This is a genomic window from Kitasatospora sp. NPDC042419 (assembly GCF_056437345.1).
This window is the reverse complement of sequence record NZ_JBWKAW010000009.1, coordinates 1-57,671: the sequence shown is the minus strand read 5'-3', so window position 1 is coordinate 57,671 and position 57,671 is coordinate 1. Positions and strand designations below refer to the sequence as shown.

The following is a 57,671-nucleotide window of genomic DNA, read 5'->3' as shown; positions in this document are numbered from 1 at the left end:
ACGTCGCCGCGCTGGCCAGTCGGGCGGTGGCCGAGGGCGCGGACCTGCTCGGGGTCGCGGGCGGGGACGGCACCCAGGCCAGGGTCGCCGAGGTGGCCGCCGAGCACGACCTGCCGTTCCTGGTGGTCTCGGCGGGGACGCGGAACCACTTCGCGATGGACCTCGGCCTGGACCGCACGGACCCGTCCCGCTGCCTGGACGCGCTGACCGACGGGGAGGAACTCCGCGTCGACCTGGGCACGGTGGGCGGCCGCGCCTTCGTCAACACCGCCTCCTTCGGCGTGTACGCGCAGATCGTGCAGCGCCCCGAGTACCGCGACGCCAAGGCGGGCGCGGCCCTGGACGCGCTGCCCGACCTGCTGCTCGGCTACGGCGGACACCTCGTCGACGCCCGGACGGAGGAGGACGTCCGGCTGGACGCCCAGCAGGCGCTCCTGGTCAGCAACAACCCCTACACCGGCACCGAACCGGTCTCCGGGGGCGGCCGCCGACCCCGGCTGGACCTCGGCGTGCTGGGTGTCGTCGGGATCCGGGTGACCAGCGCGGCCCAGGCGACCCGACTCGCGCTCAGCAGCGGCAGGGCGGCGGGCCTGCAGGTGCTGACCTGCCGCCGGGTCGTGGTCGGGTCGGACACGGACCGCATCCCGGTCGCCGTGGACGGGGAGGCCCTGCTCATGCCCGCGCCCGTCGTCTGCGGCATCCGCCCCGGAGCCCTGCGCGTCCTGGTGCCGAGGCACCGGCCCGGTCCTCCGCCCGCCCGGCCGACCCCGGGCTGGCGCGAGATCCTCGCCCTGGCCTTCGCCCGCTCCGGGGCACCGGAGCCGGGCGCGGGAACGGAGCCGGGAACAGGAGCAGGAACGGGAACGGGAACGGGGCCGGGAACGGGCACGGGGCCGGAGGACCGGACCGGGTGACCCGGGGCCGGGAGCGGAGCCGGCCCCGGCGGTCGGCGGTCGGGGGTCGGGGGTCGGGGGTCGGCGGGCCGCCCGAGGTGGCACGGGCCGCCCGAGGCGCGCAGGCTGGAAGCAGGAGGTGCCTCCCCGGACACCGCGACCGGCGCCCGCCGCCGGTCCGGCGGCCGCGGGACCCCGACCCGGCGGCCGCCCGGCGCCTCCGGTCCGTCACCCCGGATGGGAGAGACCCGTGAAGGACCTCAAGTTCGAGCAGAAGCGTTCGCTGTCCCGCCTGGAGGCCGCCGACCTGCTCTCCGCACTCGCGGCCGCACTGCGGCACGGCGGCAACGCCGAGCTCGAACTCGGCCCCGGGACGATGACCCTGCGCATCCCCGACGAACTCCGCAGCGAGGTCGAGGTCGAGGTCGGTGACGGCGAGATCGAGGTCGAGGTCGAGCTCAAGTGGCCGACCTCGGGGAACCGGCCGGCCCCCGAGAAGCCGAAGCCCTCGCCGCCGCCGGGCGGGCCCGACCACGGCTGACTCCCCCGCCGTGCCTCGCCGCCCCTCCTCCGTACCTCGCCGCCCCCGCCGGGCCGTCAGGTCTCCTTCGGCGAGCCCGGCTGGGCCGTCGGGATCCGCTGGGTGAAGAACAGCGCGAGGAGCGCGGCGAACGCCAGGACCGCCAGCGCGGCGCGCAGGCCGTCCAGCCGCGCCGCCTCGTTCGCGTCCAGCGCCGCCTGCGTCGCCTCGGAGGTCGCGCCCGCGTCGGCCAGGAGTTTCGTGAGCTGGGCGTCCGACAGGAAGGGCACGCCGCTCTCCAGTTGCACCACCGCCTGGCTGCGGACCTCGGCCGGGAACGCCGGATTCTCCTCCACGTGCGCCAGGAACGACGACGTGAGAGCGCCGATCAGGATCGACCCGGCGAGTGCCGTCCCGATCGAGGCCCCCAGGTTGGTGACGGCGTTCTGGACGCCGCCGACCTCCGCGCTCTGCTTGTCCGGGACGGCCGACACCGTGACGGCCCCGAGCTGGGACGCCAGCGCGCCCATGCCGAGCCCGATCAGCAGGAGGGGCACGGTGACGATCTCCGCACCGGCGTCGGCGTCGAGCGCGGCCAGCAGCGCCACCGCGCCCGCGAACAGCGCGAGGACACCGAGCCGCACCACCCGCCGCGGTGAGACGTCCGGGAGCAGCCGCGGGATCAGGATCGCGGCCGCCAGCAGGGTGAGCGACAGCGGCAGGATGCGGGCGCCCGTCTTCAGCGCGGACAGGCCCAGGGCGACCGACAGGTAGAGCGGGACGAGGAAGAACACGCCCATCTGGACGAGGTACTGGAAGAAGAACATGATCAGGCCGCCGGTGAGCTGCCGGTTGCGCAGCAGGGCCGGGTCCACCAGCGGCTCCCCGCCCCGCTCGACCACGCGGGCCTCCCAGGCGAGGAAGAGCCGGATCAGGAGCAGGCCGGCGAGCATCAGCCACACGACCAGGGAGATCCCGAGCCAGGCGGGTGCGTCCGGCTTGGGCAGGAACCAGCCCCACGCTCCGGAGCGGAGCACGCCGTAGACGAAGACGCCGAGGCCGATGGCGCAGAGCGCGGCCCCGACCAGGTCGATCGGCGGGCTCTGGTCGGCGGGGGCGTCGGCGATGCGGCGGGCGAGCACGAGGATGCCGAGCACGATGACGACCTCGCCGGCGAAGACCCAGCGCCAGGAGAAGTAGGTCGTGGCGACGCCGCCGATCAGCGGGCCGACCGCGATCGCGGCGGCGCCCGCCGCCGCGACGAGCCCGTAGGCGGCCGGGCGGCGTTCGACACCGAAGTTCCCGGCGACGAGCGCCACAATCGCGGGCAGGATGAGCGCCGCGCCGATCCCCTCCAGGAAGGACCAGCCGACCAGGAGCACCGGCAGGTTGGGGGCGAGGGCGGTCGTCAGGGAGCCGCAGCCGTAGATGACGCAGCCGATCAGGAACGCGCGCTTGCGTCCGATGAGTGCGCCGACCTTGCCCCCGGGGATCATGAACATCGCCATCACGAGCGTGTAGGCGGTGATGGCGCCCTGGATCCCGCTCACGGTCGTGCCGACGTCCTCGGCGACCGTCGCGATCGAGACGTTCATGACGGAGCTGTCGAGCGTCATCAGGAACTGGCCGGCCGCGAGTGTCAGCAGGACGAGCCCGGCCTTCGACGATCTCCCGGAGGCCCCCGCCCCGGATGCGCCGGATGTGCCGGATGTGCCGGATGTGCCGGATGCCCTGGATGCCATGGGCGTCATGGTCCCAGCGGCCCCGGGGAGCGGCCCCCCGACCCGCCACGGATGTCAGCCGGTCGGCGGCGCCGCCGCGCGGGACTGCCGAGCGCGACTGCCGACCGGTCCGGCCTCGGGATGTCCGGGACGGTCCCTGACGTACCTTCGATGCGGTTAGGCTAACCTTACCTCACCGCTTCGCAAGTCCGTCCGACAGCCGCTGCGCTCCGACCCCAGGGAGAAGGTCCATGCCGCCCACCACCAGCCGTGTTCCCACACCGCGCCGCACCTGCCGGGACACCGGCAAGTCGGCCGCCACGGCGGTGCGCTGACCGATGGCAGCGATATCCACCGACGAGTTCGAAGGCCGGACCGCCCTGGTCACCGGCGCCGCCCAGGGCATCGGGGCCGCCGTCGCCCACCTGCTCACCGCCCGCGGAGCCCGGGTCGTCGCCTGCGACCGCTCCCCGTCCGACCCCTCGGTGCACCGCCTCGACGTCACGGACGCCGACGCGGTCGAGAAGCTGGTCGACCTCGCGGAGCACGAGTACGGGCCGATCGACATCCTCGTCAACGTCGCCGGCGTCCTGCACGCCGAGCCGGTCCTGAGCACGAGCGACGAGAACTGGCAGCACACCTTCGCCGTCAACACCACCGGGGTGTTCCACACCTGCCGGTCCGTCGGCCGCCGGATGGCCGACCGGGGGCGGGGCAGCATCGTCACCGTCGGCTCCAACGCCGCCGGCGTGCCCCGGATGAACATGGCAGCGTACGCGGCCTCCAAGGCGGCCACCACGATGTTCATGCGCTGCCTGGGCCTGGAACTGGCCGGCTCCGGCGTGCGCTGCAACCTGGTGTCGCCCGGCTCGACCGACACCCCCATGCAGCGCGCGCTGTGGACCGACGACGAGAGCGAGCGCCGGGTCATCGAGGGCGACCTCGCCAGCTTCCGGGCCGGGATCCCGCTCGGCCGGATCGCCGCCCCCGAGGACGTCGCCGAGGCCGTCCTCTTCCTCGCCGGGGACCGCGCGCGGCACATCACGATGCACGACCTCTACGTCGACGGCGGCGCCACGCTGCGGGCCTGACGCCGAACCGGGCGGTCCCGGAACCGCCCGCCCCCTTCGAGTCCCACCACCCGGTGCCCCCGGCACCGGCAGAACGGAGCACCATGACCACGGCTTCCGAAGCCCGGTCCCCCGTCGCGACCCCGGTGGACGGCAGCGAGCTCCTGGCCGCCTACCGGCCGGGCCCCGACCGCGCCTTCCTCGCCGGACCCACCCGGACCCTGCTCGCCGAAGGCGTGCACCGGACCGTACCCGACCCGGCCGACGCCGGCCGGCTGCTGGCGGCGGCCCGGGCCGAGGGCCGCGACCCCGTGGTCGTCGGGGCGATCCCCTTCTCGCCGGGCCGGCCCGCCGAGCTGTTCATCCCCGAGCAGGTGCACCGCGCCGCACCGACGCGCGCCGGACTCCCGGCCGCCGCCGCGCCCGGCCGCACCGCGCCGACCGCGTGGACCCGGCGGCCCGTCCCCGCGCCCGAGGGCTACCGCGACGCCGTCGCCCGCGCCGTACGGCTCATGAACGAGGACCCCTCCCTCGCCAAGGTCGTGCTCGCCCGCACCCTGGAGCTCACCGCCCCCGGCGGCACCGACATCCCCGCCATGGTCGGCCGGCTGCTCGACCGGGACCCGCACGGCTACACCTTCGCCGTGCCGGCCGGCGGGACCGCCACCCTGGTCGGCGCCAGCCCCGAACTGCTGCTCTCCCGCCGGGGCCGGCACGTGGTGTCCAACCCGCTCGCCGGGTCCGCCGCCCGCAGCGCCGACCCCGTGGAGGACCGGCGCCGGGCCGAGGCACTGACCCGCTCCCCCAAGGACCTCGCCGAGCACGCCTTCGTGGTCGACGCCGTCCGCCGCGCCCTCGCGCCCCACTGCGACGACCTCGACGTCCCCGAACGGCCGTCGCTGATCCGCACCGCGGCCATGTGGCACCTGTCCACCACCGTCACCGGGACGCTGCGCGACCCGTCCACCAGCGCCCTGGACCTCGCGCTGGCCCTGCACCCCACCCCGGCCGTCTGCGGCACCCCGACCGACCGGGCCCGGGAACTGATCGGCACACTGGAACCGTTCGACCGCGGCCTCTACACGGGCGTGGTCGGCTGGGGCGACGCCTCGGGCGACGGCGAATGGGTCGTCACCCTGCGCTGCGCCGAGGCCGACGGCGACCTGCTGCGGCTGTTCGCCGGAGCCGGTGTGGTCGCCGCCTCCGTCCCGGAACACGAACTGGCCGAGACGGCCGCGAAGTTCCGGACCTTCCTGCACGCCGTCGGACTGGAGAACGCCGAATGAGCCTCTACCCCGAGGACGCAGCCGACCGCTACCGGGCGGCCGGGTACTGGACCGGCGAGACCCTGGACGCCATGATCCGCCGGCACGCCGCCTCGGCCCCGGAGCGGATCGCCGTCACCGACGGCGACCGGCACTGGAGCTACGCCGAACTGGACGCGCGCGCCGACCGGCTCGCCGCCGGGATGCTTGCCCGCGGGCTGCGCAAGGGCGACCGCGTCGTCCTCCAACTCCCCAACGTCGCCGAGTTCTTCGAGGTGTTCTTCGGCGCGATGCGGGCCGGCGTCGTCCCGGTGATGGGCCTCCCGGCGCACCGCCGGGCCGAGATCTCGTACTTCTGCGAGTTCGCCGAGGCGAAGGCCCTGTTCATCGCCGACCGCCACGACGGCTTCGACCACCGTGAGCTGGCCGCCGAGGTGTGCGCGGCCGTCCCCGGCCTCGGAGAGGTCTTCGTCGTCGGCGACCCCGGGCGGTTCACGCCCCTCGCCGAACTGCGCGCCGACGCCTCCGTCCCGCCGGCCGACCCGCCGCACTCCGGCGACCTCGCCTTCCTCCAGCTGTCCGGCGGCAGCACCGGGCTGCCCAAGCTCATCCCCCGCAGCCACGACGACTACCTGTACAGCGTGCGCGAGTCGGCCGTCATCTGCGAGCTGTCGCCCGCGACGGTGTACCTGTGCGCGCTGCCCGCGGCCCACAACTTCCCGCTCAGCTCGCCGGGCACCCTCGGCACCTTCCACGCCGGCGGCCGCGTCGTGCTGGCGCCCGAGCCGAGCCCGGGCACGGCGCTCGCCCTGATCGCCCGCGAACGCGTCACCATCACCGGCGTGGTGCCCCCGCTGGCCCTCGCCTGGGCGCAGGCCGCCCCCGGCAGCGGCCACGACCTGTCCAGCCTGGAACTGATCCAGGTCGGCGGCGCCAAGCTCAGCGAGCAGGCCGCCCGCCGGCTGGGCCCGGCGCTCGGCTGCCGGCTCCAGCAGGTCTTCGGGATGGCCGAGGGGCTGGTCAACTACACCCGCCCCGAGGACCCGGAGGAGACCGTCCTCACCACGCAGGGCCGTCCGATCTCCCCCGACGACGAGATCCGGATCGTCGACGACGAGGACGTCGACCTGCCCGAGGGGACCACGGGCCACCTGCTGACCCGCGGGCCGTACACCATCCGCGGCTACTGGCGGGCGCCCGAGCACAACGCGCGCTCCTTCACCGCCGACGGCTTCTACCGCACCGGGGACCTCGTCCGCCGCACGCCCACCGGCCACCTGGTCGTCGAGGGCCGGGCCAAGGACCAGATCAACCGGGGCGGCGAGAAGGTCGCCGCCGAGGAGGTCGAGAACGTCCTGCTCGCCCACCCCGCGGTGCACGACGTGTCGGTCGTCGCCGTCCCGGACGAGTACCTGGGCGAGCGCAGCTGCGCGTACGTGATCCTCCGCCCCGACGCCGAGCGGCCCCGCGCGCTCGACCTGAAGGCGTTCGTCCGCGCGGCCGGACTCGCCGGCTACAAGGTCCCGGACCGCGTCGAGTTCGTCGACGCCTTCCCCAGCACCGGCGTCGGCAAGGTCAGCAAGAAGGACCTCCGCACCACCTCCCGCTAGCCCAGAAAGGCCCCCCTCGTATGGCACTGCCTGCCATCGCCCCCTACGAACTGCCCGGCCCCGCGGACCTCCCGCCCCGCAAGGTGCCGTGGCGGGTCGACCCGGCGCGGGCCGCCGTCCTCGTCCACGACCTGCAGAACTACTTCCTCGGCGCCTTCCCGGCCGAGGGCCCCCCGCTGGCCCCCGCCCTGGCCAACACCGCCCGGATCCTGGAGCACGCCCGCCGGCTCGGCATGCCCGTCGTCTACTCCCACCAGCGCGGCGGCCAGACCCCCGGGGAACGCGGCCTCCAGCTGGACTTCTGGGGCCCCGGACTGCCCGACGACCCGCAGGCCCAGGCAGTGCCGGCCGTCGTCGCGCCCGCGGCGCAGGACCACATGCTGCTGAAGTGGAAGTACAGCGCGTTCGCCCGCACCGACCTCGCCGAGCTGCTGGAGAAGTCCGGCCGCGACCAGCTGGTGATCGTCGGCGTCTACGCCCACATCGGCGTCATGATGACCGCGGCCGACGCGTGGTCACGCGACATCCAGGCCTTCGTGGTGGGCGACGCCGTCGCCGACTTCTCCGCCCGGCAGCACACCGAAGCACTACGCTGGGCCGCCGAGAAGTGCGCCGTCGTGCTGAGCACCGCCGAGCTCCTGGAGGACAAGTGACCACCACCGGCGAGCGGCTGCACACCGAGAAGGTGACGCTGCGCTACGGCGACCGCGCCATCGCCACCGACCTGTCGGTGGCGGTCCCGGACGACTCGTTCACCGTGATCGTCGGCCCCAACGCCTGCGGCAAGTCCACCCTGCTGCGGGCGTTCGCCCGGCTGCTCAAGCCCGCCTCGGGCCGGGTGCTCCTCGACGGCGAGCAGATCGGCGCCCTCCCCGCCAAGGAGCTGGCCCGCCGGCTCGGCCTGCTCCCGCAGAGCTCCACCGCCCCGGACGGCATCACCGTCGCCGACCTCGTCGCCCGCGGCCGGTACCCCCACCAGGGCCTGTTCCGGCAGTGGTCGCAGGAGGACGAGCGGATCGTCGCCGAGTCGATGGCGGCCACCAACGTGGACGCCCTCGCCGACCGTTTCGTCGACGAGCTCTCCGGCGGCCAGCGCCAGCGGGTCTGGCTCGCCATGGCGATCGCGCAGCAGACCCCGCTGCTGCTGCTCGACGAGCCGACCACGTTCCTGGACATCGCGCACCAGGTCGAGGTGCTCGACCTCTGCGCGCGCCTGCACCAGGAGCAGGGCCGCACCCTGGTCGCCGTCCTGCACGACCTCAACCAGGCCACCCGGTACGCCACCCACCTGATCGCCATGCGCGACGGCGCGGTGGTCGCCGAGGGCGTGCCCTCCGAGATCGTCACCGCCGAACTGGTCGAGCAGGTCTTCGACCTGCCCTGCCAGATCATCGAGGACCCGCAGACCGGCACCCCGCTGGTCGTCCCGCTGGCCCCCGTGCGCCGCGGCCCGGTCCGGTGACAGCGGCGCTGCGGCCGTCCGCGGTCCTGCGGGCGGTCCGCGCCACGGGGCCGGACGCGCCGGCGCTGTACGCGCTGTCCGCCCCGTTCATGCGCTCCGGTGCGCTGCGCGAGCGCGCGCCGGAGGCGTACCGGCGGCCCGGCGACACCTTCCTGATGGTCCGCGCCGAGGACGACGGGCCCGGCGCGGGCGCGCACGGCCGGCTCGACGCCTGCGTCGCGCTCCGCGCGCTGACGCCCGAGGCCGGCCGGCCCCCGACCGGGCTGCTGCACAACCTCTGCGTCCGGACCGACCGTCAGGGCGCGGGCCTCGGCTCGCTCCTGGTGACCGCCGTCCTCGCCGAGGCCCGCCGCCGCGGGCTGCGCGCCCTGGTGACCGCCACCACCGGCGGCGGCGAGCTGTTCCTGCACCACGGCTTCACGGAGATCCCGGCCTCGGCCGCCCCGCGCGAGTGGGCGGCCGGCCTCGACCCGGCCCGCAACTCCCGGGTCTTCACCCGGGCCCTCTGAGCACGGCACGACCACGACGGCGGGCCCGGTGGACACTCCACCGGGCCCGCCGCGTCGTCCGGACCACCGTGGGAGGGGCCGTACCGGCGGCACACGGTCAAGCTGCCGGTCTGGCATCGTGGGGAGGATCTTCCCCTGGCCGGGCGGTACGTCCGCGCGGCCCGCAAGGTGATCGACCACCACAAGGAGCTGCTGTGACCTCCCTCTTCGTCACCGAACCCGGCCTCGTCCCCGGTCTCCTGGCCGAGGCGGCGGAGGCGGGTGTCGCGAAGTTCGTGGTCGGTGCGCTGATCCACGACCGGGACGGCCGGGTGCTGCTGCTGCGGCGCAGGCCCGAGGACTTCCTCGGCGGCCTGTGGGAGCTGCCCGGCGGCGGTGTGGAGCCGGGCGAGGAGCTGGGGCAGGCGCTGGAGCGGGAGGTCCTGGAGGAGACCGGCCTCACCGTCGACGAGGTCACCGGCTACGTCGGAGCCTTCGACTACACGTCCGGCAGCGGCCGGCTGACCCGGCAGTTCACCTTCGCGGTCACGGTCGGGCGGCACGGGCCGGTCGTCCTCTCCGAGCACGGCGACTGGACCTGGGCGGACCGGGGCCGGCTGCCCGAGGTGAGCGACGAGACACGGGCGCTGCTCGGCGGCTGACATCCGGAGTCCCGCCTCGTCCCGCCGAGCTGCTCCTCGGCGGGACGACGGACGCCTGAGCGGTGGTGCATCCGGTCCGCGCGGGCCTCAGCGTGCGGCGGCCACGGCGTCGGTGTACTGCTCCGTCGTCAGATCGTCCTCCGCGATCCCGAGACCGGCCAGCACCGTGCGGACGACACGGAGGGCGGGAAGCAGGTCGTCGTCCGCCTTCGCGATGGTCTCCAACTCGATGAATGTGCCGTCGATCTCGGGTACTCGGACGAGGGTGGCGAGGAGCTGCCGTCCGCCAGCGGTGAACGAGTAGTTCCTGCACCGCTTCTCGAACGCGATGCGCGGGACGAATCCGAGGCCACGAACGATCTCGTGGGCGGCCTCCGCGTCCTCCACCCTCGTCTCGGCCTCGGGTTTCGAGGCGGACGCCTCATCCACCCGGGCGCTCTTGTAGGTCAGGACGGTCCGGGTGTCGTCCGGGCTGTGCACGGTACGGATCCGCAGTTCCCGGTCCGTTCCCATGAGCGATCCGTCGGGTGCGTCGAAATAGGTGTCGCGATAGACCTCCGCACGCCCGGGCCCGTACCGGTCTTCGAGCAGCCGGAGAATCCCCTCGGGGTCCCGCACTACGGCCTTCAGCTCCGCCTCGATCGCCACCGTCGTCCCTCCGTCAGATCACGCGCTCGGCGTCGGCCACCAAAGCGTCGAACATCCGGCGCCACCCTCGGTACAGCGGACCGTACGGCGTGGCCGGCACCTTGTAGGTCGCCGACTCGTGGCCCTCCCAGTCCGCGTCGAACGCGCTGACGTAGAGCGTCCTGTCCAGCCGGATCACGCGCCACACCGGCAGGGACCGGTAGTGGTAGACCTCGACGTGGCCGACCTCCGCGAGCTCACGAAGACGGGCCTCGGCGAGCCGGACACCACTGGCCAGCGACTCCGGGGACTCTCCGATCTCGGCCGCCCTGCGGACGAGGGCCGGTGACTCCGGGTCCAGCAGGAGCACACGGAGACGGGGGGCGGCAGGTCGCCGTCGCGGTCGAGGTGCGGACGGAGCAGCGAGTCCCGAAGGCCCAGGAGACCCAGGCCGCGGACGGCAAGGACGTCGAGTTCACCGGCGGACCGGGCGGACCGCCCGATCTCCGCGGCGGCGGACGACTGGTCGGAGTAGACGCGGACGATCTCGGGGAACGCGGCGAGGTCGAATGCCGCGCAGTCGTCGCGCACACCTTCCCGTGTCCGGCTCCCGGGGAGACCCGGTGATCACCGTCGCCGCACGGCCTGACGAACCCGCCGACATCGTGGTCCGTCTCGACACCAGGCAGGGGGGCCGCTACATCTCGGCGGAATGCCTGTTCGGTGCCCACCACGGGTGCCCCGGTGGGATTCGGGACGAGGCGCGTGCGGTGGTGCTGGTGTGCCTCTGCGGTGACACCTCATGCGTGTGCAGCCGTCACCTACCGGGAGGGAACCGGTGAGCGCCGCCGATCGGGGGCCGGGCCTTCACCGGCGGACCGGGCCGCCGCAGGAGCGGGCCCGGTGGGTCGTCCACCGGGCCCGCCGCAATTCACCGCGTGGTCCGCGGTCCCTTGGGGGTCAGCCGCGCTTGGCGCGCCACTGGCCGAGGATCAGCCAGACCAGGTAGCAGCCGCCGACGACGCCGGTGAGCACGCCGACCGGCAGCTGGGTGGGGGCCAGCAGGCGCTGGGCCGCGAGGTCGCTGACGGCCAGCAGCAGGGCCCCGAGGAGGGTGGAGCCGAGCAGGTTGGGGCCGGTGGCCCGGGTGAGGCGGCGGACGGCCTGCGGGGCGATCAGGGCGACGAAGGGGATCGGGCCGGCGGCGGCGGTGGCCGCGGCGGTGAGGCCGACCCCGATCAGCACGAGCCAGACCCGGGCGCCCTCGGTCCGGACGCCGAGCGAGGAGGCCGCGTCGTCGCCCATCTCCAGCATCCGCAGCGGGCGGCCGAGCAGCACGGCGGCGGGCAGCAGCACGGCGAGGGCGACGGCCATCGGGACGACGTGCTCCCAGCCGCGCGCGTTGAGGCTGCCGGTGAGCCAGACCGCGGCGCTCTGGGCGTCGCTGAAGGAGGCGCGGGCGATCAGGTAGGCGTTGAGCGAGGACAGCAGCGAGCTGACGCCGATGCCGACCAGCACCAGCCGGTAGCCCTGGGTGCCGCCGCGCCGGGCGAGCAGGTAGACGGCGACAGAGGTGAGCATCCCGCCGACCACCGCGCCGCCGGCCACGGTGGCGGCGCTGCCGCCGATGACCAGGATCACCGCGAGGGCGCCGGTGGCCGAGCCGACGGTGAAGCCGATGACGTCCGGGCTGCCGAGCGGGTTGCGGGCGAGGGTCTGGAACAGGGCGCCCGCGAGCCCGAGGGCGGCGCCGACCAGCAGGGCGGTGAGCAGCCGCGGCAGCCGCACCTCCATCACGATGTAGCGGTCGGCGCGCCGTCCGCCGCCGGTGAGCACGTCGAGCACGTCGGAGACGGGCAGCGGGTAGTCACCGGCCGTCAGCGCCCAGACGACGGCTCCGCACAGCGCGGCGAGGACGAGCAGGCCGACGACGGTGGCGCGGGCGTGCCAGCGCAGCGAGAGGCCGCCGGGCAGCCGGACGGCGCGCAGCGGGACGGCGGTCCGGGGGGCGGGCGCCGCCGCGGGGGCGGGTGCGGCGTCGGCGGGCCGCTCGACCGTGGTGGGGCTTTTCACAGTTGGGCGATCCTCCGGCCGCGTACCAGGGCGATGAAGAGCGGGGCCCCGATGAACGCGGTGACGACACCGACCTGGAGTTCGGCGGGGTGCAGGGCGAGCCGGCCGACGATGTCCGAGCCGAGCAGCAGCACCGGGGCGAGGACGGCCGACAGCAGCATGATCCAGCGCTGGTCCGGTCCGCAGATGTGGCGGGCGAGGTGCGGGACGGCGAGGCCGATGAAGGCGATCGGGCCGACCGCGGCGGTCGCGGCCCCGCAGAGCAGGGTGATGGCGAGCAGGCTGAGGATCCGGGTGCGGGTGGGGTTGGCGCCGAGGGCGTGCCCGGCGTCGTCGCCGAGGGCCAGGGCGTTCAGCGGCCGGCCGAGGAAGAGGGCGAGGACCGCGCCGGCCGCGAGGAAGGGCAGGACCTGGCCGAGGACCGCGGAGTCGACGCCCGCGAGGGTGCCGACCTGCCAGAACCGGAAGCGGTTGAGGGTGAGCGGGTCGAGCAGGATGAGCCCGTTGACGAAGGCGGTGAGCACGGCCGTGACGGCGGTGCCGGCGAGGGCGAGCCGGGCCGGGGTGGCCGAGGCGCGTCCTCCGCCGCCGAGGATCTGGACGACGAGGGCGGCGACGGCGGCGCCCGCGAGGGCGAACCAGACGAAGGACCCGAAGGTTCGCAGGTCGAACAGCGCGGTGCCGGCGGCGACGGCCGCCGCGGCGCCGCCGTTGATGCCGAGCAGGCCCGGGTCGGCGAGCGGGTTGCGGGTGAGCGCCTGCATCATGGCCCCGGAGATGCCGAGGGCGGCGCCGACGGCGATGCCCAGCAGGGTGCGGGGGATGCGGGAGTGGTGGACCACGATCCAGTCCTCGGAGGTGGGTTCGTGGTTCAGCAGGACGTGCAGGACCTGGCCGGGGGCGATCGAGCGGGCGCCGATCGCGATGCCGGCGACGGCGAGGACCGCGAGCAGGGCGAGCGCCCCGAGCAGCCAGGCGGTGCGGCGGGCGGTGCCGGCCCGCCCGCGCGGCGCGGGCGCCGGGCGGGCGGGGGCGGGCTTGCCGAGTGTGTGGGTGCTCATGCGTGCGGCTGGTGGTCGTCCTCGTGGTGGTCGTGGTTGGCCACCCCGCGCTTCCAGTAGCCGTCCACGTCGACCTGGTTCTTGGTCAGGCCGCAGTCGTTGCGCAGGTAGCGGCGGATCGGCTTGAGGGTGTTGGCCTCGCCGGCGACCCAGGCGAAGCCCATGCCCTCGGGCAGCTCGGCGGCGCGGATGGCCTGCTCCAGCAGGTCGGTGCTGCCGGACTCGGCGTCGCCGCGGTGCACCCAGGTGACGGTGGCGTCGGTGGCGGTGGCGAGGAGCTGCTCGTGCTCGGGGCCGGGGACCTCGGCGAAGGCGAGGACCTTGACGCCGGCGGGGAGCATCTCCAGCCAGCGGGCGAGGGCGGGCAGGGCGGTCTCGTCCGCGCCGAGGAGGTACCAGTCGTGGACGAAGGGGATCTCCTCCGAGCCGCGGGGGCCGAAGACGCCGAGCTTCATGCCGGGTTCGGCCGCGGCGGCCCAGCTGGAGCCGACGCCGGTCCCGTGCAGGACCATGTCGATGTCCAGTTCCTTGGCCTCGCGCCGGTAGTGGCGGATGGTGTAGTCGCGGGTCAGCGGCTCGGACATGCCCTCGGGGGCGTCCATCCAGGTGTCGTTCTCGACGATCGGCTCGACCGGGAGCTCGTCGCCCGGGAAGGCGAAGCAGAGCTTGACGTGGTCGGTGGGGGCCTGCTCGCAGAAGCCGTCGAGCGCGTCGCCGGCGAAGGTCACCCGCACCGTGCCGGGGGTGACCCGGACGACCTGCTTGACCTCCAGCAGGCGGTACTTGAGCGGGTGGCGGACGATCCGCATGCGCGGCGGTGCCGTGTCGGTGTTCATCGGTCAGCCCATTCCGTGGAGGTGTCTGCAGGCCCGGACAGTCCCGTGCCGCCGTCCCGGAGCGTTTCCGGGACGGCGGCACGAGGCGATCATTTGATTAGGTTAGCCTAACCTCGGACTTCAAGACCAGCCGGGGTACCGGATTCGACGCCCCCACCTGCCGTTTCGTCACCCGCCAGGCGCCCGCCGTCCAGCCGGACCACCCGGGGCAGCCGGGCGATGGTGGCCGGCCGGTGGGCGATGACCACCAGGGTGCAGTCGGAGCGCAGCTCGTCGAGCGCGTGCTCCAGCCGGGCCGCCGTCACCGGGTCGATGTCCGCGGTCGCCTCGTCCAGCACCAGGACCGCCGGGTCCGCCAGCACCGCCCGGACCACGCCGAGGATCTGGCGCTCCCCCGCCGAGAGGTTGCCGCCGCGCTGGCCCACCTCGGCGTCCAGGCCGCCGGGCAGGTCCTCCAGCCACTCCCGCAGGCCGAGTTCGTCGACGGTCTTCTCGATCCGCGCCCGGTCGGGCGCGCCCTGGACCAGGGCGAGGTTGTCGGCGATGGTGCCGGAGACCAGGCGGACCTCCTGCGGCACCAGGACGATCCGGCGGCGCAGCTGCTCCTCCGGGATGTCCACGAGGTCGGTGCCGGCGAAGGTCACCGCGCCGCCGTCGGGCCGGTAGAGGCCGCAGAGCAGCTTGGAGAGCGTGGTCTTGCCGGAGCCGGTCTCGCCGACGACGCCGGTGCGGCTGCCTTCGGGGAAGTCCAGCGTCAGGCCGTGCAGGTCCAGGCCCTCGGCGCGGTAGCCGAAGTCGACGGCGGTGCAGCGCAGGTCGCCGCGGGAGGGCAGGCCCTCCGCGCGGGCCGGGCGGCGCTCGGGGGTGGTGGCGGCCAGCAGGTCCAGCAGCCGGGCGAGGCCGGTGCGGGCGGTCTGCACCTCGCCGACGAGCTGGGACATGTCGGCGAAGGAGTCGAACAGGTTGCGGCTGGAGACGATGAAGACGACGACGGTGCCGACGCTGACGCCGTCCCGGGTGACCAGCCAGCCGCCGACCAGCAGCAGCACCACGAGGGCGGTGCCTTCGATCAGGCTGACCAGGTCGATCCGGTTCTCGACCCGCAGGGCGCGGCGGGCGGCGTGCACCGCGTGCCGGTTCTCGCGGTCGAAGCGCCCGGTCCAGCCGGCCAGGCCGCGGGAGGTCTGCAGGGCCTCGCGGGCGGTCAGCGTCTCGGAGAAGGTGGCGGCGACCGTCGCCTCGGCGCTCGCCTTGCCGCCGAACGCCGAGGCGGCGTCGCGCTGGAACCAGCGGGTCACCAGCAGGGTGAGCGGCAGGAACACGGCGAGCTGGACGAGCAGCAGCAGCCAGGAGTAGCCGGCCAGCACGACCAGGGTGAACGCCAGCGTGGCCACGGAGGAGACCAGGTTGCGCAGGTGCATGCGGACGAACGCCGCGAGCGCGGCGACCTCGCCGGTGGCGCGGCGCAGCAGCTCGCCGCTGCGGTGGGTCTCCAGGAAGCGCAGCGGTGCGGTGGCCAGGTTCTCCACCGCCTGCTCGCGCAGGGTGCGGACGACGGACTCGCCGCCCTTGATGAGCAGCAGTTCGCCGACCCGGGCGAGCACCAGCTGGGCGGCCGCGAGGGCCGCCAGCAGGCCGACGGCGAGGCCGAGGCCGCCGCGGTCGCCGTCGAGCAGGGAGTTGGTGGCCAGGCCGATCAGCGGGGCGACGGCGACCAGGGCGGCGGAGTCGGCCAGGCCGACGCCGAGCGCGACGCCGAGGCGGGCGCGGTGCGGGCGCAGGTAGGGCCAGGCGCGGCGGAGCACCGCGCGCTCGTCGGCCTCGTCCTTGAGCAGGGGCTGCTCAGCCACGGGCCACCTCCATGGCGTCCGGGGTGGTCACGGCGTCGGGCCCTTCGGGAGTGGCACCGCTGTCGCCGGGCGCGGCGCCGCGCGGGGACTCCAGGGCGCCGCGCGGGGACTCCAGGGTCACGACGCGGTCGGCGGTGTCCAGGACGGCGGAGCGGTGGGTGGTGAACAGGACGGTGCGGTCGGGGCCGGCCCAGGTGCGCAGCCGGTCGAGGACGAGCTGCTCGGTGGTGGTGTCCAGCGCGGAGGTGGAGTCGTCGAGCAGCAGGACGGCGGGGTCGCCGAGCAGGGCGCGGGCGATGGCGAGGCGCTGGACCTGGCCGCCGGACAGGGCGGTGCCGCCCTCGCCGAGTTCGGTGTCGTAGCCGTCGGGCATGGCGGCGAGCTGGTCGTGGATGCCGGCGGTGCGGCACACCTCGTGCAGGGCGTCCAGGTCGATGTCGCGGCCGAGGCGCAGGTTGTCGGCCACGGTGCCGGAGAGCAGCACGGGCCGCTGGGCGACGTAGGCGATGCGTTCGCGGACCTGGTCGAGGCGGGCCTCGCGCAGGTCGGTGCCGCCGTAGGTGACGGTGCCGGAGTCGGGGTCGTCCAGGCGGACGGCGAGGCGCAGCAGGGTGCTCTTGCCGGAGCCGGTGGCGCCGGAGACGGCGACGAACTCGCCGTGCCGGACGGTGAGGTCGACCGGTCCGAGGACGGTGCGGCCGTCGCGGACCGCGGTGACGCCGGTGAACGTGAGCGCGCCGTGCGCGGGGAGGGCCACGGCCTTCCCGGCGGGCGGTTCGGCGACGACGGGTCGGATGGAGAGGGCCTCGTCGATCCGGGCGGCGGCGACGTCGGCCTGGCCGCGCTCCAGGAGGCGGTCGACCAGGACGCGCGTGGCGAGGGTGACGATGGCCATCCAGGAGGTGAAGGCGGTGAGTCCGCCGACGGTCAGCCGGCCGTCGAGGACGGCGAGGCCGCCGAAGCCGACGCCGGCGGCGACGGCGAGGCGGGGGACGAACGGCCCGACGGCGGCCCAGCTGGCCTCGATCCGGGCGGCGATGACCGTCCGTTCGGTGACCTCGGCGCTGGAGCCGTGGTGCCGGTCGACCAGCGGGCGGTGGCCGCCGGTGCCGCGCAGGCCGGTGCCGATCTGGAGCAGGTCGGCGACGGCGTCGGCGCGGTCGCCGTGGGCCTTGGCGAGTTCGCCGCTGGCGGCGGCGAAGCGGCGCGGGAAGTGCAGGTTGACCCAGACCAGGAAGGGCAGGGTGCCGAGGGCGACCAGCAGCAGGCTGAGGTCGAGGGACGCGATGAGGGGCAGCACGGTGAGGAAGGTGACGCCGAGGACGACCCAGACGGCGAGGCCGTGCACCCATTCGCGGACCAGGTCGGTGTCGCGGGTGGCGCGCATGGCGAGGTCGCCGTGGCCGCGCGAGGCGAGGGCGGCCCGGTCCAGGCCGGAGAGCCGGTGCAGCAGGCGGGCGCGGAGGTCGGCGCCGACCTTGGCGTCGGCGTAGCCGGCCCAGTACTGCCAGCCGTAGAGGCCGGCGAACTGGACGAGGGCGGCGAGGGCGGTGGCGCCGGCCCAGGTGAGCACGGCCCCGCTGTCGTGCTTCTGGATGCCGTCGTCGAGTGCCTTCTGGACGCACCAGGGCACGGCGAGCAGGGCGAGCTGGCGGATCGCCGCGGCGGTCATGGCGGCGGCCACCGTGGCCCGGTGGGGCCGGAGCGAGCCGCGGAGCAGGGCGCGGGCCCGGCGGCGGCGTTCGGCCGAGAGGGCACCGGGCTCCAGTTCCTCGTCGGCGAGTTGCTCGGCGGTCAGGCCGTCGGACGGGCCGGCGGCGGGTTCTGGCTGATGGGTGCTCACGCGATGGCCATCCGTCGGGTGTGTGCGGGGGGAAACGGGACGGGAGGGGACGGCGCGCGGCCGTCCCCTCCCGGGGTGGTCAGGAGGCGGCGGCCTCGGTCCGGGCGATCAGGCTGGCCGGGCGCAGGTCGGTCCAGTTGGCGTCGATGTACTCGGTGCACGCCTGGCGGCTGTCCTCGCCGAAGACGGTGGTCCAGCCGGCCGGGACCTCGGCGAACGCGGGCCACAGCGAGTGCTGGTTCTCCTCGTTGACGAGCACGAGGTAGCGGGCGTCGTCGTCCTCGAACGGGTTGGTGGCGCTCATCTGGTTCTCCTAGTGATTCGTGGGGAAGGGGACGGTGACGGTCAGCCGGAGCAGGCGGTGCCGTCGCCCGGTTCCGCTCCGAGGGCGTCGTGGACCAGCCGGTCCACCAGGAAGTCGGCCAGGGCCGCGACGGTCGGCCTGGCGAGCAGGTCGGCCAGGCAGATGTCGCCCTCGAACTCCGCGCGAAGCCGCTGGAGCAGCGACATCGCGAGCAGCGAGTGGCCGCCGAGGTCGAAGAAGTTCTCGTCGATGCCGAGCGCGGGCATGCCCAGCACCTGTGCGAACGCCGCGTGCACCGCCTTCTCGCTCGGGTACCGGGGTTCGCGCTGCGATCCCGAGGACGTGTAGTCCTCGGCACCGGGCTCCGGCAGGGCCTTGCGGTCGAGCTTGCCGTTGACGGTCAGCGGCAGTTCGTCGAGGACGACGAACGCCGACGGCACCATGTACTCGGGCAGCCGGGACGCCAGCATACGCCGGATCTCGGTGGCCTCGATAAGGGTACCCTCACCTGGCACCAGGTAGGCGGCGAGGCGCTTGACGCCGGGGGTGTCCTCACGGACCACCACGGCCGCCTGGGCGACGTCCTGGTGGGCGGCGATCGCGTCCTCGATCTCGCCGGGCTCGACCCGGTAGCCGCGGATCTTCACCTGGTCGTCGGCCCGGCCGAGGAAGTCCAGCAGGCCGTCGGCCCGCCAGCGGACCACGTCACCGGTGCGGTACATGCGTGCGCCGGGCTCGCCGAACGGGTCGGCGACGAACCGCTCCGCCGTCAGGCCGGGGCGCTTCAGGTAGCCGCGGGCCAGGCCCACGCCGGAGACGTACAGCTCGCCGGGGACACCGACCGGGACCGGCCGCAGGTGGCCGTCCAGGACGTGCGCGACGGTGTTCCAGATCGGCCGGCCGACAGTGGCGGTGTCGGAGTCGAGGGTGCCGCCGCCGAGGGTGTTGATGGTGTACTCGGTCGGCCCGTACAGGTTGTAGCCCATCACGCCGGGGGTGTCCCGCAGCTTGGACCAGAGGGTCTCGGCCACGGCCTCGCCGCCGAGCAGGACCAGCACCGGGCGGTGCCGCCCCTCGTCCAGCAGGCCCCGGTCGACGAGTGCCTGGGCGTAGGAGGGCGTCACGTTGATGACGTCCACCGCGTACTCGGCGCAGTAGGCCGCGAGGGCCTCGGCGTCGCGGCGCAGGGCCTCGTCGAGGACGTGCACCTCGTGGCCCTCGACCAGCCAGAGCAGTTCCTCCCACGACATGTCGAAGGAGAACGACACGGTGTGGGCGATCCGCAGACGGCGCCCGCCGGCCGAGGCGACCACCGGGTCGAAGATCTCCTGCCGGTGGTTCAGCTGCATGTTGGTCAGACCGCGGTACGGCGTCACCACGCCCTTCGGACGCCCGGTGGAGCCCGAGGTGAAGATCACGTACGCGGCGGCGTCCATGTCGACGGTGAGGCCGAGCGGGGTGGCGGGCAGGGCGGCGAGTTCGGCCTCGGTCTCCGGGGAGTCCAGCAGCAGCCGCTCGACGCCGGGGGCGTCGGGCATCCGGTCGACGGCGGCGGAGCTGGTCACCAGGCAGACCGGGGCGGTGTCCTCGACCATGAAGGCGAGCCGCTCGACCGGGTAGTCCAGCTCCAGCGGCAGGTACGCCGCTCCCGAGCGCAGCACCGCGAACAGCGACGCCACCATCTCCAGCGAACGCGGCAGCCCGAGCGCCACCACCTTCTCCGGACCGGCACCGCGCGCCGTGAACAGCCGCGCCAGCCGGTTCACCCGCGCGTCCAGCTCCGCGTACGTCCACGACGACGCGCCGAACACCAGCGCCACCTCGTCCGGCACCGACGCCGCACGCTCCGCCAACAGGTCCGCCACCGACGCCGCCGGCAGCTCACGCCCCGTCGCCGCCCACTCCCCCAGCAGCCCCCGCTCACCCGACGTCAGCACGTCCAGCGCGCCGATCCGGCGCTGCGGGTCGGCCGCGACCTGCTCCAGGACGGCGAGCAGACGCTCGACCAGGCTCTCGGCGGTGGCCCGCTCGTAGAGGTCGGTGGCGTACTCGAAGGCGATGTCGATCTCCTCGGCCGAGGAGGTCTCCTCGAAGTTGAAGTCGAGTTCGAACTTCGCGGCGCCCAGCTCGAAGGGCAGGATGCGGCTCTCCAGGCCGAGCAGCCGGCCGCCCTGGCCGTCGTTGTGCTGGTAGCCGAGCATCACCTGGAACAGCGGGTGGCGGCCGGGCACGCGCGGCGGGTTGACCGCCTCGACCAGCCGGTCGAAGGGAAGGTCCTGGTGGGCGAAGGCGGCCAGGTCGGTGTCCCGGGTGCGGACCAGCAGGTCCGCGAAGGTCGGGTCGCCGGACAGGTCGTTGCGCAGCACCAGGGTGTTGACGAAGAAGCCGACCAGGGCGTCGAGCCCGGCGTCGGAGCGGCCGGCCACCGGCGCGCCGAGCGGGATGTCGGTGCCGGCGCCGAGGCGGTGCAGCAGGGTCGCGACTGCGGCCTGGAGCACCATGAAGGTGGTGGTGCCGGTCGCCCGGGCGGCCTCCCGCAGCCCCCGGTAGACGGCGGGCGGCACCTGGGCGTACACGGTGTCGCCGCGGTGGCCGGCCACCGGCAGGCGCGGGTGGTCGGTCGGCAGCGGCAGTTCCTCGGGCAGCCCGGCCAGGGCCTCGCGCCAGTAGGCGACCTGGCGGGTGTGCAGGCTCTGCGGGTCGTCGGCGTCGCCGAGCAGCTCCTGCTGCCACAGCGTGTAGTCGGCGTACTGGACCGGCAGCGGCGGCCAGGCCGGGGAGGTCCCGGCGGCGTGCGCGGTGTACGCGGCCGTCAGGTCGTCGATGAACGGGAGCATCGACCACTCGTCGCCGGCGATGTGGTGGAAGAGCAGGACGACCGCGTGGTCCTCGGGGGCGATCTCCAGCAGGGTGACGCGCAGCGGCGCCTCGGCCGAGAGGTCGAAGCCGTGGCGGACGGCGGCCTCGACGTCGGCGGCCAGGGTCTGCTCCCCGGAGCGGACGACGTGGACGGCGTCCGCGAGGGCCGGGGCGTCCAGGACGCGCTGGAAGACGGAGCCGTCGCGCTCGGTGAAGACGGTGCGCAGGCTCTCGTGGCGGTCGGTCACCGAGCGGACGGCGGCGCGCAGGGCGTCGGTGTCCAGGGCGCCGGTCACCCGGACGACCAGCGGCACGTTGTAGGTGGCCCCGGAGTCGTCGAGGTTCTGCAGGAACCACATCCGGCGCTGGGCGTGCGAGAGCGGCAGGTCCTGCGGCCGATCGCGGCGGCCGAGGGCCGGTCGCTGCTCGCCGTCGCCGCCGGCCCGGTGGGCCAGCCCGGCGGGGGTGGGCGCCTCGAAGAGGTCGCGGACGGTGAGGCGGCCGCCGAGCAGGGTGCGGATCCGGGTGACCAGGCGGGTGGCGAGCAGGGAGTGGCCGCCGAGGTCGAAGAAGTGGTCCTCGGGGCCGACCTCGCTCAGGCCGAGCACCTCGCCGAAGGCGCCGCAGAGGATCTCCTCGCGGGCGTCGCGCGGGGCGCGGCCGGCGGAGGTGGTGTCGGGGACGGGCAGGGCGCCCCGGTCGAGCTTGCCGTTGACGGTCAGCGGCAGTGCGTCGAGGACGACGAACGCCGAGGGGACCATGTACTCGGGCAGGCGCTGGGCGAGGCCGTTGCGCACCTCGGCGACGTCGACCCCGGCGCCGGCGGGGACGAGGTAGGCGGCGAGGCGCTTGACGCCGGGGGTGTCCTCACGGACCACCACGGCCGCCTGGGCGACGTCCTGGTGGGCGGCGATCGCGTCCTCGATCTCGCCGGGCTCGACCCGGTAGCCGCGGATCTTCACCTGGTCGTCGGCCCGGCCGAGGAAGTCCAGCAGGCCGTCGGCCCGCCAGCGGACCACGTCACCGGTGCGGTACATGCGTGCGCCGGGCTCGCCGAACGGGTCGGCGACGAACCGTTCGGCCGTCAGGCCGGGGCGCTTCAGGTAGCCGCGGGCCAGGCCCACGCCGGAGACGTAGAGCTCGCCGGGGACGCCGACGGGGACGGGCCGCAGGTGGGTGTCGAGGACGTGGGCGACGGTGTTCCAGATCGGTCGGCCGACCGTCGCCGTGTCCGAGTCGAGGGTGCCGCCGCCGAGGGTGTTGATGGTGTACTCGGTCGGCCCGTACAGGTTGTAGCCGAGGACGCCGGGGGTGTCGCGCAGCTTGGACCAGAGGGTCTCGGCCACGGCCTCGCCGCCGAGCAGGACCAGCACCGGGCGGTGCCGCCCCTCGTCCAGCAGGCCGCACTCCACCAGGGCCTGGGCGTAGGAGGGGGTGACGTTGATGACGTCGACGGCCTGCTCGGCGCAGTAGTCGGCCAGGCGCTGGGTGTCGCGGCGCAGGGCCTCGTCCAGGACGTGCACCTCGTGGCCCTCGACCAGCCAGAGCAGTTCCTCCCACGACATGTCGAAGGAGAAGGACACGGTGTGGGCGATCCGCAGACGGCGCCCGCCGGCCGAGGCGACCACCGGGTCGAAGATCTCCTGCCGGTGGTTCAGCTGCATGTTGGTCAGACCGCGGTACGGCGTCACCACGCCCTTCGGACGCCCGGTGGAGCCCGAGGTGAAGATCACGTACGCGGCGGCGTCCGGGTCGTAGGGGGCCCGGTACGGCTCGCCGGAGAGGCCGGCCAGTTCGGCCAGGACGGACTCGTCGTCGAGGAGCACGGTGTTGTCGTGGGCCGGCATCAGGGCGGCCGCGGTGGAGTCGGTGATCAGGCAGGCCGGGGCGGTGTCCTCGACCATGAAGGCGAGCCGCTCGACCGGGTAGTCCAGCTCCAGCGGCAGGTACGCCGCACCGGAGCGCAGCACCGCGAACAGCGACGCCACCATCTCCAGCGAACGCGGCAGCCCGAGCGCCACCACCTTCTCCGGGCCGGCACCGCGCGCCGTGAACAGCCGCGCCAGCCGGTTCACCCGCGCGTCCAGCTCCGCGTACGTCCACGACGACGCGCCGAACACCAGCGCCACCTCGTCCGGCACCGCCGCCGCACGCTCCGCCAACAGGTCCGCCACCGACGCCGCCGGCAACTCACGACCCGTCGCCGCCCACTCCCCCAGCAACCCCCGCTCACCCGACGTCAGCACGTCCAGCGCGCGGACCGGGCGGTCGGGGTGGTCGACGATCTGGTGGAGCAGGGCGACCAGTCGCTCGGCGTGCGCCTCGACGGTGGCGCGCTCGAAGACGTCCGGGCGGAACTTCCACTCGAAGGAGAGCGCCTCGCCCGGGTTGGTGATGAAGATCAGCGGGAAGTGCGTGGCGTCGACGTCGACGACGTCCTGGACGCCGAGGCTCTCCCGGATGCGGTCCCGGACGCCCTGGTCGGCGGGCGTGTTGCGGAGCACCTGGAGGGTGTCGAAGAGCCGGCCGAAGCCGGTGCCGCGCTGGATCTCGCCGAGCCCGATCTGGTGGTGCGCCAGCAGGCCGGTCTGCTCGTCCTGGAGGCGGGCGAGGAAGGCGGCGACGCTCTCGGCGCCGTCCAGCCGCGCCCGGACCGGCACGGTGTTGAGGAACATGCCGATGGTGGCGTCGATGCCGGCCAGCTCGGCCGGGCGGCCGGAGACGGTCGCGCCGAACACGACGTCCTCGCGGGCGGTCAGGCCGGACAGCAGCAGGCCCCACGCGCCGGAGAGCACGGTGTTGAGGGTCAGGCCGCGCTCGCGGGCGAACGCGGCGATCCGGGCGGTCAGCTCGGCGGATATCCCGGCGGTGACCTCCTGTGGGAGCAGTGCGGCCCGTTCGCGGGCCTGCGGCGCCAGCAGGGTGGGCTCGGCCAGGCCGGCCAGCGCCTCGCGCCAGGCGGCGCGGCCCTGCTCGGCGTCCTGCGCGGTCAGCCAGCGCAGGAAGTCCCGGTAGGGCAGGCCGAGCTCGGGGGCGGGGGCGCCCGCGCAGCCGGTCAGCAGCTCCTGCAGGAACAGGCCGGCCGACCAGCCGTCCCAGAGCAGGGCGTGGTTGGTGATCAGGATGCGCTGCCCGCCGCCAGGGGCGAGCACCGACACCAGGCGCAGCAGCGGCGGGGCGGCCAGGTCGAAGCGGGTGGCGGCCTCGCGCTCGGTCAGCCGGCCCAGCTCGGCCTCGAACTCGGCGGGGGTGAGCGCGGACAGGTCGGTCTCGGTCAGCGGCACGTCGACGGCGCGCGGCACGAACTGCACCGGGCGCTCCGGGCCGTCCTGGAGGAAGCCGGCCCGCAGGTTGGGGTGGCGCTCCAGCACGGCGGCGACGGCGGAGCGGAGCGTCTCCAGCGGCACCCGGCGGGTCAGCGTGACGAGGTCGCGGGAGGTGTAGACGTCCAGCGCCTGGTCGTCGTAGCCGGCCTCGAAGAGCAGGCCCTCCTGGAGCGGGGAGACCGGCCAGACCTCCTCGATCTCCAGCTTGGGCGCGGCGGCGCGGACGGCGGCGAGCTCGGCCTCGGTGGCGGCCGGGAGCTCGGGCAGGGCGGAGGCCTCGGCGGCGGCGCCGCGCGCGTCGGCGAGGGCGGCCAGGGCTGCGGGGGTGCGGCCCTCGAAGACGTCGCGCGGGCTGAGCGGGAGGCCCTCGGCGCGGGCGGCGCCGATCAGGCGGATGGAGGAGATGGAGTCGCCGCCGAGGCGGAAGAAGTCGTCCTCGGCGCCGGTCGCGGGCAGGCCCAGGACCTCGGCGTACAGCTCGCAGAGCAGTTGCTCGGTCTCGGTCTCGGCGGCCCGGCCGGCGGACACCCCGGTGTAGTCGAGGGCGTCGTCGGGCAGGGCGTTGCGGTCGAGCTTGCCGTTGACGGTCAGCGGCAGCGCGTCCAGGACGGCGAACGCCGAGGGGACCATGTACTCGGGCAGGCGGGCCGCGACGGCCTCGTGCAGGGCGGCGGTGTCCGGGCTCGCGCCGGCGGCGGGCACCACGTACGCGACCACCCGGTCCACGGCGCCGGAGCGCACCAGCACCGCGCTGTGGGCGACGCCGGGCTGCTCGGCGAGCACGGCCTCGATCTCGCCGAGCTCGATCCGGTAGCCGCGGATCTTGATCTGGTCGTCGACCCGGCCCAGGTAGTCGATGGTGCCGTCGGGGCGGCGGCGCACCAGGTCGCCGGTGCGGTACATCCGGGTGCCGGGGGCGCCGTACGGGTCGGCGACGAAGCGCTCGGCGGTCAGGCCGGGGCGGTCCAGGTAGCCGCGGGCCAGCTGGACGCCGGCCAGGTACAGCTCGCCGGGCGAGCCGGCCGGGACGTGCCGCAGCAGCGCGTCCAGGACGTAGGCGCGGCCGCCGGCGAGCGGGCGGCCGACGCTCGGGGTGTCGCTGTCGGCGAGGTCGGCGAGCAGCGCGTCGACGGTGAACTCGGTGGGGCCGTAGTAGTTGAGGGCGCGCAGGCCGGGGGTGCCGCGCAGCCGGCTCCACAGCGGCTGCGGCAGGGCCTCGCCGCCGAGCAGCAGCACGGAGGGGCGGTGGGCGCCGTCGAGCAGGCCGCAGTCCAGCAGCTGCTGGGCGTGGGTCGGGGTGAGGTCGAGGACGTCGACGCGCTGCTCGCGGGCGTAGCCGACGACGGTCTCGGCGTCGCGGCGCTCCGCGTCGCCGAGGACGTGCAGCTCGTGGCCGCCGAGCAGCCAGAGCAGCTGGTCCCAGGAGGAGTCGAAGGAGAAGGAGGCGACGCTGAGGGCGCGCAGCCGGCGGCCGTCGGCGGCCTCGGCGAAGACGCCGGTCAGGTGGTCGTGGGCGAGGTTGGCGAGGGCGGCGTGCGGGACGACGACGCCCTTGGGGCGGCCGGTGGAGCCGGAGGTGTGGATGACGTAGGCGGCCTGGGCGGGGTCGACGGGGCCGCCGCGCTCGGTGTCGCCCAGCGGGCCGGCGGGCAGCGCGGCCAGGGCCTCGGCGGTGGCCGGGTCGTCCAGCAGCAGGGTGGCCGTGCCGGGGGCGGCGGGCAGCCGGCCGGCCACCTCGCGGGTGGTCAGCACGACGGCGGGGCGCACGTCGTCGAGGAGCAGGGCGAGGCGCTCGTCGGGGTGGTCCAGGTCGAGCGGCAGGTAGGCGCCGCCGGCCCGGAGCACGGCCAGGACGGCGACGACGGAGTCGGCGGAGCGCGGCAGGGCCAGCGCGGCGACCCGCTCGGCGCCGAGGCCGCGGCCGAGCAGCAGACGGGCCAGCCGGTCGGCGCGCCCGGAGAGTTCGGCGAAGGTGAGGGCGGCGGTGCCGCCCGCGAGGGCCGGGCCGACCAGGGCGGTGGCGTCCGGGGTGCGCGCGGCGAGGCCGGTGAGCAGTTCGGGCACCAGGGCGGGCGCCGGGTCGGTCGGGCGGCCGGCGACGGTGGTGTCGAGGGCGGCGCGCTCGGCGCCGTCCAGCAGGGCGAGCCGGGCGAGCGGGAGCTCGGGGTCGGCGGCGAAGGCGGTCAGCAGCGCGAGGAAGCGGTCGGTGAGCCGCTCCGCCTCGGCCTGCTCGAACAGGTCGGGCCGGTACTCCAGTTCGACGCGCAGCTCGGCGCCGGGCAGCACGGTGACGCCGAGCGGGTAGTGGGTGGCGTCGCGGGCGCCGAGCGCGGTGATCGCGAGGCCGTGTCCCGCGCCGTCGGCCCCGCCCAGGTTGTCGCGCAGCGCGTCGCCGCCGCCCTGGTAGTTCTCCACCACGAGCAGGGTGTCGAAGAGGTCGCCCTCGACCGCGCTGCGGCGCTGGATCGCGCCCAGGCCGAGGTGCTGGTGGGCCAGCAGCTCGGCCTGCTCGCGCTGCACCCGGGCGGCGGCGCCGGCCAGGGTGTCGCCGGGGGCGAGCCGGACCCGGACCGGCACGGTGTTGATGAACAGGCCGACCATGGACTCGGCGCCCGGCAGGTCGTCGGGGCGGCCGGAGACGGTGGTGCCGAACACCACGTCGGTGGTGCCGGTGAGGGAGCCGACCAGGACGCCCCACAGCGTGTGGGCGACGTTGCCGAGGGTCAGGCCGCGGCCGCGCGCGGCGGCGGCGATCCGGCCGGACAGGTCGGCGTCCGCGTACCGGGTGACCAGGCCGGGCTCCACGGCGGTGGCGGCCGCGGCGCCCGGCGCCACCGGGTGGGCCTGCTCGAAGCCGGCCAGCGCCGTGCTCCAGGCGGCCTCGGCGGCGGCGGTGTCGCGGGTGGCCAGCAGGGCCAGGTGGTCCTTGTAGGGGCGGACGGCGGGGAGCACCGCGAGGTCGCCGGCGGAGCCGTACAGGGCCAGCAGCTCGCGGAAGACGATCGGCATGGACCAGCCGTCGAGCAGCAGGTGGTGGCAGGTCAGGACGAGCCGGGAGCGGTCCTCGCCGAGGCGCAGCAGGGCGAGGCGCAGCAGCGGCGGGGTGTCCAGGTCGAAGCGGCGGTGCCAGTCCTCGTCCATGGCGGCGAGGACGGCGGCGTCCTGGGCCCCGCCGGGGAGGGCGGTCAGGTCGACCTCGCGCAGCGGGGTGTCCACGGTGCGCTGGACGAACTGGACGACGGCCTCCGGGTCCTCGTACCAGAAGCCGGCCCGCAGGTTGGCGTGGCGGGCGAGCAGGGCGTCCAGGGCGGCGGACAGGCGGGCCGTGGCGATCGGGCCCGCGAGGTCCAGGTGGGACTGGACGACGTAGACGTCGCGGGCGCCGTCGTCGTACAGCGAGTGGAAGAGCAGGCCCTCCTGGAGCGAGGACAGCGGGTAGACGTCCTCCAGGTCCGATACGGCCGCGCCCTCGGCCTGGGGGTCGTCGATCGGTGCGGTGGAGTCGTTCATCACGGTGTTCTCGGTCCTGGTGGTGGTGGGGACGTGGTGGTCGGTCGGGTCGGGGTGGGGCGTCCGGGACGGGTCCGCCCCGGGCCCGGGCCGCTGGGGCCCGGGCGCCTGGGGCGGTGCCGGCCGGGGCTGCGCCGCCGGGGTGCTGCTCATCGGCGGCGCCGCCCGCGCAGCCGGGACTCCAGCCGGTCGATCTGCGCCTGCTTCAGCGAGACGAGGCTCAGGTCGGAGGGGGTGACCCCGCCGGCCTCGCCGCCCGCGGTGTGCCGGGCCAGCGCGTCCAGGGCGGCGAACCAGGCGTCGGCGAGCACGGCGACCTCGGCCTCCGTCAGCAGGGCCTGCGGCCAGCTCCACTCGACGGCCAGCTCGGGCCGCCCGTCGGCGCCGGCGCGGACCACCGCGTCGATCTCCAGCGGGTAGCCGGCGGCCATCAGCGGGTCGGGGCCGGCCCCGGCCGCGACGGCGTCCCGCTCGGGCTGCGGGGCGAGCGGCCAGCCGCCCAGCGGTCCGGCGGCGCCGTCGGCGCGGCCCCGGTAGTTGAACAGCACCTGCGAGCGCGGCGCGCCGGCCAGCACCGCCGCGGTCTGCGGGTTGAGGTGGCGCAGCAGGCCGAAGCCGAGGCCCTTGTCGGGCGCGGCCCGCAGCTGCTCCTTGACCTGCTTGAGCACCTGGCCGGCGGCCGGGCCGCCGCCGAGCGCGGCGGCGGGGTCGATCCCGTCGAGGTCCAGCCGGACGGGGTGGACGGTGGTGAACCAGCCGACGGTGCCCGCGAGGTCGGGGGCGAGCCCGTCGTGGCCGCCGCGGCCGTGCCCCTCCAGGTCGACCTGGAGGGCCGGGGCGGTGCCCGGGCGGGCGGTGGCCGCGCCGAGCACCAGTCCGGCGAGCAGGACGTCGTCCACGCCGGCGCCGAACGCCTTGGGCACCTCGGTGAGCAGCGGGGCGGTGCGGTCGGCGGGCAGTGTGCGGCGCAGGGTGCGCACGGTCGCGACGGTGTCGCGGGCGGGGTCGGCGGCGAGGTGGGCCAGCGGCCCGGACGGACCGGCCAGCGCGGTGCGCCAGTGGGCGGCCTCGGCGACCCGGGCCCGCTCCTGGGCGTGCGTCAGCAGGTGCCCGGCCCAGGCGCGCAGCCCGTACGCCTCCGGTTCGAGGGCGGGCCGCGCGCCCCCGGCGAGGGCCTGGTAGGCGGCGGCCAGGTTCGGCAGCAGGGTCCGCCAGGAGACGCCGTCCACCGCCAGGTGGTGGACGGTCAGCAGCAGGCGGCCGTCGCGGTCCTCGCCCGCGTCGAACCAGACGGCGCGCAGGACCCGGCCGGCGGCGGGGTCGAGCGCGGCGGCGCTCGCGTCGGCCTCCCGGGTCAGCAGCGCGGCGAGGTCGCCCTCGCGGGCGTCGACCCGGCGCAGGGTGTCCGGCTCGGTGGCGGCCGGGGCCTGGCCGGCGGGCAGGACCTCCTGGGTCCACAGGCCGTCGGTCCGGTCCAGGCGCAGCCGCAGCGCCGGGTGGTTCCCGGCCAGGGCGGCCAGGGCGGCGCGCAGCGGCTCCTCCCGCAGGCCGGCCGGGACGGTGACCAGCACCGACTGGTTGAACCGGTCGACGGGGCCGCCGCGCTCGCGCAGCCAGTGGACGACCGGCAGGGCGGGCAGTTCGCCGTCGGCGGGGACGGCGGCGGGTGTGCCGGCGGGGGCGGCCTGCCCGGCCGGGCGGGCGGCCGTCAGGCCCTTGGCCTCGGCCAGCGCGGCCGGGGTCGGGTACTGGAAGACGTCCTTGGCGGCGAGGTCGTAGCCGGCCTTGCGGGCGCGGCTGATCAGCTGGATCGAGACGATGCTGTCCCCGCCGAGGGCGAAGAAGTTCTCGTCCTCGCCGACCTCGGCCAGGCCGAGCACCTCGGCGAAGACCCGGGCCAGGGCGGCGGCCGGGGAGGGCCCGGAGGCCGCGGGGGCGGCCTGCTCGGTCCGCCGGCCGGGGGCCGGCAGGGCCTTGCGGTCGAGCTTGCCGTTGACGCTCAGCGGCAGCGCGTCCAGGACGGTCACCACCACCGGCACCATGTGCTCGGGCAGCACCGCGGCGACGGCCGCGCGGACGGCGTCGCCGCCCACGCCCGCCCCGGCCTGCGGGACGACGTAGCCGAGCAGCAGGCGCGCGCCGCCCTCGGTGAGGGCGCGGGCGGTGACGGCGGCCTGGCCGACACCGGGCACGGCGGCGAGCGCGGACTCGATCTCGCCGAGCTCGATCCGGAAGCCGCGGACCTTGACCTGGTCGTCGGTGCGGCCGAGGTACTCGACCTCGCCGTCGACCCGGCGGCGCACCAGGTCGCCGGTGCGGTACATCCGGCTGCCGGGCACCCCGTGCGGGTCGGCGACGAAACGGCCGGCGGTCAGGCCGGGGCGGCCGAGGTAGCCGCGGGCCAGCTGGACGCCGGCCAGGTACAGCTCGCCGGGCACGCCGACCGGGACCGGCCGCAGCCGGGCGTCGAGGACGTGCAGGCGGGTGTTCCAGACCGGGCGGCCGATCGGGACGACGCCGGAGCCGGCCCACGCGCGGTGGTAGGTGACGTCGACGGCGGCCTCGGTGGGGCCGTACAGGTTGTGCAGTTCGATCTGCGGCCACAGGGCGAGGAAGCGGTCGACCGCGGCGGCGGGCAGCGCCTCGCCGGAGCAGAAGACCCGGGTGACGCCCGCGAAGCCCTCCCGGACGGCGGTGTCCTGCTCGGCGGCGCCGGTGAAGGCGGAGAGCATCGACGGCACGAAGTGGCAGGCGGTGACGGACTCGCGGGCGGCCAGGGCCGCCAGGTACTCCGGCTCGCGGTGGCCGCCGGGGCGGGCCAGCACCACGCGGGCGCCGCTGACCAGCGGCAGGAAGAACTCCCAGACCGACACGTCGAAGCTGGCCGGGGTCTTCTGCAGGAACCGGTCGGCCGCGGTGACGCCGTAGACCTCGCGCATCCAGTCGAGCCGGTTGACGATCGCCCGGTGGCTGACCACGACGCCCTTCGGCCGGCCGGTGGAGCCGGAGGTGAAGATGACGTACGCGGCGTGGTCGGCGTCCGGGGCGGCGGGCGCCGCGGGCCGCTGCGCCCGGGCGTCGACGGTGAGCACCGGGACGCCCGGCACGGCGGGCAGGCCGTCCTCCAGGCCGGCGACGGTGAGCACGCACACCGGGGCGGCGTCCTCGACCATGCCGGTGAGGCGCTCGACCGGGTACTCGGTGTCCAGCGGCAGGTAGGCGGCGCCGGCCTTGAGGACGGCGAGCAGGGCGACCATCAGCTCGGCGGAGCGCGGGACGGCGACGGCGACGATCCGGTCGGGCCCGGCGCCGGCGGCGGTCAGCGCGCCGGCGAGCAGGCCGGCCCGCTCGTCCAGCTGCCGGTAGGTCAGCTCGGTGCCCTCGAAGACGACGGCGACGGCGTCCGGGGTGGCGGCGGTGCGCTCGGCGATCCGGTCGACGAGGGTGCCCTCGCGCACCGGGATGGCGGTGGCGTTCCACTCCCCCGCGAGGCCGCGGCGCTCCTGGGCGGCGGTCGGCTCGATCCGGCCGACCGGCCGCTCGGGGGCGGCGAAGGCCTGCTCCATGACCCGCATCAGCCGGGCCCCGAACAGCCGCGCGGTGGCGCGGTCGAACAGGTCGTCGGCGTGGATGACGGTCAGGTCGGTGCGGCTGCCGTCGGCGGCCTCCACGAAGGTGAAGGCGAGGTCGAAGCGGGCCGCGTGGACCGGGTCGGGCAGCAGGGCGGTGGCGGCGCCGAGCAGGTGGTCGAGGCCGTCGGCCTCCCGGCGGTGCTGGACCATCACCTGGAACAGCGGGTGGCGGCCGAGCGAGCGCTCCGGGTTGACGATCTCGACCAGGCGGTCGAACGGCAGGTCCTGGTGGGCGAGCGCGCCGAGCACGGTCTCCCGGGAGCGGGCCACCAGCTCGTCGAAGCTCGGGTCGCCGGACAGGTCGTGGCGCAGCACCAGGGTGTTGACGAAGAACCCGACCACGGACTCCAGCACCTCGTCGGTGCGGCCCGCCACCGGGGTGCCGAGCGCGACGTCGGTGGTGCCGGCGAGCTTGCCGAGCAGCAGCGCCGCGGCGGCCTGGGTGACCATGAACGGGGTCGCCCCGGTGCGCTGCGCGTAGCCGCGCAGGGCGGTGTGCAGCTCGTCGGGCAGGCGGAGCCGGACGGCGCCGCCCCGGCCGCTGGCCTCGGCCGGGCGGGCCCGGTCGGCGGGCAGCGCCAGCTCGGCGGGCAGGGCCGCCAGCCGCTCGGTCCAGTAGCGGGTCTGGTCGGCGCCCGGGCCCTCGGCGGCGGCGAGCAGCTCGCCCTGCCACAGCGCGTGGTCGGCGTACTGCAGCGGCAGCGGCGCGAACACCGGGTCGGTGCCGGAGCGGCGGGCGGCGTAGGCGAGGTCGAGGTCGCGCAGCAGCACGCCCTCGGACCACTCGTCGCCGGCGATGTGGTGCAGCGCGATGCTGAGCACGTGCCGGGCCGGGCCGGCGGTCACCAGGGTCGCCCGGACGGGGATCTCGGTGGCCAGGTCGAAGGCGTACGCGCCGGCGGCGGCGACCTCGGCGTCCAGGCGGTGCCCGGAGGCCTCGGTGACGGTGAACGGGACGCCGGCGCTCTCCGCGTCGAGGATCCGCTGGAACGGCCGGCCCTCGTGGTCGGGGAAGACCGTGCGCAGCGCCTCGTGACGGGCCAGCACGTCGGCGAAGGCGGCGCGCAGCGCGTCCGCGTCCAGCTCGCCGTCGATCCGCAGCGCGCACGGGATGGTGTACGCGGTGCTCGGGCCCTGGAGGCGGTGGAGGAACCAGAGCCGGGCCTGGGCGGCGGACAGCGGGATCCGCTCGGGGCGCGGGCGGGCGGCGGGGGCGGTGCGGCCGGTCGCCGCGCCGTCGAGGCGGCCGGCGAAGCCGGCGGGGGTGCGGGTCTCGAACAGGTCGCGGACGGCGACCTCGGTGCCGAGCGCGGCCCGCAGCCGGCCGATCACCCGGGTGGCGAGCAGCGAGTGGCCGCCGAGGGCGAAGAAGTCGTCGTCGGTGCCGACCGCGGGCAGGCCGAGCACCTCGGCGTAGACGCCGCAGATCACGGCCTCCCGCTCGGTGCGCGGGGCGCGGCCGGCCGGGGCGGCGAAGGCGTCGGCGCCGGGCTCGGGCAGGGCCTGCCGGTCGAGCTTGCCGTTGACGTTCAGCGGCAGCGCGGGCAGCGCGACGATCGCGGCCGGGACCATGTACTCGGGCAGCTCCCCGGCGAGGGCGGCGCGCAGGGCGGCGGGGTCGGCGACGGCCCCGGGGGCCGCGACGACGTAGCCCACCAGCCGCTTGACGCCGCCTCCGCCGGTCCGGGCCAGGACGGCGGCCCGGGCGACGCCGGGCTGGGCGGCGAGGGCCGCCTCGACCTCGCCGGGCTCGACGCGGAAGCCGCGGATCTTCACCTGGTCGTCGTCGCGGCCCAGGTAGTCGAGGCTGCCGTCGGGGCGGTGGCGCACGACGTCGCCGGTGCGGTACATCCGGGTGCCGGGGGCGCCGAACGGGTCGGCGACGAAGCGGCTCGCGGTGAGCGCGGGCCGGTTGCCGTAACCGCGGGCCAGGCCGGGGCCGGCGATGTACAGCTCGCCGGCGACGCCCGCCGGGACCGGCCGCAGCCGGCCGTCCAGCACGTACACCCGGGTGTTGCCGATCGGGCGGCCGACGAACGGGGTGGGGCTGTCGTCGAGCGCGGCGCCGAGGGTGTCGACGGTGTACTCGGTCGGGCCGTAGAAGTTGTGGCCGAGCACGCCCCCGGTCTCCCGGATGCGGGTCCACAGGGCGTCGCCGACGGCCTCGCCGCCGACCAGGAAGAGCAGCGGGCGGTGCCGCTCGGAGTCCAGCAGGCCCCACTCGACGAGCTGCTGGCCGAACGACGGGGTGACGTCGAGGGTGTCGATGCGGTCCGCGAGCAGCCGCTGGACGAGCGCCTGCGGGTCGCGGCGCAGGTCCTCGCCGTAGACGTGCAGCTCGTGCCCCTGGACCAGCCAGAGCAGTTGCTCCCAGGAGGAGTCGAAGGAGAACGAGGCGGTGTGCGCGGCGCGCAGGCGGCGCCCGCCGGCCTGGGCGACGGCCCGGGCGAAGACGGTGCCGCCGTGGTGCTCCAGCATGTTGGCCAGGCCGCGGTGCGGCACCTGGACGCCCTTGGGGCGGCCGGTGGAGCCGGAGGTGTGGATGACGTACGCCAGGTCGTCGGCGTGCGGGCGGGCCGGTTCGGCGCTCAGCGTGCCGAGTTCGGCGAGGGTGACGACGCCCTTGCCGTGGGCGGCCAGCGCAGGGTGGCGGTCGGCGACCTCGGGGGTGCTCAGGGTGAGCAGCGGGTCGGCGTCCTCCAGCATCAGCGCGATCCGCTCGTCCGGGTGGTCGAGGTCGATCGGCAGGTAGGCGGCGCCGGAGGCGAGGACGCCGAGCAGGACGGCGACCAGGTCGGCCGAGCGGGGCAGGGCCAGCGCCACGACCCGGCCGGGACCGGCGCCGAGCGCGGCGAGGTGGCGGGCCGTGCGGTCGACGCGGGCGGCGAGTTCGGCGTAGTCGAGGCGCTGGTCGCCGAAGACGACGGCGGTCTCCGCGGGCATGGCGGCCGCGCGGGCGGCGAAGGCGTCGACGACGGTGCCCTCGGGCACCGGGCGCCCGGTGGCGTTCCACTCCTCCAGCACGGTGCGGCGCTCGTCCGCGGAGAGGACGTCCAGCGCGCCGACGGCGGTGTCCGGCGCGGTGGCGATGACGGTGAGCACGCGCAGCAGGCGCTCCCCGACGGCGGCGGCCTGCGCGGCGGTGAACACGTCGGGGCGGTACTCGACGGTCAGCTGCGGGGCCTCGCCGGGGAGGGTGAGCACGGTGAGCGGGTAGTGGGTGGCGCCCCGGTTGCCGATGCCGGCGACCCGCAGGCCGCGGGCGGTCAGGTGGTCGGGGTCGACCGGGTAGTTCTCGAAGACCAGCAGGGTGTCGAAGAGGGTGCCGTGGCCGGCCAGTGCCTGGATGTCGGCGAGGCCGAGGTACTGGTGGTCGAGCAGGGCGGACTGCTGGGCCTGGAGGCGGACCAGCATCCGCCCGACCGGCTCGTCCTCGTCCGGCTCGAAGCGCACCGGGACGGTGTTGCTGAACAGGCCGACCATCGACTCGACGCCGGGCAGGTCGCCGGGGCGGCCGGAGACGGTGGCGCCGAAGACCACGTCGGTGCGCCCGGTGAGGCGGCCGAGGAGGACCGCCCAGGCGCCCTGGACCAGGGTGTTGAGGGTCAGGCCGTGCTCGCGCGCGGTCGCGGTGAGGGCGGCGGACAGCTCGGCGGGGATCGGCAGGTCGATCTCGTGGCCGGCGGCGGCCGGTCCGGCGGCGGGGGTGCCGAGGCTGTCGGCGAGCAGCGTCGGTGCGGCGAGGCCCGCCAGGGCGTGCCGCCAGGCGGCGGTGTCGGCGCCGGTGTCGCGGGCGGCGAGCCAGCCGAGGTGGTCGGCGTAGGGGGCGGCGGCGGGCAGCGCGGCGGCGTCGCCCCCGGCTCCGTACGCGGTGATGAGCTCGCGCAGCAGGACGGGTGTGGACCAGCCGTCCATGACGATGTGGTGGCGGGTCAGGACCAGCCGGTGGTGGTCGGGGCCGAGCGCGACGAGGGCGCAGCGCACCAGCGGCGGCCGGGCCAGGTCGAAGCGGCGGGAGGCCTCGTCGCCCTCGATGCGGGCGGTCTCGGCGTCCTGCCGGTCGGCGGGCAGCGCGGTGAGGTCGTGCTCGGTCCACGGCACCCGAACGCGGCCGGCGACCAGCTGGAGCGGCTCGGGCAGGCCGTCGCCGAGGAAGCCGGCGCGCAGCGCGGTGTGCCGGTTGACGACCGCGTCGACGGCGTGGACGAGGGCGCTGCGGTCGAGCGGGCCGCGCAGGTCGAGCGAGGTGAGCGAGGTGTAGAGGTCGTCGGCGCCCTGCTCGTCCTGGAGGAGGGTGTGGAAGAGCAGGCCCTCCTGGAGCGGGGAGAGCGGCAGGACGTCCTCGGTGTCGGGGTACTCCTCGGCCAGGCGGTCCAGGACGGCCTGGGTGACGGGGGCGAGCGGCACGTCGGAGGGGGTCAGGCCGCCGGCGTCGGGGCGCTCGGCGTAGCGGGTGAGCGCGTCGAGGTGGGCGAACCAGCCGTCGGCGATCTCGCGGACGGCGTCCTCGCCGAACACGCCGTGCGGCCAGGACAGCTGGACGGTCAGCTCGGGGCCGTCGGCGCCGTCGTGGACGAAGGCGCCGATCTCCAGCGCGTGGGCGCAGGGCAGTGCGGCGTCGGCGGAGGCGGTGACGGCGTCCCCGGTCTGCGGGGCGGCCGTCCACTCCTCGCCGGTGACGGCGAAGCGGCCCAGGTAGTTGAAGAGCAGCTGGGGCTCGGCCAGGTCGGCGAGGGCCGCGGTGGACGGCGCGTCGAGCCGGCGCAGCAGGCCGTAGCCGGCGCCCGCGTCGGGCAGGGCGCGCAGCTGCTCCTTGACCAGGGCGAGGGCGCGGCCGGCGGCCGGGCCGCCCGCGAGCGCGGCGTCGGCGTCGACGCCGGTGAGGTCGAGGCGGACGGGGAACTCGCTGGTGAGCCAGCCGACCGTGCGGGCGGTGTCGGCGCCGGGGACGAGGTGGTCCTCGCGGCCGTGGCCCTCCAGGCGGAGCAGCAGGTCGGGGCGGGCGTCGGCGCCGAGGCGGGCGCGGCGGCGGGCGAGCAGGGCGAGGGTCAGGCCGGTGAGCAGGACGTGGTCGACGCCGGCCCGGTGGGTGGCGGGGACGGCGCCGAGCAGCGGCGCGGTGCGGGCGGCGGGCAGGGTGAGCCGCAGCCGGCGGGTGGTGGCGGCGGTGTCGCGGCCCGGGTCGAGCGGGCGGTCGCCGAGCAGCGGTCCGCTGCCGTCGGCCAGCACGGCCTGCCACAGGGGCAGCTGGGCGCGGACCCGGTCGCCGGCGGCGGCGTCGGCGAGGCCGCGGGTCCAGGCGCGCAGCGGGGTGGTGACGGGCTCCAGGGCGCGGCCCTCGTAGGCGGCGCGCAGGTCGGGCAGCAGGATGCGCCAGGAGACGCCGTCGACGGCGAGGTGGTGGGCGGCGAGGACGAGCAGGCCGGGGGTGTCGGCGCCGGCGTCGAGGTGGACGGCCTGGAGGACGACGCCCTGCTCGGGGTCGAGGCGGTCGGCGGCGGCCTCGCGCTCCGCGGCGGCGGCGGTGGCCAGTTCCGCGGCGGTGACCTCGACGTGGCGCAGCCGCTCGGCGGCCGGGGCGCTGCCGGCGGGCCGGACCTCCTGGGTCCAGGTGCCGTCCGCGGCGACGTGCAGGCGCAGGCGCAGGGCGTCGTGGCGGTCGGTCAGGGCGTCCAGGGCGGCGGCGAGCCGCTGCCGGTCGAGGCCGGCGGGGACGGTGACGACGGTCTGCTGGCCGAAGCGGGCGACGGGGCCGCCGCGCTCGCGCAGCCACTCGCTGATCGGGGTGGTGGGCAGCGGGCCGGTCGCGGCGACGGCGGTGGCGGCCGGGGCGCCGGCGGTGCGGGTGGACTCGGCGACGGCGGCGATGCGGGCGACGGTGCGCCGCTCGAACACCACGCGCGGGGTGATCTGGAAGCCGGCGCGGCGGGCGCGGCTGCCGAGCTGGATGGCGGAGATGCTGTCGCCGCCGAGGGAGAAGAAGTTGTCGTCGACGCCGACCTGGTCGCCGGTCAGGCCGAGGACCTCGGCGACGAGCGAGGCGAGGACGTGCTCGGCCTCGGTGCGCGGGGCGCCGCCGCCCTCGCCGCCGCCGGTGGCGGGCGCGGGCAGGGCCTTGCGGTCGAGCTTGCCGTTGAGGCTCAGCGGCAGGGCGTCGAGGCCGACCAGGACGGCCGGGACCATGTGCTCGGGCAGGGTGCGGGCGAGTTCGGTGCGCAGCGCCTCGGCGTCGGCGGGTGCGGGCACCAGGTAGCCGACCAGCTGACGGGCGCCGCCGGGGGTCAGTTCACGGGCCGTCACGGCGGCCTGGACGACGCCGGGCAGCGCCTCCAGGGCGGCCTCGATCTCGCCGAGCTCGATCCGGAAGCCGCGGACCTTGACCTGGTCGTCGGTGCGGCCGAGGTACTCGACGGTGCCGTCGGGCGCCCAGCGCACCAGGTCGCCGGTGCGGTACATGCGCTCGCCGGGGGCGCCGTGCGGGTCGGCGACGAAGCGGCCGGCGGTCAGGCCGGGGCGGCCGAGGTAGCCGCGGGCCAGCTGGACGCCGGCCAGGTACAGCTCGCCGGGCACGCCGACGGGGGCGGGGCGCAGTCCGGCGTCCAGCACGTACAGGCGGGTGTTCCAGGCCGGGCGGCCGATCGGGACGACGCCGGCGGCGGGGGCGGTGTGGTGGTGGGTGACGTCGACGGCGGCCTCGGTGGGGCCGTACAGGTTGTGCAGCGGCACCTCGGGGAGGGTCGCGTACCAGCGGTCGACGACGTCGCCGGGCAGGGCCTCGCCGGAGCAGAAGGCGCGGCGCAGGCCGGCGCAGCGCTCGGCGACCGAGGCCTCCTCCAGGAAGGCGCGCAGCATGGAGGGGACGAAGTGCAGGGTGGTGACGCGCTCCTCGGCGATCAGCGCGGCGAGGTAGGCGGGGTCCTTGTGCCCCTCGGGGCGGGCGAGGACGACGGTGGCGCCTTCGCACAGGGCCCAGAAGAACTCCCAGACGGAGACGTCGAAGCTGGCCGGGGTCTTCTGCAGGACGCGGTCGTCGGCGTCGAGGCGGTAGGCGTGCTGCATCCAGGCGAGCCGGTTGACGATGGCGCGGTGGGTGACGACGACGCCCTTGGGGCGGCCGGTGGAGCCGGAGGTGTAGATCAGGTAGGCGGCGTGGTCGGGGCCGGGCTCGGGGAGCGCCGGGCGCTCGGCGGTGCCGGGGCGGTCCTCGGTGTCGGCGGGGTCGTCGACGAGCAGGGCGGCGGCGCGGGCGGCCTCGGGGAGCCGCTCCAGCAGCGCGCCGACGGTGACGACGCGCACGGGGGCGGCGTCCTCGACCATGTGGGCCAGCCGGTCGGCCGGGTAGTCGGCGTCCAGCGGCAGGTACGCGGCGCCGGACTTGAGGACGCCGAGCAGGGCGACCATGAGCTCGGCGGAGCGCGGGACGGCGACGCCGACGACCCGGTCGGGGCCGGCGCCGGCGGCGCGCAGCGCGTGGGCGAGTGCGGTGGCGCGGGCGTCGAGTTCGGCGTAGGTCAGGCTGCGGCCCTCGGCGACCACGGCGGTGGCGTCGGGGGTGGCGGCGGCGCGCTCGGCGATGCGGCTGACCAGGGTGCCCTCGCGGACCTCGCGGGCGGTGTCGTTCCAGTCGTGCAGGACGGCCCGGCGCTCGGCGTCGGCGAGCAGCGGCAGGTCGGCCAGCGGGTGCTCGGGCGCGGCCGCGAGGCGGGTCAGCAGGGCGGCGAACCGGTCGGCGTGGCGGGCGAGTTCGCCCTCGCCGTAGAGCTCGGGGTTGGCGTCGAACTCCAGGACCAGGCGGTCGTCCGGGGTCTTGTGGACGGAGAGCGAGAAGTCCTCGACGGGGCCGGAGGCCAGGTTGACGGTGGTGCCGGGGCTGCCCGCGAAGTCGAGGTCGAGGTCGAAGGGCTTGATGTTGAGCATCGGCCCGTGCAGGCGGCCGTCGGTGCCGACCAGGCCGAGGTCGCGGCGGATCTCCTCGCCGCGGTGGAGCTGGTGGCGGCGGACGTCCTTGAGCTCCTGGGCGGAGCGGCGCAGCAGCGCGGTGAAGGTGTCGGCGCCGCTGACGGGGAGCCGGACGGGGAGGATGTTGACGGCCATGCCGGGGACCCGCAGGGTGCCGGGGGCGGTGCGGGCCATGAAGTGCATGCCGAGGACGGCGTCGGCCGCGCCGGTCATCCGGTGCAGGTAGGCGGCGAAGGCGGCGTTGGCGGCCTCGGCCCAGGTGGTGCGGGCGCTCCTGGCGGCGGCGAGGACGGTCGCGGACTCGTCCGCGGGCAGCTCGGTGCGGTGGCGCAGGGCGGCGGGGGCGGCCGCGGCGGTGGCCTCGGTGAGGCCGGCCACGGCCGGGCGATCGGCGAAGCGCTCGCGCCAGTAGGCGCGGTCGGCCTCGGGCCGGTCGGAGGCGAGGTAGTCGCGTTCGGCCTCGGCGAGCAGCTCGGCGGGGCGGAACGGGCTGTCGGGGACGTCGGCCCCGGTGGCGAGCGCGGTGTAGACCTCGGCGACGCGGCGGCTGAACAGGGCGACGCTGTAGCCGTCGACGACCAGGTGGTGGAACCACTGGAACCACAGGTGGTCGGCCGGGCCGACGCGCACCAGCAGCGCGCCGGTGAGCGGGCCCGCGTCGGGCCCCTCCAGCACGGTGGGGACGGCGAGCTGGTCGTGGACCAGGGCCACGGCCGCGGCGACCGGGTCGGTGGCGCCGCTGGTGTCGAGGCGGTGCAGGGTCCAGGCCGCGGCGTCGAACGCGCCGGGGAGGCGGACGGTGCGGCCCTCGTGCTCGGCGAGGCGGATGTGCAGGCCGTCGGCCTCGGCGAGGGTGCGGCGCAGCGCGGCTTCGAGGAGCCGCTCGTCCAGTTCGCCGGCGATCCGCACGTACTGGCCGACGTTGTACGCCGGGTTGTCCGGGTCGATCCGTTGGGCCGCGAGGATGCCCGCCTGGGCGGCTGTCAGCTCCTTCGGAGCGTCCTGGTCGGCGTGCGTGGTCGTCGTGCCAGCCTCTGGCATGGGGGTCGGCCCTTCCCGGTTCGCCGCCCCGCCGACCGTGCCAGCCCGGGGCGCTCGTGCGCGTGGTGCGATGTGGTGGTGTCCGTCCGGGTGGCCGCGCGGGGCGGCGGCCACCCGGACGGGGATGGGCTAGAGGCCCTTGAGGACGGTCTCGATCTGGTCGAGGACGTTGATCGAGGTTCCGTAGCGGTCGCTGGTGGCGTAGGTGACCGGGATGACCTTGCCGGCCTGGACGGCCTTGAGGTTCTTCCAGGACGGCTGCTTGTCGAGGTCCTTGGTGTCCTGCGGGACCTCGCCGGTGGCGGCCATCTTCGGGACGAGGATGATGTCGGCGTCGGCGAGGACGTCGAGCTTCTCGACCGAGTAGGTGGTCTCGTGCTCCTTGGTGTCCGAGGAGGCCTGGGAGAACTTGGCGCCCGCGTCGTTGAGGACCCGGCCGACCCAGGAGGTGCTGGTGTCGACCAGGAACTCGCCGCCGCCGTAGGAGGAGGCGATGGTCCACTTGACGGAGTTGAGCTTGGTCGCGTAGTCCGTCTTGATCTTCGCGGCCTTGGCCTCGTAGTCGGACTTCAGCTTCTTGAACTCGGCGTCCTTGCCGACGGCGGTGGCGATCTTCTCCTGCGCGTTCAGCAGGTCGACCGGGGTGTCGACGCCGAAGTACAGGGTGGGGGCGATGCCTTCGAGCTTCTTGATGCCCCAGTCGAAGGCGGTGGCGCCCTCGACGACGATCAGGTCGGGCTTGAGGGAGGCGACCTTCTCGATGTTGATCTCGATGCCGGAGCCGATCGGCTCGATCTTCTTGGCGGCCTCGGTCTGCGAGGGCAGCAGCTCCATCGGGTTGTTCTCGTCGATGGTGCTGGTGCCGACCGGCTGGACGCCGAGGTCGAGCAGTGCGCCGGTGGCGTAGGAGACGCTGACGATGCGCTTGACGCCGGCCGGGACGGTGATCTTGCCGTTGGTGGCCTCGACGACCACCGGGCCGGAGGCGGCGCTACCGGCCGAGGGCGTGCCCGCGGCGTCCTTGCTCCCGCCGTCGGAGCCGCAGGCCGCGAGGGTGAGCGTGGCGGTGGCGGCGACGGCGGCGAGTCTGACGCTGCGGGACGTCAGGGCACGGGTGTTCATGGTTCTCCTTGAGGTGATACGCGGTGCGCGGCGGGTTCGGTGGTGCGGGGCGAGCCCGCCGGGGTCCGGAGGCCCGGTGCCTGCGGGGCACGGGCGGTTTCGGCGGTTCCGGTACGGCTGGGTGGGGCTCGGGCTCGCCGTCCGAGGTGGGCCCCCGGGTGCGGCTCGGGCGGTGCTCGGGTGCCGGTCGGGCGTACGGCCCGACCGCGGCGCGGGTCGGACGCGGCTCAGGCGCGGGTCGGACGCGGGTCGGACGCGGCTCAGACGCGGCTCAGGTAGGCCGACCATGCGGCGACGGTGGGCTCGGCGCCGAGGTCGGCCAGTTCGGCGAACTCGGCCCGGGCGCCGCGGCCGCGCCAGACCTCGACGAGGTGCATCACCCGCATCGAGTCGAGGCCGAGGTCGCGCAGGTCGTCGTCGTCGCCGATGTCCTCCGGGCGCTCGCCGAGGATGTCGGCGATGTCCGCCCGGATGGCGTCCGGGTCGAAGCCCGTCGGGCCCGGTGCGGTGCTGGCGCTCATGCTGAAGGTCCGTTCGGTCGCGAGGGTGGGTGGTTCGGTGCGGCTCCGGGCCGGCGGCCCGGGAGCGGTCGTCAGCCGGCTACGCCGAGGCGGCTGTTCTGGTCCCGCAGCTGGCGGCCGGTCTGGCGCAGCAGCAGCGAGTCGCAGATCTCGCCGGAGCGGACGGCGAGGGTCGAGAGCAGCGCGGAGGTGATCCCGTGGGTGTGCTCGGTGCCGCCCTGGAGGTAGATGCCCACGTCGACGTGGTCCTCGGTCAGCACACGGTGGTCGCGGTCGACGCGCAGCCGGCCCTGCTCGTCGGTGAGGCAGGCGGGGGCGAGGTCGCCGAGCAGGTCGCGGGGGTCCACGTGGGTGTACCCGGTGGCGAGGACGACGGCGTCGCAGTCCAGGGCCTGCTCCTCGCCGGTGGTCAGCGAGCGGACCTCGGCACGCACGCCGTCCGCGGTCCGCCCGACGCCGGTGAGGCGGTTGGCGTTGAGGATGCGCAGCCGCTCGCGGCCGGCGACCTTCTCCTGGTAGACGGTCCGGTACAGCTGCTCGATCAGATCGCCGTCGACCACGGAGTAGTTGGTGTTCGCGTGGTAGCGCAGCAGGGTCTGCTTGGCCTCCTCGGGCGCTCCGTAGAACTCGTCCACCGCGGAGGGGTCGAAGATCCGGTTGGCGAAGGGGCTGTCGTCCGCCGGGCTGTAGCCGTAGCGGGAGAGGACGGCGCAGATCTCGGCGTCGGGGAAGGTGCGGTGCAGGTACTCGACCGCCTCGGCGGCCGACTGCCCGGCGCCGACCACGGCGATCCGGCGGTGGCGCAGCTCCTGGCCGGCCAGCGCGGGCGCCTTCACCAGCAGGTCGCGGGCGTGCCAGACGCGCTCGCCGAGGGTGACCCCCGCGGGCACCCGCGGCGTCAGGCCGGTGCCGACCGCGATGTTTCGGGCCCGGCGGACCTCCTGGTCCCCTCCGGCGACCGCCTCGGAGACGACCTCGACGCTCTCGATCCGGCCGGCGGACTCGACCGGGCGGACGGCCGTGACCCGGCGGCCGTAGGCGGTCTGGGCGGCGAACTCGGCGGCGCACCACTCGAAGTAGTCGTGGAACTCCAGCCGGGTCGGGTAGAAGGACTTCAGGTTGATGAAGTCGACCAGCCGGTCCCGCTCCTGGAGGTAGGAGAGGAAGGTGAAGCGGCTGCGCGGGTCACGCAGGGTCACCAGGTCCTTGAGGAAGGACACCTGCATGGTCGCGCCGTCCAGCAGCATGCCCCGGTGCCATCCGAAACGTTCCTGCTTCTCCAGGAAGCGGACGCCGAGCGACTGCTCGGGGTTGCGGCGGTTGTGGTCGTCGATCGCGATCGCCAGGGCCAGGTTGGCCGGGCCGAAGCCTATGCCGACGAGGTCGTCGACGCCGCCACCTCCGTAGATTGCGCCGTTCTCGCGCGACATGACTCAATCCTTCCGTCTACTGCTCGTTCAGGGCCCGGGAGTGGAGCTCCGGACCTGTGAAACCCCGGCGTGACCACCGAGAACCTAAGGCAAGGCTTGCCTAAGTTCTCTTATCGGAGCCATGGAGTCAAGTTCGCCGGCCCGGCCCCACCGGGGCCCCGATCAGCGATTTCTCCGAATCGGGCGTGCCCATGCCCGGATTTTCCGGACAGGGCGTCTCAATCGGGACATTCGAGCCCCGTTCGCGGGCTCGCCGCCCCCGTCGGCAGGCTCACCGCAAGGCGGGAACCGCGTGCACGGGCCCCGGTGGGCCGCCCGCCGGAGCCTCCGCCCGGGCGACGATCTCCGTCCCCGGGGAGGAATCCCCGAAGGAGCGCAGCAGCGCGTAGGGCACCCGCCCGTCGAGGACCCGCACGACGCCCACACCCGCGTGCAGCGCGTCGAGACAGGCCTCCATCTTGGGCACCATGCCGCCGGTCAGGCCCGGCAGCAGCTCGGCCAGTTCACCCGCGGTCAGCCGCGGGACCACCTCGGTGTCCGTGGGCCACGACCGGTAGAGGCCGGGGACGTCGGTGAGCATCAGGAGCACGTCGGCGCGCAGCGCCCCGGCCACCGCGGCGGCGGCCGTGTCGGCGTTGACGTTGTAGACGTTCCCGTCCTCCCCCCGGGCCACCGAGGACACCACCGGGATCCGGCCGTCCGCCAGCAGGGTCGACAGCAGCGACGGGCTGACGGACGAGACCTCGCCGACGAGGCCGATGTCGACCCGCTCGCCGTCCACCACCGCGTAGCGCTTGCGGGCGGTCATGGTGTGCGCGTCCTCGCCGGTCATCCCGACCGCGAACGGACCGTGGGCGTTGATCAGGCCGACCAGCTCCCGCTGGACCTGGCCCGCCAGCACCATCCGGACGGCCTCCATCGCCTCGGGCGTGGTGACCCGCAGTCCGGCGGTGAAGGAGGAGGTCAGCCCGAGCCGTTGGAGCTGCGCCCCGATCTGCGGACCGCCCCCGTGCACGACCACCGGACGCAGGCCCGCGTAGCGCAGGAGGACGACGTCCCGGGCGAAGGCCGCCTTGCGCGCCTCGTCCACCATGGCGTTGCCGCCGAACTTCACCACGACCGTGGAACCCCGGAAGCGCCTCAGGTCGGACAGGCACTCCTGGAGGCCGGGCGGGCGCCGCCCGGCTCCGACTCCGACTCCGCCGGACCTGCCAGGACTCACACTGCCTCTGCCCACCAGTCCCACGCGTCCTTCGTCTCAACTCGGCCGTTCCGGCTGCCCTGTGTTCCACCAGCCCACCGGGTCGCGGTGGGGGAGGCGAGTCCCCCGGCTCGGCGCTGGTTAGGCAAGGTTGACCTTACATCGCCCGGTCAGCGCCGTCACGACCGCGGCACCCGCCGACGGCGAGGTTCCGCCACCCCTCCCGGACCGCCCGGAGCGGGTCCGGCCGCGCACTGACGGACCGCCAACAACCGCGCCCGAAGGGCTTTCCGGGGCCGCCGACGAGCCCTCGCGCAAGCCCGGAACGGTCACGGAAATCGGCCAATTTAGGATAGGCTCACCTAACCAAAAATCATGGCGGGCAGCGCCCGCCCCAGCCCGGCCGAGGAGTGCACCGCAGCTGTGAACCCCCTCCCGGGCGCCCCGCCCGGCGCCCTGCCCCCCGGCCGCCCGACCCGGAGAGCCCGCGCCCGTGCCGCCCGACCCGGCGCGGCTCGTCCCCGGCCTGCGGATCGGCGACCGGGGCGCTGCTCCGGATCCTCGTGTTCGGCGGCGGGCCCTTCGCCGTCGCGCTCGGCGCGGTCGGGGGCGGGTTCGCCACCGCCCTGACGGTCCACCTGCTCGCCTACCGGCGCGGCGTGCAGGGCTACCGGCCGATCGTGGTCGGGATCGCCGCCGGGGCGCTGCCGAGTTCGGTCAACGCCTACCCGATGGTCGAGGCGTCGATCGACGAGGCGCAGGCCGCGACGGTCTGGCCCACCGGCTCGCTGGAGCGGGGCGGAGGCGGAGGCGGAGGCAGCCGCGTCGACGGAAGCGGCGGACACGACGGTTCACGCCGCGCCCGTCGGCAGTGCATGGCGCCCGGTCCCCCACGGCCGGGCGCCACGGACCTTCGGCCCCTCAGGGCCGCCAGCAGCCGAGGGCGCGCAGCCTCGGCTCCTCGCCCCGCATCAGCCCGAGGACGACGCCCTCCCGGCCATGCCCCCTGGCATCCTCCACCCCCCGAGAAAGTCAGGCGAGCCTAACCTCTCCTGACGGGGGCGTGCGTCTGCCCGGCAGCGCTCCGAAACACCACCTCCGCGCCCTTCGCGCGCCGGAGCCGCCCCCACCCTGCGGCTCGCCCCCGTTCGGACCAATCGGCCGACAATTGGCCCGAACGGTGCTCTCGTGAGGAGGCATCACATGAACGCCCCTCACCGGAGGTTCAGTTGTCACACCCCCACCCCACCCACCCCACCCGCCGCACGCTGGCGGCGGCCGTCGCCGTCGCCTCGGCCGCCTGCGTGCTCGCCGCCCCCGCCGCCTACTCCCGCGGCACCGAACCCGCCCGGGGCAACCGCGCCGCGATCACCATCGTGGAGAACCGGCTGCCCTTCACCACGCGCTTCCAGGGCGACTTCCACGGGTCCGTCACCCACATCAGCAACTCCCTGATGACCTGCGACGAGACCAAGCCCCCCGTCGACCCCGCCCAGCCGCCGTGCGAGGACGCCCGCACCGGGGCGGGCAGCAGGCCGATCAACAACAACTACCAGATGCGCTACATCAACATCGACCCCGGCAGCATCGGCCCGCTCGGCGACGCCATCTACTCCGCCAGCTCCGCCGACCTGCAGCTGCCCGTCGGCTCGGTCGTGAAGTACGCCCGCCTGTACTGGGGCGGCACCCGCGGCATCGGCGACGTCGTCCTGCCCGAGAGCCAGATCGACGAGATCTACCTCAAGTTCCCCGGCGACGGCCAGTACACCAACATCGCCAACCAGCAGCCCTCCATCGGGTACATCACCACCGACGAGGAGAGCAGCTACCAGGCCTCCGCGGACATCACCGCCCTCGTCAAGCAGCACGGCACCGGCACCTACACCGCCGCCAACATGGACTCCGTCGTCAAGCCGCACAGCTGGGGCGGCTGGACCATCGTGGTCGCCTACGAGGACCTGTGCGCGCCGCTGCGCCACGTCCACCTCTGGGACGGCTTCCAGCCCGAGCTCCCCAACAGCCCCGCCCTGTCGGGCACGCTGACCGGGATCAGGACGCCGGCCAACGGCCCGGTCACCGGACACCTGGGCTGGGTCGTCTACGACGGCGACCACAAGTGGACCGGCGACACCATGGACATCAAGTCCACCAACGGCCCGCTGACCCGGTTCACCGACGTCAACCACCCGGCCGACGACGCCTTCAACTCCACCATCGACAACCCCAACCCCGCCCAGCGGTTCCCCCGCAACCCGGCGCCGCGCAACAACTTCGGCTACGACGCCAACCGCTGGACCGTCTCCCCGTTCCTGCGCAACGGCGACACCGACGTCACCGTGACCGTCAACACCCAGGGCGACGGCTACAACCTGGGCGTCTTCTACGCCGACATCGACCTCGACGCCGACGCCGTCCGGACGACCGCCCCCGCACCCAGCTCCACCTGGACCGGCGGGAAGGCCACCGGCGGGAAGGCCACCGGCTCCGCCCGGTAGCCGCCCGGCGGTGGACCACCGGTGTGCCGCGGGTCGCCTCCCCGGAGGGCGACGACCCGCGGCACCCAGCAGGGCGGGGCGGGCCGGCCGGGCCGGTCCCGCCCCGCGGCGCGTCCGGGCGCCGCTCCCCCGCCCCACCGCCCGCGCTACCGCCCGGCGGGCACCGGCGGCTTCGCCACGGTGTCGGTCCACTCCTCGGCGAGCAGGCCGAGGACGACCTGGTCGCTGAAGGAGCCGTACGTCCAGGCGGAGCGCCGGAGCGTGCCTTCGAGGGCGAAGCCGGCCCGGGTCGCGGCGGCGATCATCGGCAGGTTGTCCGCCAGGGTGTCGACCTGCAGGCGCTGCAGCCCGCGGACGGTGAAGCCGTAGTGGCAGAGCAGGGCGACCACCTCGTGCGCCAGGCCGCGGCCCCGGAAGCCGGGGAGCAACGCGATGCCGAGGTGGGCGGTGCGGTTGTGGGTGTCGATGCCCCACAGCAGCGCCTCGCCCGCGAGTTCGCCGGAGGACCGCTCCACGACCGAGAAGCAGGCCGCCTCGTCGCTGGGGGCGGCCACGGCGTACGGCGACGCGACGGCACCGGGCGAGAGGGGCTGCCAGGGGCGGGAGTCGGCCCGGGAGCGCGTGGGGACGTCGTCGTACAGCTCGGCCTGCAGGACCGGGACGTCGCCGTCGTGCCGGGCGCGGAGGGTGATGACGGGGGTTTGTAACATGTCACATTGCTAGCAGGGGACGATGCGGCCCGGCAACCGAATTAGCGCCCTGAGCGAGCACGCACCCGCCCACTGGCGCCGGCCGCCGCACCTCGGCCGCTCCTTCCTTTCCGTCACCCGCCGTCATCAGCCTGCGGGGGCGGCTTTCCTGACACGGAGTCGGAGCCGGAAGCCGGACGATCACCCCGGTCTGCACCCCGACATGCCCGCGTCACCGGCCCCGCAGACCCCCGGCTAGGGTGTGTGATCGTGAGTCTTCATGTGGTTGTCGGATACGGGCCCGCGGGGGCGGCCACCGCTCGGCTGCTTGCCGAGCGGGGTCATGAGGTACGTGTGGTCACCAGGTCGGGCCGGCCGCCGGAACCCGGCATCGAGCACGTGGCACTGGACGCCGCGCTCCCCGAGCGGCTGACCGACGTCGCCCGCGGCGCCGCCGCCGTCCACAGCTGCGCCGCACCGCCCCTGCACCGCTGGACGACCGACTGGCCGCCGCTGGCCTCCTCGCTCTGCACGGCGGCCGAGGCGACCGGGGCCGTCCTGGTCATGCTGGGCAACCTCTACGGCTACGGCCCGGTGGACCGCCCGCTCACCGAGGACCTGCCGCTCGCGGCGACCGGCCCGAAAGGGCGGGTCCGGGCCGCGCTCTGGGAGCAGGCTCGGGCCCTGCACGAGGCGGGCCGGATCAGGGCGGTCGAGGTGCGGGCCTCGGACTTCTTCGGCCCCGGCGTGACCGACGGCGGCCACCTGGCCTCCCGGGTCGTGCCGCGCCTGCTGGACGGCAAGGCCGTCACCGTGCTCGGTGACCCGGACACGCCCCACAGCTGGACCTACCTCCCCGACACCGCCGCGGCACTGGCCGAGGTCGCGGGCGACGAACGGGCCTGGGGCCGGGCCTGGCACGTGCCGACCGCACCCCCGCTGTCGATCCGCGGGATGGTCGACCGGCTCGCCGCCGAGGCGGGCACCGGCCCCGTGGCGGTCCGGCGGCTCCAGCCGGCGGTCCTGGGCCTGGCCTCGCTCTTCTCGCCGCTGCTCCGCGAACTGCGCGAGGTCCGCTACCAGTTCGACCGCCCGTTCGTGATCGACTCCGCCGCCTACGAGTCCGCGTTCACGCTGCGCGCCACCCCGGTCGAGGAGCAGCTCCGGGCCACGGTGGAGTGGTGGCGCCGGCAGGCCGCCGCCCCGGCGGCGCGTGCCTGAGTCCGACCGCCGAGCGCCCTGACCACTCGGGCCGCCCTGTCCGTCCCGACGGCGCCGCCCGCCGCGCCGCCCGCCGCGGTGCCGGCCCACGGAGGTTCCGTGGGCCGGCCCCCGGCTCCGCGCCGGGTCCGCGCCGGGTTCAGGCGGACTCGATGCGCTCGACGATCTGCTCGCACAGCTCGTGGGTGCGCAGCGCGTCGTGGGCGTCGAGGGTCTTCCCGGCACGGACCGCGTCCAGGAAGGCCAGCACGACCTGCTCGATGCCGCGCTGACGGGCCACCGGTACCCAGTCGCCGCGGCGGCGCACCGTCGGCTGGCCGCGGTGGTCGATCACCTCGGCGAGGTTGTGGACCTCGCGCTTGGAGTCGCCGCCGGACACCTCCAGGATCTCCTCGGTGGAGCCGGAGGCCCGGTTCATGATGCCCAGCGCCGTGAAGCCCTCCCCCGCCAGCGTGAGGACGACGTGCTCGACCCGGCCGTCGCGCACCCGGGAGCGCACGTCGACGTGCTCGATCTCGCCGGGCACCAGGAAGCGCAGCACGTCCACGACGTGGATGAAGTCGTCGAAGACCATCGACCGCGGCTCCTCGGGCAGGCCCTCGCGGTTCTTCTGCAGCACGATCAGGTCGCGCGGCCGCTCCTTCGCCTGCACGTAGGCCGGCGCGTGGCGGCGGTTGAACCCCACCATCAGCGAGCGCCCCGTGCGGTCGGCGAGGTCCACCAGCCGGCGGGAACCGTCCAGGGTGTAGTCCAGCGGCTTGTCCACGTACACGTCGACACCGGCCGTCAGGAGCTGCTCGACGATCGGGACGTGCTGGGCGGTGGCCGCGTGCACGAACGCGGCCCGGATGCCGCTCGCGATCAGCTCGCCGAGGTCGGTGAACCGGTGCGCCGGGTCGATGCGGTGGGCGTCGCCGATCCGGTCCAGCTTCGCCCGGTCCCGGGTCATCAGCCGCAGGTCCAGGCCCGGCAGGGCGGTGAGCACCGGCAGATAGGCCTTCTGGGCGATGTCGCCTAGGCCGATCACCCCGACCGGCAGCACGGCGTCGGGAACGGTGGTCTCACTCATGGGATCTCCTGCCACGGGACGAACGATCATCAGGCGGACCCCACCCTACGAGCCGCACCGGCGGCCGGACCAGGCAGCCGGCCCCGCCGGTGCTCCGCCCGGGGCCGGTGCCGGCAAGGCCGATCGGGTGGCGGCCGCCGTGTCCGGGCGCGGTCGGCGGGCGGCACCGCGGGACATGCGGTTCAATCCCACATGCCCCGGGCGTTCGACCAGAGAGGCTCCGGTGACCGACGAAGAGATCCTCCTGGGCATCGCCCTCACCGTTGCCCTCGCCACCGGCTCGCAGATCCTGGCGAACAGACTGCACGTCCCCGCCCTGATCGTGCTGCTCCCGGTCGGATTCACCGCCGGCGCCCTGACCGACCTCATCCACCCCGGGCTGCTCGTCGGAGCGGACTTCCCCGCGCTGGTGTCGCTCTCCGTCGCCGTGATCCTCTACGACGCCGGCCTCGGGCTGAACCTGCGCAACCTCACCGGCCGCACCCGGGGGATCGTCACCCGGCTCCTGATCATCGGCATCCTGGTCACCTTCTTCGCCGTCTCGGGCATCGGCCCCGCGCTGTTCGGCATCCCGCTGCGGGTGGCGGCGATGATCGGCGTCATCCTCGTCGTGTCCGGGCCCACCGTCGTGGGGCCGCTGATGGAGTTCGTCCGCCCGACGGACCGGGTCCGGCGCATCCTGGTCTGGGAGGGCACGCTGACCGACCCGATCGGCGGCATCCTCGGAGCCGTCGTCTTCCACGCCGTGGCGACCTCGGGACGGATCGACATCGGGCGGGGCTACCAGATCGGGCAGTTCCTCCTCAGCATGGCCGTCGGCCTCGCGGGCGGCGCCGTCGGCGCCGTGCTCCTCTGGTCGGCGCTGCGCGTGCTCCGACTCGGCGAGACGCTCGGCACGCTGGCGCAGCTGGCGACGGTCGTGGTCGTCTCCGCGGGCTGCGACATCGTCCGCGACGACACCGGCCTCATCGCCGCGATCGTCACGGGACTCGCCCTCGCCAACCTCCCCGGCCTGGACATGCCGGCCCGCAGGCCGTTCTTCGGGACACTCGTCCAACTGATCATCGGCCTGCTGTTCATCTCGATCTCCTCCGCCGTCACCCCCGCGTCCGTGACGCCCGTGCTCGTCCCCTCGCTGATCCTGATCGCGGTCCTCGTCCTCCTCGTCCGGCCGCTCGTCGCGTTCGCCTCGTCCCGGGGCTCCGACCTGACCGTGGGCGAATGGGGCTTCGTCGGCTGGATGGCTCCGCGCGGCATCGTCGCCGCCTCGACCGCGTCCGCGTTCGCCGCCACCCTCGTGGAGAAGGGCCTGCCCGGCGCCGCCAAGATCCTTCCGATCACCTTCCTGGTGATCGTGGGAACGGTACTGGTGTACGCGCTGACCGCCGCCCCCGTGGCCCGGCGGCTCGGGGTCGTCCGCCCCTCCCGGACCCGGCCGCTCCTCGTCGGCGGCGACCCGTGGGTGGTCGGCCTCGGCAAGGCCCTGGAGTCCGCGGAACTCGACGTGCTGATGTGGGCCGGGCTCGACGAGGAACGCGAGCGGATCACGGCCGCCGGCATCGAACTCGCGCGAGGGGAGATGCTGGCGACCGCGACCAACCCGCGGGCGCGCCTGGAGGGCGTCACGGCGGTCTTCCTGCTGACCGACGACGACGACTTCAACGCGCTCGCGTCCGTCGTCGTCAAGGACAACGTCGAGGGGCCCGTCTACCGGGTGGGGCCGCCGCAGGGGAGCCACGGTGTGGTCGCCCCCTACACCGGGGGCGACATCCTCTTCGGCCGCGCACTCGTCCGGCACAGCCTGGCGGCCCGCTACGCGCGGGGCGACCGCTTCCACCTCCAGCCGGCCTCCCGGCCGATCCCGCCGGACCACGACGTCCTGTTCCTGATCCACGAGGACGGCAAGCTGGACCCGGTCACCGAGTTCCGGCCGGCCAGCCCCCGCCCGGGCGACACCGCCGTCCTGCTGGGCCCCGCATGATGTCCTGGGCAGCCCGCTTCCGGCTGCGGCAGTACGCCAAGGCCAGCCTCTGGATCGTGCCGCTGTTCGGCCTCGTGCTCGGCGTCGCCCTGGCCGAGGCGGCGGCCGCCGCGAACGGCGCGTCCTGGCTGCCGCAGACCTGGGACTACTCGGCGACGACCGCGAGCAGCGTCCTCAGCTCCGTCGTCGGCTCGATGATCGCGCTGCTGGGCTTCGTCGTGACCATCGGCGTCCTGGTGATCCAGCAGGCCACCGGAACGCTGTCCCCGCGCTACATGCGGCTGTGGTACCGCGACCGGCTGCAGAAGGCCGTACTGGCCACGTTCACCGGCACGTTCGCGTTCGCCTACACCCTGCTGCGGAGCATCGAGACGGACTCCGTCCCCGACCTCGGGGTGACCCTGGCCGGCGTCGCCGTCTCCGTGAGCCTGCTGCTCCTGCTGATCTACCTCAACCGCTTCACCCACAACCTGCGGCCGGTGGCGATCGCCGACATCGTGGGACGCATGGGCGAACGGATCCTCGGCCACGAGGCGGCGGAGGTCCGCGACTCCGCGGCGGACGGTGCCGGGCCCGCCCTGCCCTCCGGTCCGGTGACCCGCATCCGCTCCGAGCGCGGCGGAGCCCTCCAGGCCTTCGACGCGGCCGGGATGATCGCGCTGGCGACCCGTCACGACTGCGTCCTCGTGCTGGCCGCCTCGGTCGGCGACTACCTGCCGCCGGGCGCCACCGTCGTCGAGATCCGCCACGGCACCTCCGCCCCCGACCCGGGCCGGGTCACCGGGCTCCTCGCCCTCGGGCCCGAGCGGACCATCGAACAGGACCCGGCGTTCGCGCTGCGCATCCTCGTCGACATCGCCGTCCGCGCGCTCTCACCCGCCGTCAACGACCCCACCACCGCCGTTCAGGTGCTCAACCACATCGAGGCGTTCCTGCACGCCGTCGGCCGGGTCGGGCTCCGCAGCCGCTACGTGTTCGCCGACGGGCGCGGAGAGCCCCGGCTCGTGGTCCCGGGCCGGACCTGGGAGGACTACCTCCAGCTCGCCGTCACCGAGATCCGCGAGTACGGCGCCGGCTCCTTCCAGATCTGCCGACGGCTCCGCGCCGTGCTGGAGGGCCTCCTCGTGGCGGTACCCGCCGACTGCCGGCCCGCCGTCCACACCGAACTCGGCCTCCTCGCGGAGGCGGTCGACCGCGAGTTCGCCGACCCCCCGCGCCGCGTCCGGGCCCGGACCGCCGACCCGCAGGGCATCGGCGGCGGACCGCGGACGGGCGACGCCCCGTAGGACGCCGCCCGGTACCACGGGTCGCGGCCGCTCTCCCCGGCGCTACTCCCGCGCCCGCTGCCGGTCGATCGCCTCGTCCAGCGTGGATGCCGCCATGATGAGCGACAGGTGCGTGAAGGCCTGCGGGAAGTTGCCGAGCTGCTCGCCGCTCGGGCCGATCTCCTCGGCGAACAGGCCCACGTGGTTGGCGTAGGTGTGCATCTTCTCGAAGGTGTACCGCGCCGGGCGGACGCGGCCGGCCCGCGCGAGGGCGTCCACGTACAGGTAGGTGCAGAGGCTGAAGGTGCCCTCCGAGCCCCGCAGCCCGTCCGGCGACGCGGCCGGGTCGTAGCGGTACACGAGGCTGTCCGAGACGAGCTTGCGCTCCATCGCGTCCAGCGTCGACAGCCAGCCCGGGCTCTTCGCCGCCAGGAAGCCGACCCGCGGGATCAGCAGCAGGGAGGCGTCCAGCACGTCGCCGCCGTAGTGCTGCACCAGGGCCTCCTCACTCCGGCTCCAGCCCTTCTCCATCACCTGCTCCAGGATCGTGTCCCGGGCGTGGCGCCAGCGCGGGATGTCGGCGGGCCGGCTGAGCTCGGTCGCCAGGCGCATGCCGCGGTCGAACGCCACCCAGCACATGACCCGGCTGAAGGTGAAGTCCTTGCGCCCGCCGCGCGTCTCCCAGACGCCCTCGTCCGGGCGGTCCCAGTTGTCGGCCAGCCAGTCCAGCGTCCGGGCGAGCCCCTTCCAGCCGTGGTAGCCCAGCTCGACACCGATGTCCATGCCCTCGGCCAGGGCGTAGAGCGACTCGCCGTAGATGTCGAGCTGGAGCTGGTCCGCGGCGGCGTTGCCCGCCCGCACCGGCCTCGACCCCCGGTAGCCCTCCAGGTGGTCGAGGACCTCCTCGGTCAGGTACGGGTCGCCGTCGACCCGGTACATGATCTGCAGGCGCTCGCCGGGCAGGTCCGCCCGGTCGTGCATCCGGTCGCCCAGCCACTTGGTGAAGGCCGACGCCTCCTCGGCGAAGCCGAGGTCGAGCAGCGCTCGCACCGAGAGCGCACCGTCCCGGACCCACGAGTACCGGTAGTCCCAGTTGCGCTCGCCGCCGACCTGCTCCGGCAGACCCATGGTGGCGGCGGCCACCGGCGCGCCGGTGGGGTGGTAGGTGAGGAGCTTGATCGTGATGGCGGAACGGTTCACCATCTCCGCCCAGCGCCCCCGGTAGTGCGAGGTGTGCAGCCACTTCTGCCAGAAGTCGACCTCCTCCCACAGCTTCCCCGTGATGCCCTCGACGGTGAGCGGCGGCGGCGCACCGGCGTCCGCGCCACCGGTGGTGAACACGGCGGCGGCGGACTCCCCGATCCCGAGGGTCACGCTGCCCTTCACGTCCTGCCCGTCCCGCTCCAGCGGGAAGCTCGCCTGCAGGTGGCCGGTGATCCCGGGGCCGCGGAAGACCGCCTCCCGGGAGCCGAGTTCGAGTTCGTGCCCGGCCCGCCCGTAGTCGAACCGCGGGCGGCACTCCAGGACGAACCGCACGGTGCCGCGCACGGCCCGGACCACCCGGATCAGACTGTGCCGGTCGGTCGCGGTGCGGTTCGTGTTCGCGGGCATCCAGTCGAGGACCTCGCCGACGCCCTCCGGCGACATGAACCGCGTCACCAGCACGGCGGTGTCCGGGTAGTAGAGCTGTTTGCAGGACACGTCCGCGTGCTCCGGCGCCAGCCGGAAGTACCCGCCCCGGTCGTGGTCGAGCAGTGCGGCGAACACGCTCGGCGAGTCGAACCTCGGCGAGCAGAACCAGTCGACCACGCCCTGGGACGACACCAGGGCGGCGGTCTGGAGGTCGCCCACCAGTCCGTGGTCGGCGATCGGGGGGTAACGGTCCATGGGCGTCCAATCCCGGAGGGGCGAGGGCGTGTCCGGTGGCCGGCACGCCGGGTGGAGGGCGCGGCCGACCCGCCGCGGGCGAGGCGGTAGGGGCGACGTGGGGCGGGCGACGTGGGGCGGGTGCGGCGACGCGGGTGCGGCGGTGGGGCCCGTACGCGTCCGCGCCCGCGTCCGTGCCCGCCTCCGCGTCCGCCGTCAGACGATGACGTTGACCGCCCGCGCGATGACCAGGCCGAGCAGGAGCAGGGAGACTATGGACTGGATCCCCATCGCGATCTTGGCCCAGTGCGCCAGCGGCATGACGTCGGTGGGGCTGAGGGCCGTGGAGTTGGTGAGCGCGAGGTACAGGTAGTCGATGTAGCGGGGCCGCCAGTGCGCGGGCGCCAGCGCGGGGCTGAGCTGCTGGGGGAAGGCCAGCCCGGGGATCGGGGGCATGCGGTGGGCCCGGGCCGCCGCTCCACCGCAGTCGAGTTCGGAGTAGAGGAGGGAGAAGGCCAGCACGGTGCCGCCCCAGACGCAGCCGCCGCTCCGCAGCAGCGCGGACGCCGAGTTCGTCACGGGACCGGCGTGCACCAGGTCGTCGACCAGCCGACCGGTCGACCAGATGGCCCCGCACGCCAGCACTCCCACCAGTGCGACGGACACCCCGCGCAGCGCGGCCGAACGGCGGTCGATCCGGCCGGGGTCGGCCACGACCAGCGTCACCAGCAGCAGCCCCTCCAGAGAGGGCAGGACCCAGCGCGGCGCCAGGCGCAGTTCGTCGGGCATGACCAGGGTCAGCGCCATCGCGGCGACCACCGCCCCGGCCATCGGCCACCGGGCGTCGCCGTAGACCTCCGGCTCATCCGGCCCGGCCACAGTCACGTCCTTTCCCACGGCGCCCCCGACCTCGGTGCCCCCGCCCGGCGGCATCCCGCCCATTGTGCAGGCGCACCCGGACGGTGGCAGGCGACACGCACGGGCCGCGGCCTCCGCTCGCCGAACGGCCCCACCTGCGCGGGTGCCTCGTGCCCCTCCCCCGGCGGCCCGGGGGGGGTGCGTCCCCGACCCGCGCGCAACGGCGTTCGCCGTTCCCCGGGCCGCCCCTCCGACGGCGGGACGGCGGGACGGCGGAGCGGGGAGGATCCGGGCGGATCGGGATCGCAACGTGCGCGACCGGCGGCGGTGCTGTCAGGGCGTCGCGGAGGGGAGGGCCGCGCGCTCGCCAGGGGCCGGCTCGTCCCGGCCGGCCGGCGGCCCCGGGTCGGCCGGGTCGGCCGGGTCGGCGGGTGCGCCCAGCTCGCCCAGGGCCGTCAGGACCGCGGCGCGCAGCCGGGGGTTGCCCGCGGCGCCGTCGATCACCGCCAGTGCCTGGCGGAGGCGCTCGGCGGCCTGCTCCGGCCGCTCCTGACGGCGGTGGTGGTCACCGAGGGCGAACAGGGTGAGGCTCTCCAGTGTCGCGTCCCGGGTCGAGCGGTGGCGGTCGAGCGCCCGGTGCAGGTACTCGTCGGCCTCCCCGGTGCGGCCGGTGAACATGGCCACCACACCGAGGTTGGTCCAGCCGACGCCGATCGCCCACTCGTCCCGGTCGTCGTCCGGCTGTGCCTGCAGCAGCGCGAGCGACTGCAGGAAGTACTCCCGGGCCTGCTCGTGCGCACCCGTGTGGTGGTGGTGGACGCCCAGGTTGCCGATCACGTGGGCCTCGCCGACCGGGTCGCCGACCGAGGCCAGCAGTGGGCGGGCCCGGCGGAGTTCGGTCAGGGCGTCGTCGTGGCGGCCGAGCGCGGAGAGCGCGGTGGCGAGGTCGTTCCTGGCGTGGCCCTCGCCGTAGTGGTCACCCGCGCGGTGGGCGGCGGCGACCGCGAGGCGCGCCGCCTCCTCCCAGTCGCCCAGGTGCGGACTGATGAAGAAGTAGCCCCACAGGGCGACCGGAAGACGCCAGGCGAGGTCGTCGAGACCCTGCTCGGCGGCGGTGCGGACGGCACCCAGCAGACGGGTGTGCTCGCTCTCGCACCACTGCCGGGCCTCGGCCGCGCCGGCGAAGCCCGGCGGCTCGTACCAGGGACCGACGGGGGTGAGGGGGATACGACGACGGTGGGGCGTCAGGAGACGCGCGGCCGCGTCGGCGTGGTGCAGGTACCACGTGTAGAGACGCTCACGGGCGGCGGCACGCGCCGCCGGACCCGTCTCGGCGGCCAC

General features: G+C 75.1%; 33 protein-coding genes and 1 pseudogene (1 of these 34 running past the window's edge). 14 read left to right on the top strand and 20 right to left on the bottom strand.

Annotated features, from left to right (window positions below):
- Window positions 1-914, top strand: the 3' portion of a protein-coding gene (locus AC067J_RS19160) for a diacylglycerol/lipid kinase family protein (protein WP_478300642.1). It extends 511 nt beyond the left edge of the window; only the last 914 of its 1,425 coding nucleotides appear in the window; the start codon falls outside the window, past its left edge; it ends in the stop codon at window positions 912-914.
- 229 nt (window positions 915-1,143) lie between these two features.
- Complete coding sequence (locus tag AC067J_RS19155) at window positions 1,144-1,434, top strand: amphi-Trp domain-containing protein (protein WP_478300641.1); 291 nt, start codon at window positions 1,144-1,146, stop codon at window positions 1,432-1,434.
- A gap of 56 nt (window positions 1,435-1,490) precedes the next feature.
- Here the strand turns inward: AC067J_RS19155 and AC067J_RS19150 are convergent, their stop codons facing one another.
- Complete coding sequence (locus tag AC067J_RS19150; RefSeq protein WP_478300639.1) at window positions 1,491-3,155, bottom strand: MFS transporter; 1,665 nt, start codon at window positions 3,153-3,155, stop codon at window positions 1,491-1,493.
- A 317-nt stretch (window positions 3,156-3,472) separates the two neighbouring features.
- Here AC067J_RS19150 and dhbA point away from each other — a divergent pair, with 317 nt between their 5' ends.
- The 7 genes from dhbA (at window position 3,473) to AC067J_RS19115 (ending at window position 9,691) form a co-directional block, all read left to right on the top strand.
- Window positions 3,473-4,225, top strand: a complete 753-nt coding sequence (gene dhbA / locus AC067J_RS19145; protein WP_478300637.1) for a 2,3-dihydro-2,3-dihydroxybenzoate dehydrogenase — start codon at window positions 3,473-3,475, stop codon at window positions 4,223-4,225.
- A gap of 83 nt (window positions 4,226-4,308) precedes the next feature.
- Window positions 4,309-5,490, top strand: coding sequence for an isochorismate synthase (locus AC067J_RS19140; RefSeq protein WP_478300636.1), 1,182 nt, complete (start codon window positions 4,309-4,311; stop codon window positions 5,488-5,490).
- Entirely contained in the window at window positions 5,487-7,079 is a 1,593-nt protein-coding gene (locus AC067J_RS19135; RefSeq protein ID WP_478300635.1) for a (2,3-dihydroxybenzoyl)adenylate synthase, read from the top strand. The genes AC067J_RS19140 and AC067J_RS19135 overlap by 4 nt, the downstream gene beginning before the upstream one ends.
- A 20-nt stretch (window positions 7,080-7,099) precedes the next feature.
- On the top strand, window positions 7,100-7,732 hold the full coding sequence (locus AC067J_RS19130; protein WP_478300632.1) for an isochorismatase family protein: 633 nt from the start codon (window positions 7,100-7,102) through the stop codon (window positions 7,730-7,732).
- Window positions 7,729-8,541: an ABC transporter ATP-binding protein gene (locus AC067J_RS19125; RefSeq protein WP_478300630.1), complete on the top strand. Its 813-nt coding sequence runs from the start codon at window positions 7,729-7,731 to the stop codon at window positions 8,539-8,541. Before AC067J_RS19130 ends, AC067J_RS19125 begins: the two co-directional genes overlap by 4 nt.
- Window positions 8,538-9,050, top strand: a complete 513-nt coding sequence (locus AC067J_RS19120) for a GNAT family N-acetyltransferase (RefSeq protein WP_478300628.1) — start codon at window positions 8,538-8,540, stop codon at window positions 9,048-9,050. The genes AC067J_RS19125 and AC067J_RS19120 overlap by 4 nt, the downstream gene beginning before the upstream one ends.
- Before the next feature lie 194 nt (window positions 9,051-9,244).
- Window positions 9,245-9,691: an NUDIX hydrolase gene (locus tag AC067J_RS19115; protein WP_478300626.1), complete on the top strand. Its 447-nt coding sequence runs from the start codon at window positions 9,245-9,247 to the stop codon at window positions 9,689-9,691.
- A gap of 87 nt (window positions 9,692-9,778) precedes the next feature.
- Here AC067J_RS19115 and cyaB read toward each other — a convergent pair whose 3' ends face one another.
- The 14 genes from cyaB to argB form a co-directional block, all read right to left on the bottom strand.
- A complete protein-coding gene (cyaB, locus tag AC067J_RS19110) occupies window positions 9,779-10,339 on the bottom strand; it encodes a class IV adenylate cyclase (RefSeq protein WP_478300624.1) in 561 nt (186 codons plus the stop codon).
- Between the two features lie 13 nt (window positions 10,340-10,352).
- Complete coding sequence (locus AC067J_RS19105) at window positions 10,353-10,688, bottom strand: hypothetical protein (RefSeq protein ID WP_478300622.1); 336 nt, start codon at window positions 10,686-10,688, stop codon at window positions 10,353-10,355.
- Window positions 10,689-11,278: 590 nt separating this feature from the next.
- Window positions 11,279-12,391: a FecCD family ABC transporter permease gene (locus tag AC067J_RS19100; RefSeq protein WP_478300620.1), complete on the bottom strand. Its 1,113-nt coding sequence runs from the start codon at window positions 12,389-12,391 to the stop codon at window positions 11,279-11,281.
- Window positions 12,388-13,452: a FecCD family ABC transporter permease gene (locus AC067J_RS19095; RefSeq protein ID WP_478300618.1), complete on the bottom strand. Its 1,065-nt coding sequence runs from the start codon at window positions 13,450-13,452 to the stop codon at window positions 12,388-12,390. The genes AC067J_RS19100 and AC067J_RS19095 overlap by 4 nt, the downstream gene beginning before the upstream one ends.
- Window positions 13,449-14,288, bottom strand: coding sequence for a siderophore-interacting protein (locus AC067J_RS19090; RefSeq protein ID WP_478300616.1), 840 nt, complete (start codon window positions 14,286-14,288; stop codon window positions 13,449-13,451). Before AC067J_RS19090 ends, AC067J_RS19095 begins: the two co-directional genes overlap by 4 nt.
- Window positions 14,289-14,395: 107 nt before the next feature.
- Entirely contained in the window at window positions 14,396-16,138 is a 1,743-nt protein-coding gene (locus AC067J_RS19085; protein WP_478300614.1) for an ABC transporter ATP-binding protein, read from the bottom strand.
- Window positions 16,131-17,981 (bottom strand): ABC transporter ATP-binding protein, encoded by a 1,851-nt coding sequence (locus tag AC067J_RS19080; RefSeq protein WP_478300612.1) that lies wholly within the window; start codon window positions 17,979-17,981, stop codon window positions 16,131-16,133. Before AC067J_RS19080 ends, AC067J_RS19085 begins: the two co-directional genes overlap by 8 nt.
- 79 nt (window positions 17,982-18,060) lie before the next feature.
- Window positions 18,061-18,285, bottom strand: coding sequence for an MbtH family protein (locus tag AC067J_RS19075; protein ID WP_478300610.1), 225 nt, complete (start codon window positions 18,283-18,285; stop codon window positions 18,061-18,063).
- 41 nt (window positions 18,286-18,326) lie between these two features.
- The gene (locus tag AC067J_RS19070) at window positions 18,327-28,133 is read right to left on the bottom strand and encodes a non-ribosomal peptide synthetase (protein ID WP_478300608.1); all 9,807 of its coding nucleotides are present in this window, start codon (window positions 28,131-28,133) and stop codon (window positions 18,327-18,329) included.
- Window positions 28,130-40,612 (bottom strand): amino acid adenylation domain-containing protein, encoded by a 12,483-nt coding sequence (locus AC067J_RS19065; RefSeq protein WP_478300606.1) that lies wholly within the window; start codon window positions 40,610-40,612, stop codon window positions 28,130-28,132. Before AC067J_RS19065 ends, AC067J_RS19070 begins: the two co-directional genes overlap by 4 nt.
- A 129-nt stretch (window positions 40,613-40,741) precedes the next feature.
- Complete coding sequence (locus AC067J_RS19060) at window positions 40,742-41,734, bottom strand: ABC transporter substrate-binding protein (RefSeq protein ID WP_478300604.1); 993 nt, start codon at window positions 41,732-41,734, stop codon at window positions 40,742-40,744.
- A gap of 260 nt (window positions 41,735-41,994) precedes the next feature.
- Complete coding sequence (locus tag AC067J_RS19055) at window positions 41,995-42,255, bottom strand: phosphopantetheine-binding protein (RefSeq protein ID WP_478300602.1); 261 nt, start codon at window positions 42,253-42,255, stop codon at window positions 41,995-41,997.
- Window positions 42,256-42,326: 71 nt separating this feature from the next.
- A complete protein-coding gene (locus AC067J_RS19050; protein ID WP_478300600.1) occupies window positions 42,327-43,685 on the bottom strand; it encodes a lysine N(6)-hydroxylase/L-ornithine N(5)-oxygenase family protein in 1,359 nt (452 codons plus the stop codon).
- Between the two features lie 271 nt (window positions 43,686-43,956).
- The gene (gene argB, locus AC067J_RS19045; RefSeq protein ID WP_478300598.1) at window positions 43,957-44,907 is read right to left on the bottom strand and encodes an acetylglutamate kinase; all 951 of its coding nucleotides are present in this window, start codon (window positions 44,905-44,907) and stop codon (window positions 43,957-43,959) included.
- A gap of 389 nt (window positions 44,908-45,296) precedes the next feature.
- On the opposite strand from argB, the gene AC067J_RS19040 reads away from it, so the two are divergent.
- Complete coding sequence (locus AC067J_RS19040; protein WP_478300596.1) at window positions 45,297-45,932, top strand: iron chelate uptake ABC transporter family permease subunit; 636 nt, start codon at window positions 45,297-45,299, stop codon at window positions 45,930-45,932.
- Window positions 45,933-46,115: 183 nt separating this feature from the next.
- Window positions 46,116-47,381, top strand: coding sequence for a hypothetical protein (locus AC067J_RS19035; protein WP_478300594.1), 1,266 nt, complete (start codon window positions 46,116-46,118; stop codon window positions 47,379-47,381).
- A 146-nt stretch (window positions 47,382-47,527) separates the two neighbouring features.
- Here the strand turns inward: AC067J_RS19035 and AC067J_RS19030 are convergent, their stop codons facing one another.
- Complete coding sequence (locus AC067J_RS19030) at window positions 47,528-48,091, bottom strand: GNAT family N-acetyltransferase (RefSeq protein WP_478300592.1); 564 nt, start codon at window positions 48,089-48,091, stop codon at window positions 47,528-47,530.
- Between the two features lie 249 nt (window positions 48,092-48,340).
- On the opposite strand from AC067J_RS19030, the gene AC067J_RS19025 reads away from it, so the two are divergent.
- Window positions 48,341-49,291, top strand: a complete 951-nt coding sequence (locus AC067J_RS19025) for an NAD-dependent epimerase/dehydratase family protein (protein WP_478300590.1) — start codon at window positions 48,341-48,343, stop codon at window positions 49,289-49,291.
- Window positions 49,292-49,430: 139 nt separating this feature from the next.
- Here the strand turns inward: AC067J_RS19025 and AC067J_RS19020 are convergent, their stop codons facing one another.
- Window positions 49,431-50,330, bottom strand: coding sequence for a Gfo/Idh/MocA family protein (locus AC067J_RS19020; protein ID WP_478300978.1), 900 nt, complete (start codon window positions 50,328-50,330; stop codon window positions 49,431-49,433).
- Window positions 50,331-50,583: 253 nt separating this feature from the next.
- On the opposite strand from AC067J_RS19020, the gene AC067J_RS19015 reads away from it, so the two are divergent.
- Window positions 50,584-52,341 carry a cation:proton antiporter gene (locus AC067J_RS19015; RefSeq protein ID WP_478300588.1) on the top strand — a complete coding sequence of 586 codons (1,758 nt, stop codon included), beginning with the start codon at window positions 50,584-50,586 and terminating at the stop codon, window positions 52,339-52,341.
- Entirely contained in the window at window positions 52,338-53,627 is a 1,290-nt protein-coding gene (locus AC067J_RS19010) for a DUF2254 domain-containing protein (RefSeq protein ID WP_478300587.1), read from the top strand. Before AC067J_RS19015 ends, AC067J_RS19010 begins: the two co-directional genes overlap by 4 nt.
- Before the next feature lie 42 nt (window positions 53,628-53,669).
- Here AC067J_RS19010 and AC067J_RS19005 read toward each other — a convergent pair.
- From AC067J_RS19005 to AC067J_RS18995, 3 genes and pseudogenes are all read right to left on the bottom strand, one after another.
- A pseudogene (locus AC067J_RS19005) lies at window positions 53,670-55,499 on the bottom strand (glycoside hydrolase family 15 protein); the annotation flags it as partial.
- Window positions 55,500-55,688: 189 nt separating this feature from the next.
- The gene (locus AC067J_RS19000) at window positions 55,689-56,351 is read right to left on the bottom strand and encodes a hypothetical protein (RefSeq protein WP_478300585.1); all 663 of its coding nucleotides are present in this window, start codon (window positions 56,349-56,351) and stop codon (window positions 55,689-55,691) included.
- Between the two features lie 312 nt (window positions 56,352-56,663).
- Window positions 56,664-57,671 (bottom strand): tetratricopeptide repeat protein (locus AC067J_RS18995; RefSeq protein ID WP_478300583.1); only part of this gene is annotated, 1,008 nt, incomplete at its 5' end.

Excerpts from the sequence above, each read along its gene's own strand:
- AC067J_RS19075 (WP_478300610.1), bottom strand. The coding sequence starts at position 18,285 with ATGAGCGCCACCAACCCGTTCGAGGACGACGACGCCCGCTACCTCGTG.
- AC067J_RS19090 (WP_478300616.1), bottom strand. The coding sequence starts at position 14,288 with ATGAACACCGACACGGCACCGCCGCGCATGCGGATCGTCCGCCACCCG.
- AC067J_RS19060 (WP_478300604.1), bottom strand. The coding sequence starts at position 41,734 with ATGAACACCCGTGCCCTGACGTCCCGCAGCGTCAGACTCGCCGCCGTC.
- AC067J_RS19150 (WP_478300639.1), bottom strand. The coding sequence starts at position 3,155 with ATGGCATCCAGGGCATCCGGCACATCCGGCACATCCGGCACATCCGGC.
- AC067J_RS19030 (WP_478300592.1), bottom strand. The coding sequence starts at position 48,091 with ATGTTACAAACCCCCGTCATCACCCTCCGCGCCCGGCACGACGGCGAC.
- AC067J_RS19135 (WP_478300635.1), top strand. The coding sequence starts at position 5,487 with ATGAGCCTCTACCCCGAGGACGCAGCCGACCGCTACCGGGCGGCCGGG.
- AC067J_RS19050 (WP_478300600.1), bottom strand. The coding sequence starts at position 43,685 with ATGTCGCGCGAGAACGGCGCAATCTACGGAGGTGGCGGCGTCGACGAC.
- AC067J_RS19010 (WP_478300587.1), top strand. The coding sequence starts at position 52,338 with ATGATGTCCTGGGCAGCCCGCTTCCGGCTGCGGCAGTACGCCAAGGCC.
- AC067J_RS19065 (WP_478300606.1), bottom strand. The coding sequence starts at position 40,612 with ATGCCAGAGGCTGGCACGACGACCACGCACGCCGACCAGGACGCTCCG.
- AC067J_RS19130 (WP_478300632.1), top strand. The coding sequence starts at position 7,100 with ATGGCACTGCCTGCCATCGCCCCCTACGAACTGCCCGGCCCCGCGGAC.
- AC067J_RS19095 (WP_478300618.1), bottom strand. The coding sequence starts at position 13,452 with ATGAGCACCCACACACTCGGCAAGCCCGCCCCCGCCCGCCCGGCGCCC.
- dhbA (WP_478300637.1), top strand. The coding sequence starts at position 3,473 with ATGGCAGCGATATCCACCGACGAGTTCGAAGGCCGGACCGCCCTGGTC.
- AC067J_RS19140 (WP_478300636.1), top strand. The coding sequence starts at position 4,309 with ATGACCACGGCTTCCGAAGCCCGGTCCCCCGTCGCGACCCCGGTGGAC.
- AC067J_RS19070 (WP_478300608.1), bottom strand. The coding sequence starts at position 28,133 with ATGAGCAGCACCCCGGCGGCGCAGCCCCGGCCGGCACCGCCCCAGGCG.
- AC067J_RS19055 (WP_478300602.1), bottom strand. The coding sequence starts at position 42,255 with ATGAGCGCCAGCACCGCACCGGGCCCGACGGGCTTCGACCCGGACGCC.